The organism is Streptomyces sp. NPDC055966, assembly GCF_042269865.1.
Lineage (GTDB): Bacteria > Actinomycetota > Actinomycetes > Streptomycetales > Streptomycetaceae > Streptomyces.
The window spans coordinates 398,867-455,122 of the sequence record NZ_JBHJYK010000002.1 but is presented as its reverse complement, the minus strand read 5'-3'; the positions used below and the strand labels follow the sequence as shown (position 1 = coordinate 455,122).

Sequence of the window (56,256 nt, the reverse complement as noted above, 5' to 3'; positions counted from 1 at the left end):
TGATCATCGTCGGTGCGATGGACAGCCCCGCAACGAACAGCGCCACGGCCAGAAGCGGCAGGTTTCCGACCAGTAGGAGGGGGATCATACTCACGGCCATCGCCGCCACGCCCAGCAGCCAGCGACGTTCCGGCGCCCCGGCGAACCGCAGCAGCCCGAAGACCACCCCGGCGGCACAGGAACCGGCCGCGTACAGCGCCAGCACGATGCTCGCGGCTCCCTTGTGCCCGCGCTCGTCGGCGAAGGCGACCGTCACCACGTCCACCGCCCCGAAGATCGCGCCGGTCGCCGCGAAGGTGGCCACCAGCACCTGGAGGCCGGGCGAGCGCAGGGCGCTGCCGCCGCCGTGGCGCTCACGCGGGTGCGGCTCGGGCTCGGTGGCCCGCTGGGCGGTGAGCCAGAGGACGCCGGCGGCCAGGAAGCAGGCGGCCAGCAGCGGTCCTGCCTCCGGGAACCACGTCGTGGACAGCCCGATGGAGATGATCGGGCCGAAGATGAAGCACACCTCGTCCACGACCGACTCGAAGGAGTACGCCGTGTGCAGCTTCGGGGTGCCCCGGTACAGGACCGCCCAGCGCGCCCGGACCATCGCGCCGAGGCTCGGCACCGAACCGATCCCGGCGGCGCACACGAACAGCACCCAGTCCGGCCCGCGCAGCTGCGCGGCGAGCAGCAGCCCGGCCGCCGCCGCGAGCGCCACCAGGGTCGCGGGGCGCAGCACCCGGCGCTGCCCGTGCCGGTCGACCAGCCGGGAGACCTGCGGCCCGATCGCCGCCGCGGACAGCGCGATGGTGGCCGACAGCGCGCCCGCGAGGCCGTACCGACCGGTCAGCTGGGAGACCATCGTGACGACGCCGATGCCCATCATCGACAGCGGCATCCGGCCGAGGAATCCCGCGGTGGAGAACGCTTTCGTGCCGGGCTCGGCGAACAGGGCGCTGTAGGGGCTGGGCACGTGGTCTCCGGGACGGCTCGTAAGGTCCGAATGCGGCCGATACAGCTTACGAGTCAGGCGACCCTAAGCACACCCGGATATCGCCACGGAAATCCACGGGAAAAACCGCACTAAACCTACTGGAACCCGACTCGTCACCCCGCCGTTCCCCGGCTGTCAGTGCCGGGTGGCAGGATCGAGTCATGCCAGACGCGCTCGATGCCACCCCGTACGACGCCCTGCTCCTGCTCTCCTTCGGCGGCCCCGAAGGCCCGGACGACGTGGTCCCGTTCCTGGAGAACGTCACGCGCGGGCGGGGCATCCCGAGGGAACGCCTGAAGGAAGTCGGGCAGCACTACTTCCTGTTCGGCGGAGTCAGTCCCATCAACGACCAGAACCGCGCCCTCCTGGACGCCCTGCGCAAGGACTTCGCCGAACACGGCCTGGACCTGCCGGTCTACTGGGGCAACCGCAACTGGGCGCCGTACCTGACGGACACCCTGCGCGAGATGGTCGCCGACGGGCGCCGCCGCATCCTCGTGCTCGCCACCAGCGCCTACGCCTCCTACTCGGGCTGCCGGCAGTACCGCGAGAACCTCGCCGACGCGCTGGCCGCGCTGGCGGACGAGGGCCTGGAGCTGCCGAAGATCGACAAACTGCGGCACTACTTCAACCACCCCGGCTTCGTGGAGCCCATGACCGACGGCGTGCTGCGCTCCCTCGCCGACCTCCCCGAGGACGTCCGCGCGGGCGCCCACATCGCCTTCACCACGCACTCCATCCCGACCTCCGCCGCCGACACCTCCGGCCCGGTCGAGACGCACGGCGAGGGCGGCGCCTACGTCGAGCAGCACCTGGACGTGGCCCAGCTGATCGCCGACGCGGTCCGCGAGCGCACCGGCATCGACCACCCCTGGCGGCTCGTCTACCAGTCGCGCTCCGGCGCCCCGCACATCCCGTGGCTGGAGCCGGACATCTGCGACCACCTGGAGGAGCGGCACGCGGCGGGCGTCCCGGCCGTCGTCATGGCCCCCATCGGCTTCGTCTCCGACCACATGGAGGTCCTCTACGACCTCGACACCGAGGCCCGGGCCAAGGCCGAGGAGCTGGGCCTGCCGGTGCGCCGCTCGGCCACGGTCGGCGCGGACCCCCGCTTCGCCGCCGCCGTCCGGGAGCTGATCACCGAGCGCGCCGCCGTGGAGCGCGGCCAGGAGGTCACCCCCTGCGCCCTGGGCGCCCTCGGCCCCAGCCACCACCTCTGCCCCGTCGGCTGCTGCCCGGCCCGCGCCCCGCGCCCGGCCGCCGCGGGCGCCGACAGCCCCTACGCGTGAGGAGCCCCGTGACCGACGCCCTGCACCGGGACCTGCTGGAGCTGGCCCAGGAGGCCGCCCGCCGAGCCGGAGAGCTGCTGAGGGACGGCCGCCCGGCCGACCTGGCGGTGGCGAGGACCAAGTCCAGCCCGATCGACGTCGTCACCGAGATGGACATCGCGGCCGAGAAGCTGATCACCGACCTGATCTCCGGCCGCCGCCCCGACGACGGCTTCCTCGGCGAGGAGGGCGCCGCCGTCCCGGGCACGAGCGGCGTCCGCTGGGTCATCGACCCGCTCGACGGCACCGTCAACTACCTGTACGGCCTGCCGACCTGGGCGGTGTCCATCGCCGCGCAGCAGGACGGCGAGACCGTCGCCGGGGTCGTCGCGGCGCCGATGCGCGGAGAGACGTACCACGCCGTGCTCGGCGGCGGAGCCTGGGCGAGGGGCGCATGGGAGGGCGAGCGGGCGCTGGCCTGCCGCCCCGCGCCCCCGCTGGAGCAGGCGCTGGTCTCCACCGGCTTCAACTACGTCACCGAGGTCCGCGCCCACCAGGCCGAGGTGGCCGCGCGGCTGATCCCGATGCTGCGCGACATCCGGCGCGGCGGCTCGGCGGCGATCGACCTGTGCGACGTGGCGTGCGGCCGGCTGGACGGCTACTACGAGCGCGGGCTCAACGCATGGGACTTCGCCGCCGGGGATCTCATCGCCCGGGAGGCGGGCGCGCTGGTCGGCGGGCGGGCGGGGGAGCGGCCCTCGCGGGAGCTCACCGTCGCCGGGTCACCGGGCGTGTTCGAGCCGCTCCAGGGCCTGCTGGAGGACTTCGGGGCGTGGCATGACTGAGCACGGCTGAGCCGGGTCCGGCAACAGCTCGGGCAGCAGCCCAGGCAGAACGGGACGGGCAGAACGGACGGGACCCCCGGTGCTGGATTCACCGGGGGTCCCGCCGTCGTGCTGCCAAGCTGATCAGACGCGTGACGCGCCGACTTCCACACCGTGTTCGGCGGCGAGGCGTCGCAGGTCGTCGAGCTCTGCCTGCTCCACCTCGACGAGGAAGTCGTCGCCCTCGTCACGAGCCCGCGACAGGTCGGACTCGGTCGCCTTTATGCGCTGGAGAAGTCCTGCGGTGAAAGCGTCCATGCTGCGCCCCCTCGTCCTTGGGTCGTGGGTCGGTGGCACGGGGGTGTGCCGTCGGGAAAAAGGGGCGATCACGGCCCTCGCGAGTGCCCAGCGCTGCCCTGCCGGGCGGCGACGGTGCCGGACACCCGCGCCCGCTCTGCGAAAAGCGGCGGCGGAGTACCGCATGGTGCTGCGGCACATGCAGAGTGTGATCGCGGGGTGTAAAGCCGTCCTCCCCCCGCTCCCTCACCCGGAAACCTCAACCGGAGGAGAAAATCTCGTATTCCTGCCCCGGAGCGCCGATCCGTACGGTTCGCAACCCGCCTTACAGCCGACTTACGACCGAAAAGGGCAGGATGGAGGTCACACCCCACGAACACCCCTGCCCGCACGCGCCCACGGTGCGCGACGGCGGGCGGACAGAGGAAGGATGCGACGTGCGCGTACTCGTCGTCGAGGACGAGCAACTGCTCGCCGATGCGGTGGCCACCGGACTGCGCCGGGAGGCCATGGCCGTCGACGTCGTGTACGACGGTGCGGCCGCCCTGGAGCGCATCGGCGTTAACGACTACGACGTGGTCGTCCTCGACCGCGACCTCCCGCTCGTGCACGGCGACGACGTCTGTCGCAAGATCGTCGAGCTGGGCATGCCCACGCGCGTGCTCATGCTCACGGCGTCCGGCGACGTCAGCGACCGTGTCGAGGGCCTGGAGATCGGCGCCGACGACTATCTGCCCAAGCCCTTCGCGTTCAGCGAGCTGATCGCGCGCGTGCGCGCCCTCGGCCGTCGTACGAGCGTGCCCCTGCCGCCCGTGCTGGAGCGCGCCGGCATCAAGCTCGACCCCAACCGCCGCGAGGTCTTCCGCGAGGGCAAGGAGGTCCAGCTCGCGCCGAAGGAGTTCGCGGTCCTGGAGGTCCTGATGCGCAGCGAGGGCGCGGTCGTCTCGGCCGAGCAGCTGCTGGAGAAGGCCTGGGACGAGAACACCGACCCGTTCACCAACGTGGTCCGCGTGACGGTCATGACGCTGCGCCGCAAGCTGGGCGAGCCACCGGTCATCGTCACCGTGCCCGGCTCCGGCTACCGGATCTGATCTCCATGGCCGCGACCCCCGCACCCGCTCAGGCGCCACCGAAGCCCACCTGGGACCCCAGGAGACCGCAACCCCCGTTCCCCTGGCTGCGCCCCACCATCCGCATACGGCTCACGCTGCTGTACGGCGGCATGTTCCTGATCGCCGGCATCCTGCTGCTGTCGATCATCTACCTGCTGGCCGCACAGGCGATCAGCACGGGCAACCAGCCGCTGTTCAAGATCGTCAGCTTCCAGGAGCTGAAGGTCTCCAGCGACAACTGCCCGGCGATCAACACCACCAGCCTGTCGCTCGCGGACTTCAACCACGCGATCAGCCAGTGCGTCGACGGGCAGCGCCAGGCCGCCCTGGACGACCTGCTCAGCCGCTCGCTGCTGGCCCTGCTGGGCCTCGCCGTCATCGCCTTCGCGTTCGGCTACGCGATGGCCGGCCGCGTGCTGTCCCCGCTCGGCCGGATCACCCGCACCGCGCGTCAGGTGGCCGGCTCGGACCTGTCCCGCCGGATCGAGCTGGACGGCCCGGACGACGAGCTGAAGGAGCTGGCCGACACCTTCGACGACATGCTGGACCGGCTCCAGCGCGCCTTCACGGCCCAGCAGCGCTTCGTCGGCAACGCCTCGCACGAGCTGCGCACCCCGCTCGCGATCAACCGCACGCTCCTTGAGGTGCACCTGTCGGACCCGAACGCGCCCGTGGAACTCCAGCAGCTCGGCAAGACCCTGCTCGCCACCAACGAGCGCAGCGAGCAGCTGGTCGAGGGCCTGCTGCTGCTCGCCCGCAGCGACAACCAGATCGTCGAGCGGGGGCCGGTCGACCTGGCCGAGGTCGCCACCCAGGCCGTCGACCAGGTGCACGCCGAGGCCGAGGCGAAGGGCGTGAAGATCCGCGGCGAGCGCAAGCCCGCCGTGGTGCAGGGCAACGGCGTCCTGCTGGAGCGGATCGCGCTGAACCTCGTGCAGAACGCGGTGCGCTACAACGTGGCCGAGGGCGGCTGGGTCGAGGTGACCACCGAGATCGAGCACGGGCAGGCGGTGCTCACGGTCTCGAACACCGGGCCGGTGGTGCCGGCGTACGAGATCGACAATCTGTTCGAGCCCTTCCGGCGATTGCGCACGGAGCGTACGGGTAGCGACAAGGGGGTCGGTCTCGGCCTGTCCATCGTCCGGTCCGTGGCGCGCGCGCACGGCGGGCACATCGCGGCCCGACCCCGCGAGGGCGGCGGCCTGGTGATGCGTGTCACCTTGCCGCTGTGATCCATTGACACACGCGGAGGGTGTTCGCTTTACGCGGAATTTTCCGGACCTCTCACGAGGTTCTTGCTGTGTGATCAATCACATGGGCGGATTTTCAGCCATGCACTCTCTGTGATCATGACACATAGTGGAAAGCCGGGAAAGTCCGGGTTTTCGGGGCTCTTGATCACGGGAAGTACACGGTGAGGCGCCTTTGAGGTGCCCCATTCGGACCGTGTACGGTCCTCACCGCCATCCAAGCCGATCACACTTGAGGGGTCGGGTTGGGTGTCGATTGAGTAACAGACCTTGATGTGAGGCAAAATCTCCGCCTCAGGTCGGGCACAAGTCCGGCCTCTCACGCGTTACGTGCGCTGGAGACACCGCAGACACCCAGAGGGGGAGAGCGATATGGCAACCGATTACGACACTCCACGCAAGACCGACGACGATGTCGACTCCGACAGCCTTGAAGAGCTGAAGGCCCGGCGGAACGACAAGACCTCCTCCACGGTGGACGTCGACGAGTTCGAGGCCGCCGAAGGCCTCGAACTGCCCGGCGCCGACCTTTCGAACGAGGAACTGGCCGTCCGGGTCCTGCCGAAGCAGCAGGACGAGTTCACCTGCATGAGCTGCTTCCTGGTGCACCACCGCAGCCAGCTGGCCCGCGAGAAGAACGGTCAGCCGATCTGCCGCGACTGCGACTGAGGACGGGTCGGCCATGACTGGCTCGACCCCTCCCCGGAAGCGCCGCTTCCCTCCGGGGAAAGCGGACTCAGGGCCGTTCGACGGCCCGTACGGCGCACGTGAAGAAGAGCGGGGCTCATCCGGCAGGGGAGCCTCGCTCGCGCCGGTGGACGACCGGGCCGACCACCCGGCGTCGGTGCGGCGCCAGCCCGCGCCCGTCGCCCGACGGGCCGCGGTGATGCGTGACAAGGCCCGGGACCTGGCCCGGGAAGGGGTCCGTAAGGGCAGCAGGGGCGCTCGCGCGGGGCTGGCGTACCTCGCGGACCGGATCATCGAGATCGCCCCTCGTGTCCCCGTACGCGACCTCGCGACCCTGCGCAGGCAGTTCCCCGGCCTCGGGCCCGAGGAGCTCGCCGACAAACTGGTGGCCGGAGCGGCGGCCGGGACCTCGACGGTCGGCGCCGGGGTCGGCGTCGCGGCGATGCTGCCGGTGCCGCCCGCCATGCCCACCGAACTGGCCGCGGAGATCACCGGGGTCGCCGCGATCGAGCTGAAGCTCGTCGCCGAGCTCCACGAGGTCTACGGCGTACGCCCGCCGGGCGGCCTCAAGACCCGGAGCACCGCGTATCTGTCCTCCTGGTCGGGGGAGCGCGGGATCGACGTGCTGAAGCCGTCGACGTACGACGCGGCCCTGAGCGGCCACATGAAGCGCGAACTGCGCCAGCAGATCATGAAACGCGTGGTGCGCGACCTGCCCAACCTCATGCCGTTCATGGTGGGCGCGGCCGTCGGCGCGGCCATGAACCGCCGGGACACCAAGAAGCTCGCCGCCCGCATCCGCACCGACCTGCGCAGGATCCAGGTGCCCTGGGACGAGCTGCCCGAGCTGCCGCCCCTGGAGGAGCCGGCGAAGCCCCTGGAGGGACTCGAAGAGCTCTAGGCGCCCGAGCCCTGGGCGTGCGCCGTCCGTGCCGCCTCGATCGCCGCCGCCAGCTGCTCCGGCTCCCGCGTGGAGAGGTACAGGTACGGCGTCGGGTCCGCGGGGTCGGTGACCTCCACCCGCAGGGCCCCCGGGATGTAGGCGCGCAGCAGCAGGAACGCGCGCGTGTCGGCCTTGTACGTCCGCCAGGCGCGGGCCTCCTCCGCGTCCAGCACCTGCGACGTGCCCAGTGCCGACACCGGGATCTTCGCCTCGCCCGCGATCAGCGAGTCACCCACCACACGGATGCGCGGGGACCCGTACGCGCTGGCGACCACCGCCGCCGCGGCCGTACCGCCGACCAGACCGCCGAGCAGCGGAAGCGTGCCGAACGGAAGCAGGATCAGGGCGAACGAGACGCCCACCAGGAAGCTGATGAACCACCACGAGCGCGGGGCGGTGAGGCGTTCTTCGTACGGGGTGGCGGAGAGCTGCATGACGCCAAGCTTGGCACGGGATCCTGGGGTGACGGGCGGGCGGGTAAGGTCTGCGCCTGTGAGTGGTAGTTCCGCAAGCCTTCAGCCTCCTGCCGACGCCTCGAAACCGGTACGGCACCCCGACGCGCCCGCGCCCGGAGAACTCCTCGGCGCCCACTACGAACACTGTTTCGGTTGTGGCCCCGGACAGGCACACGGACTGCACCTGGAGGCACGGGCCGGCGAGGGCGTCTCGCTGACCGCCGAGTTCACCGTCCAGCCCGCCCACCAGGGCGCCCCGGGCCTCGCGCACGGCGGCGTGCTGGCCACGGCCCTGGACGAGACCCTCGGCTCGCTGAACTGGCTGCTGCGCACCATCGCCGTCACCGGCCGGCTGGAGACCGACTTCGCGCGGCCCGTCCCGGTGGGCACCACGCTCCACCTCGCGGCCGAGGTCACCGCCGTCGCCGGGCGGAAGATCTACTCCAGGGCCGTCGGGCGCATCGGCGGCCCCGACGGGCCCGTCGCCGTCCGCGCCGACGCCCTCTTCATCGAGGTGAAGGTCGACCACTTCGTCGACCACGGCCGCCAGGAGGAGATCCGGGCCGCCATGAACGACCCGGACCAGATCCGGCGCGCCCGCGCCTTCGAGGTGAACCCGTGAGTCCCAGCCCCCTCGACGTCCTGCTCCGGCGCGTCGACCCCGACGTACCGCTTCCGGTGTACGAGCATCCCGGTGACGCCGGGGCCGATCTGCGCACCACCGAGCGTTGCGAGCTGAAGCCCGGCGAGCGGGCCGTACTGCCCACGGGAGTGTCGATCGCCCTCCCGGAGGGGTACGCGGCCTTCGTGCACCCGCGATCCGGCCTTGCCGCCCGCTGCGGTGTCGCCCTCGTGAATGCCCCGGGGACGGTTGATGCCGGGTACCGTGGGGAGATCAAGGTGATCGTGGTGAATCTCGACCCGCGCGAGTCCGTGCGGTTCGAGCGCTTCGACCGGATTGCCCAACTGGTCGTCCAGCAGGTCGAGAGGGTCCGCTTCCAGGAGGTGGCGGAACTTCCCGGCTCGGCGCGGGCCGAAGGGGGCTTCGGGTCCACCGGTGGCCATGCCGCGGTGGGCGGCGAGAGCGGCACAAGCAGTCAGGCCGCCATTGGCGGTCCGACGGGTGGGAATCGATACGCTTCGGTCGTATCCGACCGGGAAGGACAGTGACGTGTTCGGACGTCGCAAGAAGAAGGGTGCCGCCGAGGACGCGGCCGGCGAGGCCGAGCAGGTCGTCGACAGCGTCGACACCGAGGCGGACGAGAACGAGGAGCCGGCCGAGCGCGTACGGCTGGAGCCCGGGCCCCGGCCCGAGGGGCCCTGGGACAGCGAAGAGGTGAGCGACCCGGGTGAGGGCCGCGTGGACCTCGGCGGGATGTTCATCCCGGGCGTCGACGGCATGGAACTGCGGGTCGAGGTCGCCGGTGACGCGATCGTCGCCGCGACGGTCGTGCTGCGCGACAGCGCGGTCCAGCTCCAGGCCTTCGCCGCGCCCAAGCGCGAGGGCATCTGGGGCGAGGTCCGTGAGGAGATCGGGGCCGGCATCACCCAGCAGGGTGGCATCGTCGACGAGGTCGAGGGCCCCCTCGGCTGGGAGCTGCGGGCCCAGGTGCCGGTGCAGCTGCCCGACGGCACCGGCGGCTTCCAGGTCGTGCGGTTCGTCGGCGTGGACGGCCCGCGCTGGTTCCTGCGCGGCGTGATCTCCGGCCAGGGCGCCGTGCAGCCGCAGGCCGCCGGGCTGCTGGAGCAGATCTTCCGCGACACGGTCGTGGTCCGCGGCGAGGGCCCGATGGCACCCCGCGACCCGATCGTCCTCAAGCTGCCCAACGACGCGCAGATGGTCCCCGAGGGCGTGCAGCAGGACGAGTCCCGCTTCTCGGGCGGCGTCGACCAGCTGCAGCGTGGGCCGGAGATCACCGAGGTTCGCTGATCGCAGCAGTTCTCGTACGGGCCGTGCCTTTCCGGGCGCGGCCCGTTTCGTTCGCCATCAGAATTGCGTCAAAGACCCCCCTTGACCCGGCCCTCGTCCCCTTTGTCCGCATCGTTGGCCGTAAGGTCGACGCTGCGTAGGCAGCAGTCACCGGAAGACAATGGAGCCATGGCACGCGGCAAACTTCGGATCTACCTCGGCGCGGCACCGGGTGTGGGCAAGACCTACGCCATGCTCTCCGAGGCACACCGCCGTGTGGAGCGTGGCACCGACTGCGTCGTGGCCTTCGTGGAACACCACGACCGGCCGCGCACCGAGGTGATGCTGCACGGACTGGAGCAGATCCGGCGCAAGAAGCTGGAGTACCGGGACGCCGTCTTCGACGAGATGGACGTCGACGCCGTGCTGCGCCGGGCGCCCGCCGTCGCCCTGGTGGACGAACTCGCCCACACCAATGTCCCCGGCTCGCGCAACGCCAAGCGCTGGCAGGACGTCGAGGAACTGCTCGCCGCCGGCATCGACGTGATCTCGACCGTCAACATCCAGCACCTGGAATCACTCGGCGACGTGGTCGAGTCGATCACCGGGGTGCGCCAGCGCGAGACCGTCCCGGACGAGGTCGTACGCCGGGCCGACCAGATCGAGCTGGTCGACATGTCCCCGGAGGCCCTGCGCCGCCGGATGGCCCACGGCAACATCTACCAGCCCGACAAGGTCGACGCGGCCCTGTCCAACTACTTCCGCCCCGGAAACCTCACCGCCCTGCGGGAGCTGGCGCTGCTGTGGGTGGCCGACCGGGTCGACGAGTACCTCAACGCCTACCGCAGCGAGCACCGGGTCTCCAAGATCTGGGGTTCGCGCGAGCGGATCGTGGTCGGCCTGACCGGCGGCCCCGAGGGACGCACCCTGATACGCCGCGCCGCCCGGCTCGCCGAGAAGGGCGCCGGCGGCGAGGTGCTCGCCGTCTACATCGCCCGCAGCGACGGCCTGACCTCGGGCTCCCCGAAGGAGCTGGCCGTCCAGCGCACCCTCGTGGAGGACCTGGGCGGCACCTTCCACCATGTGATCGGCGACGACATACCGGCCGCCCTGCTCGACTTCGCGCGCGGCGTCAACGCCACCCAGATCGTCCTCGGCTCCTCGCGCCGCAAGGCCTGGCAGTACGTCTTCGGGCCCGGCGTCGGCGCCACGGTCGCCCGGGAGTCCGGCCCCGACCTCGACGTGCACATCGTCACTCACGAGGAGGTCGCCAAGGGCCGCGGACTGCCCGTGACCCGGGGGGCCCGGCTCGGGCGGGCCCGGATCGTCTCGGGCTGGCTCGCCGGACTCGGCGGCCCGGCAGCGCTCGCCGTCCTGCTGAACAGCGTCGACGTCGGCCTCGCCAACGACATGCTGCTCTTCCTGACGGTCACGGTCGCGTCGGCCCTGCTCGGCGGCCTGCTGCCCGCCCTGGCCTCGGTGGCCTTCGGCTCGCTGCTGCTGAACTACTTCTACACACCGCCGCTGCACAAGTGGACCATCGCCGACCCCAAGAACATCGTCGCCATAGTGATCTTCCTGTGCGTCGCGGTGTCGGTGGCCTCGGTGGTGGACCTCGCCGCCCGGCGCACCCACCAGGCGGCCCGGCTGCGCGCCGAGTCGGAGATCCTCTCCTTCCTCGCAGGGAACGTGCTGCGCGGCGAGACCAGCCTGGAGGAGCTGCTGGAGCGGGTCCGGGAGACCTTCGCGATGGAGTCCGCCGCGCTGCTGGAGCGGGCGGGCGACGTCGCGCCGTGGACCTGCGCGGGCCGCGCCGGGTTCGGGCGCCCGCTTCAGCGGCCCGAGGACGCCGACGTCGACATGCCCGTCGGCGACCACATGGCGCTCGCGCTCACCGGCCGGGTGCTGCCCGCCGAGGACCGGCGCGTGCTCGCGGCCTTCGCCGCGCAGGCCGCGGTCGCCCTGGACCGCAAGCGCCTTCAGGAGGAGGCCGACCAGGCCCGCACGCTCGCCGAGGGCAACCGCATCCGCACCGCCCTGCTCGCCGCCGTCAGCCACGACCTGCGCACCCCGCTCGCCGGCATCAAGGCCGCCGTCTCCTCGCTGCGCTCCCACGACGTGGCCTGGTCCGAGGAGGACCGGGCGGAGCTGCTGGAGGGCATCGAGGAGGGCGCCGACCGCCTCGACCACCTGGTCGGCAACCTCCTCGACATGTCCCGCCTCCAGACCGGCACGGTCACGCCGATCATCCGCGAGATCGACGTGGACGAGGTGGTCCCGATGGCCCTGGTCGGCGTGCCCGAGGACAGCGTCGAGCTGGAGGTCCCCGAGACGCTGCCGATGGTCGCGGTCGACCCCGGGCTGCTGGAGCGGTCCGTGGCCAACCTGGTCGAGAACGCCGTCAAGTACAGCCCGCGCGGACGGCGTGTGCTCGTCTCCGCGAGCGCGATAGCCGACCGCGTCGAGGTCCGCGTGGTGGACCGCGGGCCGGGCGTGCCGGACGGGGCGAAGGACCGGATATTCGAGCCCTTCCAGCGCTACGGCGACGCTCCGCGCGGCGCGGGCGTCGGGCTCGGGCTCGCCGTCGCCCGGGGCTTCGCGGAGGCCATGGGCGGCACCCTCAACGCAGAGGACACGCCGGGCGGGGGGCTCACCATGGTCCTCAGCCTCCGCGCGGCAGGATCACGTCCAGGGGCCCTCCCGACGGGCCGGGACCTCGCAGAACCAGAAAGGCAGACCCTATGACCCGGGTGCTCGTGGTCGACGACGAGCCGCAGATCGTGCGCGCCCTCGTGATCAACCTCAAGGCACGCAAGTACGAGGTCGACGCGGCTCCCGACGGCCGCACCGCCCTCGAACTCGCCGCCTCCCGTCACCCCGACGTCGTCGTGCTCGACCTGGGCCTGCCCGACATGGACGGCGTCGAGGTGATCAAGGGCCTGCGCGGCTGGACCCGCGTGCCCATCCTGGTGCTGTCCGCCCGCCACTCCTCCGACGAGAAGGTCGAGGCGCTCGACGCCGGCGCCGACGACTACGTCACCAAGCCCTTCGGCATGGACGAGCTGCTGGCCCGGCTGCGGGCCTCCGTGCGCCGGGCCGAGCCGGTCGGGCCCGGCGAGGAGGACCTGACGACCGTGGAGACCGACGGCTTCACCGTCGACCTGGCCGCCAAGAAGGTCAACCGCGCCGGCAAGGACGTCCGGCTCACCCCGACCGAGTGGCACCTGCTGGAGGTGCTGGTCCGCAACACCGGCCGGCTGGTCAGCCAGCGGCAGCTGCTCCAGGAGGTGTGGGGGCCGTCATACGGCACCGAGACCAACTACCTGCGTGTGTACATGGCCCAGCTGCGCCGCAAGCTGGAGTCGGACCCGTCGCACCCCGAGCACTTCATCACCGAGCCCGGGATGGGGTACCGGTTCGAGAAGTGAGGCGGTCGCGATGAGCGGGGCTACGGCGGTGTCGGTGTGCCCCGGTACGCTTTCAGGTATGAGTGCTGTTCCCCGTTCCGAAAAGCCGGCCGGCCGGTTCCGGCGCATGCTCGACCGGCTGTCCTCGTCGCAGGAGGACCTGGAGTCCGAGGAACTGCGGGAAGACGCCCAGACCGCCGGCTGCACCAGGATCGGCGACTGCCAGGACCGGCAGATCGTCACCGTAACTGGTACCTTGCGCACGGTCACCCTGCGTCCGCGTGCCGGAGTCCCGGCCCTGGAGGCCGAGCTGTTCGACGGCTCCGCGGCGCTGGACGTGGTGTGGCTCGGCAGGCGTTCCATCATGGGCATAGAACCGGGGCGCAAGCTGATCGCATCGGGCCGGATCTCGATGAGCCGGGGCCGCCGGGTGCTGTTCAACCCGAAATACGAACTGCGACCCCTCGGACGGGAGTAGCCGGTGACGTCCCTCGACAAGCCGACCGAAGACACCGGTCAGGCGCAGACCGACGACGCCCGGGCGGTGACCGAGGCCGCGCTGTTCGAGGCGTTCGGCGGGGTCCGCGGCATGATCGAGACGGTCGTGCCGGGCCTGCTCTTCGTCGCGATCTTCACGATCGACAAGAACCTGCACGTGTCGGCCATCGCCGCGCTGGTCGTCTCCCTGGTCCTGGTCGTGGTCCGGCTGGCCATGAAGGACACCGTCAAGCACGCCTTCAGCGGTGTCTTCGGCGTGGCCTTCGGTGTCGTCTTCGCGATGTTCACCGGCAACGCCAAGGACTTCTACCTCCCCGGCATGCTCTACACGCTGGGCCTGGCGCTGGCGTACATCATCACGACCCTCGCCGGTGTGCCCCTGCTCGGCCTCATCCTGGGCCCGGTCTTCAAGGAGAACCTCTCCTGGCGCACCCGCAACCCCGGCCGCAAGAAGGCCTATGCGAAGGCCAGTTGGGCCTGGGGCCTGATCCTGCTCGCCAAGTGCGCGATCCTCTTCCCGCTGTACTGGTGGTCGGACACCACCAAGCTCGGCTGGATCCTGGTCGCCCTGAAGATCCCGCCCTTCCTGCTGGCCGTCTGGCTCACCTGGGTCTTCCTCGTGAAGGCCCCCGCGCCGATCGACGTGTTCGCGGAGATGGAGGCGGAGGAGCAGGCGGAGAAGGAGCGCAAGGCCGCACTGGCCGCCGAGGGCGGCGGCGACCAGGCGGGCGGACGGCACCGCCGGGACGCGTAGACGTCGGTCGTACCCAGCGGCCGTACGACAGCGGTCGTACGACGAAAAAGGGCGCCCCTGGCAGCAGGGGCGCCCTTCTCCTGTGCGGTCAGCTCTCTTCGCGCCGCACCGACAGCAGTTCCTCCAGCTGTTCCTCCCGGGCCTGGGCGGCCACGAAGAGGAGTTCGTCGCCGGCCTCCAGGGAGTCCTCCCCGGACGGGGTCAGGACCCGGGTGCCGCGGATGATCGTGACCAGCGAGGTGTCTTCCGGCCACTGGACCTCGCCGACCTGGGTGCCGGCCAGGGCCGACTCCTCGGGCAGGGTCAGCTCGACGAGGTTGGCGTCGCCGTGGCTGAAGCGGAGCAGCCGGACCAGGTCGCCGACGCTCACCGCCTCCTCGACCAGGGCGGACATCAGGCGCGGGGTGGAGACGGCCACGTCCACGCCCCAGGCCTCGTTGAACAGCCACTCGTTCTTGGGGTTGTTGACGCGGGCGACGACGCGCGGGACGCCGTACTCCGTCTTGGCGAGCAGCGAGACCACCAGGTTGACCTTGTCGTCGCCGGTCGCGGCGATGACGACGTTGCAGCGCTGGAGCGCCGCCTCGTCCAGGGACGTGATCTCACAGGCGTCGGCCAGCAGCCACTCCGCCTGCGGCACCCGCTCCACCGAGATGGCGGTCGGGGCCTTGTCGACGAGCAGGACCTCGTGGCCGTTCTCCAGCAGTTCGCCCGCGATCGAGCGGCCGACGGCGCCGGCTCCGGCAATGGCGACCCTCATCAGTGACCGCCCTCCTCTTCGGGGCCCTGGGCGAAGGCGGCTTCGACCTTGGCCACGTCGTCCGTCCGCATCATCACGTGCACGAGGTCGCCCTCCTGCAACACGGTCTGCGAGCTCGGCAGGATCGCCTCGCCCAGGCGGGTCAGGAACGCCACACGGACGCCCGTCTCCTCCTGGAGCCTGCTGATCTTGTGGCCGACCCACTTCGCGGACGCGTGCACCTCGGCGAGCTGCACGCCGCCGGTCGGGTCGCGCCACAGCGGCTCGGCGCCCGACGGCAGCAGCCGGCGCAGCATCTGGTCGGCGGTCCAGCGCACCGTGGCCACGGTGGGGATGCCCAGGCGCTGGTAGACCTCCGCGCGGCGGGGGTCGTAGATGCGGGCGGCCACGTTCTCGACGCCGAACATCTCGCGGGCCACGCGCGCGGAGATGATGTTGGAGTTGTCACCGCTGGAGACGGCGGCGAAGGCGCCGGCCTCCTCGATGCCCGCCTCGCGCAGGGTGTCCTGGTCGAAGCCGACGCCGGTGACCCGGCGGCCCCCGAAACCGGGGCCCAGCCGACGGAAGGCAGTGGGGTCCTGGTCGATCACTGCGACCGTGTGGCCCTGTTGCTCCAGGGTCTGGGCGAGTGCGGAACCCACTCTTCCGCAGCCCATGATGACGATGTGCACGACCGTCCTTCCGGTGTCCAAAAGTTACTGCTCGGCCTCAGGGTCTCAGACCGACGCCCAAAGCTACACAGCGGCGCCGAGGGGTTGGCTACCCCCGTGCGGCAGGCAGGGCCGTGTACGACCTGTGTACGGGGTGATGATCAAGCACATACAGAGCGTTGATCATGGGTGTGCATGGTGTTGATCATGTGTGTACAGAGTGTTGATCGCGTGTACACGCGTCAGCGCTCCGCGTCGGCGACCACCTGACGCGGACGCCGACGCGTGATGCTGCGCACGCTGCACAGGGTCAGGATTCCGACGCCGACGAGGGCGAGTGTCGCCCCGATCAGCTCCGCTGCAGCGGGCATGGAACCTCCGAAGTGCGATGACAGGCGGGGTTTGCCATCTAGGCACGGGGAGCGCGCGGACCACGGAATCCGCAGTCGCGCGCTCCCGTGATTTCACTCGTGAGGCAGATCGATGACGCCGGGTGGGCGGCAGCCAGTTCGAACCCTTACGATCCTCTGTCGTGTCCAAACTGACCGACGTGCCCAAACGGATCCTGATCGGGCGCGCACTGCGCAGTGACCGGCTGGGCGAAACGCTCCTGCCGAAGCGCATCGCACTCCCCGTCTTCGCCTCCGACCCGCTCTCCTCCGTCGCCTACGCGCCCGGCGAGGTGCTGCTGGTCCTGTCCATCGCGGGCGTGTCGGCGTACCACTTCAGCCCCTGGATCGCGGTCGCGGTCGTGGTGCTGATGTTCACCGTGGTCGCCTCGTACCGGCAGAACGTCCACGCGTACCCGAGCGGCGGCGGCGACTACGAGGTCGCCACCACCAACCTGGGCCCCAAGGCGGGCCTGACCGTGGCCAGCGCCCTGCTCGTCGACTACGTCCTCACCGTCGCCGTGTCCATCGCCTCCGGCATCGAGAACCTCGGCTCCGCGGTCCCGTTCGTGGTGCAGCACAAGGTGCTGTGCGCGGTCGCCGTGATCGTGCTGCTGACGCTGATGAACCTGCGCGGCGTCAAGGAGTCCGGCAAGCTCTTCGCGATCCCGACGTACGTGTTCGTCGGCGGCGTCTTCGTCATGATCGCCTGGGGCGCCTACCGCGGCCTGGTCCTCGGCGACGCCATGCGCGCCCCCACGGCCGACTTCCACATCAAGGCCGAACACCAGGGTCTGGCCGGCTTCGCGCTCGTCTTCCTGCTGCTGCGCGCCTTCTCCTCCGGCTGTGCCGCGCTCACCGGCGTGGAAGCCATCTCCAACGGCGTCCCGGCCTTCCGCAAACCCAAGTCGAAGAACGCGGCGACGACCCTCGCGATGATGGGCCTGCTCGCCGTCACCATGTTCTGCGGCATCATCGCCCTCGCCATGACGACCAAGGTCCGCATGGCCGAGAACCCGGCCACCGACCTGATCCGGAACGGCGTGCCCCTCGGCTCCGGATACGTCCAGAACCCGGTGATCTCCCAGGTCGCCGAGGCGGTCTTCGGCAAGGGCAGCTTCCTGTTCGTGGTGCTGGCGGCGGCGACGGCGCTGGTGCTCTTCCTCGCGGCGAACACGGCGTACAACGGCTTCCCGCTGCTCGGCTCGATCCTCGCCCAGGACCGCTACCTCCCGCGCCAGCTGCACACCCGCGGCGACCGCCTCGCGTTCTCGAACGGCATCGTGCTGCTCGCGGGCGCGGCGAGCCTGCTGACGATCATCTACGGCGCGGACTCCACGCGGCTGATCCAGCTGTACATCGTCGGCGTGTTCGTGTCCTTCACGCTCAGCCAGACCGGCATGGTCCGGCACTGGAACCGTCACCTCGCCGTCGAGAAGGACCAGGCCAAGCGCCGGCACATGGTGCGCTCCCGCGCGATCAACGCCTTCGGCGCCTTCTTCACCGGCCTGGTGCTCGTCGTCGTCCTCGTCACCAAGTTCACGCACGGCGCCTGGGTCGCCCTGATGGGCATGTGCATCTTCTACGCGACGATGACCGCGATCCGCAGGCACTACGACCGTGTGGCCGAGGAGATCGCCGCCCCCGAGACCCCTGCCGCCGACGACGACCTGACCCGCCCGTCGCGGGTGCGCTCGGTGGTGCTGATCTCGAAGATCCACCGTCCCACGCTGCGCGCCCTGGCCTACGCCCGGCTGATGCGCTCGGACACCCTGGAGGCGCTCACGGTCAACGTCGACGCGGCGGAGACCAAGGCGCTGCGCGAGGAGTGGGAGCGGCGCGGCATCGACGTGCCGCTGAAGGTCCTGGACTCGCCGTACCGCGAGGTCACGCGCCCGGTGATCGAGTACGTGAAGAGCCTGCGCGCGGAGTCGCCGCGGGACGCGGTGTCGGTGATCATCCCCGAGTACGTGGTCGGCCACTGGTACGAGCACCTGCTGCACAACCAGAGCGCCCTGCGCCTGAAGGGCCGTCTGCTCTTCACGCCCGGCGTGATGGTCACCTCCGTCCCCTACCAGCTGGCGTCCTCCGAGGCGGCCAAGCTGCGCGCCCGCAGGCGCCAGGAGTGGAGCGCGCCGGGCGCGGTGCGGCGGGGGCCGGCGGCGGAGCGGGCCAGGGCGACCTCGGCGGCGAAGGAGTCCCCGGCGGCGAAGGAGTCCCCGGCGGCGAAGGAGTCGCCTGCGGCGAAGGACTGAGGCGGCGTCGACGGCGTCGGCCGCCTCGGACCGAGGGGGAGCGGCGAGGCCGTAGACTGGTGGGCTGTTGTCCGGCCCACCTCTTTGCGGCCGCTTCCCCTTCTGGATCTGGAGTCACCCCGCCATGCAGGCAGAACCGACGAAGTCGCTGGTGGGCGAGGAGTACGAGGTCGAGATCGGCCCCGTCGCCCACGGCGGCCACTGCATCGCCCGCACGGCCGAGGGCCAGGTGCTGTTCGTCCGGCACACGCTGCCGGGCGAGCGGGTGCTGGCCCGGGTGACGGAGGGCGAGGAGGGCGCGCGTTTCCTGCGCGCGGACGCCGTCGAGATCCTGGAGCCCTCCAAGGACCGCATCGAGGCCCCCTGCCCCTTCGCCGGCCCCGGCCGCTGCGGTGGCTGCGACTGGCAGCACGCCAAGCCGGGTGCCCAGCGCCGGCTGAAGGGCGAGGTGATCGCCGAGCAGCTCCAGCGGCTCGCGGGCCTCACGCCCGAGGAGGCCGGCTGGGACGGCACGGTGGTGCCGGCGGAGGGCGACAAGCTGCCCGCGGGCGAGGTCCCGCAGTGGCGCACCCGCGTCCAGTACGCCGTGGACGCCGTGACGGGGCAGGCGGGCCTGCGCCGCCACCGCTCGCACGAGGTCGAGCACATCGACCACTGCATGATCGCGGCGGCCGGGGTGTCCGAGCTGGGCATCGAGCGGCGGGACTGGACCGGCATGGAGTCGGTCGAGGCCATCGCGGCGACGGGCTCCCAGGACCGCCAGGTCATCCTGACCCCGCGCCCGGGTGCCCGCCTCCCCCTGGTCGAACTGGACAAGCCGGTCTCGGTCCTGCGCGTCGACGAGAAGTCGGGGGGCGTGCACCGCGTCCACGGCCGCCCCTTCGTCCGCGAACGCGCGGACGGCCGCACCCACCGCGTCGGCAACGGCGGCTTCTGGCAGGTCCACCCGAAGGCGGCCGACACCCTGGTGACCGCCGTCATGCAGGGCCTGCTGCCCCGCAAGGGCGAGACGGCCCTGGACCTCTACTGCGGAGTGGGCCTGTTCGCGGGGGCGTTGGCCGACCGCCTCGGCGAGAAGGGCGCGGTCCTCGGCATCGAGTCCGGCAAACGAGCGGTCGAGGACGCCCGCCACAACCTCGCCGAGTTCCCCCGCGTCCGCGTCGAACAGGGCAAGGTCGAATCGGTCCTCCCGCGCACGGGCATCACCGAGGTCGACCTGATCGTCCTCGACCCCCCGCGCGCCGGCGCGGGCCGCACCACGGTGGCCCACCTCACCTCCCTCGGCGCCCGCCGCATCGCCTACGTCGCCTGCGATCCCGCTGCGCTGGCCCGCGACCTGGGGTACTTCCGCGACGGCGGCTACCGGGTGCGGACGCTGCGGGCGTTCGATCTCTTTCCGATGACGCATCACGTGGAGTGCGTCGCGATCCTGGAACCTGCTGGGAAACGCTCTTGACCTGCAGTTTTCTGATTTCTTTCGTCGGCTCGACCTGTTTGGGGAGGTGAGAACGGGTGAAGGCGGACGACGCCGCGTGACCTGCGCATTCGTCTGAAGGGGAGGGGTGCGTGGCGGTGGCGGAGCCCGTTGGTTCTTGCGGCGTGACGCACGAATGACGCATGGCCTGAAAGACCGTCAGGTCGTTGGAGGGCCCTGGAACAGGTGCGGAGGCGAGCTGGCCGGCTTCCTCGTATGCTCACGTTTGTCTTGCTGCTGGGCCGCAGCAGGGCAGCCCACGGGCGATGGGTCTCCTGGCCCGGCTTGTCGCGGGCGGCGTGGCGGAGAACTGCAACGCCGCCCCCTGTGATTCGGTCGTGCTCAGCTGCTTTGCCGTCGTCGCGGACTCTGCCGAGTGGCAGCTCCACGATCCCGAGGGTCGGGCTGCGCAACTCGTCTAGCGACTCCGGCAGGCGCCGCCGGAATTTCTCCCGGGACAGCGCGAGGTCCTCGGCCTCCGCGCCCGAGGGGTTGCTCGGCGTGAGTGTGGGATGCCGTGGGCTGGAGGGGCATGACTCCAATATGGCGGTCAGAGAAGCGGTGAGGGCCATGATGTGTGAGCCTGCGGGGGAATGAACGGGAGCGGGCCTCGTGGAGGGGAACTGGTCGGGGCAGCCTGTTCCCCGTAGTGGAGGGACGGGCAACGGAGCTGCTGGTTTCTGATGGTCAGATGTTCCGGAAGGGACCGGCGAGCCCTGTGACCTGCCGCTTTAGATGGGGCCGAGCAGCTGACCCGCGCACATTGCCTTTCCGCTGTTTCACGGCCATGCCCGTTGATGCAGCCGGAAGTCCCTGAAAAGTCCCAGGGGACTCCCATTGTCCATGGCCACTCTTTCGGCTCTGCGCAGGATGTCGGGGAGGTGTGCGCGATCGTCACAGCCGAGTGCTGGAGGAAGTCCTGGGCCTGATCCTCGGGGAGATTGACACGAGAGCGCCGGAGGATGCCAAGCGCGGGGCGAGCGGGGAGCAGGCCCGGGCCGGGCGTGAGGTCCGCCGGCGGGCGGCCGACTCCGCACGATCCGACTGCGCAGGGATCAGGGATGGAACCCCATCGGAGCGCCCTCGGCCCGGTCCTGTGGGATCGGCCGCGCGACGGTGCTGGAGTTCGCCCGCAGCGCAGTCGGGTGTTCGAAGGAGGAGTGGGAGGGAGGAGGCAACCAGATGGTTCCCCCTGCCTCCCGTAAGCGGTCATGTCGTGGGATTCGTACTGGCTGGCTGAAGCGTTTCCTCGGGTTGCCGCTCCTGGGCGTCTCGCCCACTTACGCGGTCCATCTCGTGCCATTCCGGCCGCAGCCCGGTCAGGTTCGTGGTGAGGAAGTACGCAGCCCCGCCGGCGAGCAGCACCGGCGCAAGTCCGACGGAGGCCACCGCCGCCCCAGCGATCAGTCCACCGAGAGGGATGCCGGCCCAGGCCAGCGAGTCACCAAGGGCGTTGACCCGGCCCAGCATCCGGCGAGGCACCCGCTCGAAGAGAACGGTCCCCAGCACCGGGTTCAGGAAGCCCGCCCCGAACCCACTGACGGCGAACACGGCCAGTACCGCCCCCATCGGTGCATCGGAGGCGAGAATCAGGAATCTCGGCGCACCGGCCAACAGAAACCCGGTGAAGAAAACCATCCGGCGTCGTAGCCGGTGCGCGGCCGCCGCAGCGATCAGACTCCCAGCCACCGCAGTGGCTCCCAACACGCTGCCCATCAGGCCGATCGCAGTCGGCCCGTTGCCGGACTCTTTGGCCCAGACGGGCATGAGCACCGTGGTGAACCCCGCGTCCAGCAGATTGGTGACCCCGACCATGACGATGACGGTCAGCAGCAACAACTCGCCACGCAGGAACGCGAAGCCCTCGCCGAATCGTCGCCAGTAACCCGGTTCCGTCTCCTCAGCCTGGGAGGGGGCTTCCTCGACCGCATGTCCCATCCCGCGGGGCAGCGCCAGCGCGATGATCACCGATCCGAGCGCAAAGCAGCCCGCGTTGACGACAAGTCCCGTCAGGGGGCCGAGCAGCGCCACCAGGGAGCCGCCGGCCGCCGGGCCGATGGTGGAGGCGAGCCGTTCGGTCACGGCGGCAAGACCGGTGGCCCGCTCCAGTTGCACCCCGCCGTGCTCGGCCGCCTCCGGGACCATGACTCCCTTGGCCAGGTCGCCGGGGCCCCGCACCGCGCCGATCAGCGCGACCAGGGCCAGCAGGAGCGGAAAGGACAGCAGCTCCAGGGCATGGAACAGAGGAACCGCGGCGGCAGCGGTTGCGCTGGCCAGATCCGTGGTCCAGGAAACGGCCCGCGGGCCGATCCGGTCCACCAACGGCCCGGTGAACGCTTTGACCACCACGTAGGGGGCCATCTCGCAGAAGGCCACCAGTCCGGTCTGGGTGGCACTGCCGGTCGTGACAAGAACGAACCAGGGCAGTGCCACGGCCGAGATCCGAGTACCGGTCAGCGATACGGCCATGGCCGCCAGCACCCCGCCCAGCGCCCGTACGGACCGCCTCCCGGGTATGCCGTCGGCCTCCAGGACATCCTCCGTCACGACGTCTCCGTTACTGTCGCTTCTTGAGGACTGGAACAGGTGGCCGACGGGGCGGACGCATCCAGCTCCGGCAGGATGTGCGTGACCACGACGATCCGTTCCGCCCCCGCGGGGGCACTCGCCGCCGCCTCCGGCGTATCTCTCCGGTAACCGGCGATGACAGCCCTCAGCTCCTGATGCAAGGCGGCGGCCTCTGCGGTCGTGAGCCGCAGGGCCCAGTCACTCACGTCGAACGTGTCCCGCCAGGCATTGACGCCCAGCCGCTCCGCACGGCGGGTAGCCGTCGACGGGCCGTACTGCCGCAGCAACCCGACCAGCACCGGCAGACCCACCCGCGCGGACGTCGCCCACCGCACAGGGCGCCCGGTGTTCTTCTCGGCCGATCCGGTCGTGTTGACCCCGCGATCGGCGAGTCGCATCGGTGACTGACGGTGGTCGGACGACAGGGCTTCCTCCTCAGGGCCCGCTCCCGGGTTCGGTCTGCGCTCTCGATGCCGGAAAGTTACGGGCCGCGACTCCTGCGCGTCGTCACCGACGGGTGGGCACTTACCGTCTTTGCGGGTCCCCCGAGCGAGCTACCCGGCTGTCCTCTCCCGGGGGACGCAGCCCCCGCCCCAGGACGCTAGGCTCACAGTGCAAGACGGTCCGGCCCGCGGCGCCGTGTGGTGTTCGATACCGAACAGGTCGTAGCGAACGGGCGGGCGGGTAGCGGACCACGGCCCGGTCCTCATGCCGCTCAGCGCCGGACCTACGGGATCGTGGATGATGATGACGGAAGACCAAGCAGCGCGTGAACCATCGGGCTCGGCGTCCCCCGCGCCAACGGCGCGTGCGCAGGACAGGGGCCCCTCCGCACGCGTGAACCCGGTGGCCGCCGCAGCCGCACGGCTTCGCGTGCTGTCGCGGTGGTGGGGATCACGCCCTGCCGCCACCAGGGACCGCGGAGTCGCGCTTGTCTTCACGGTGCTGTCGTTCGCGGCGCCGCTGTCGCGGGTCGGGGCGCAGTTCGGCGGCCTTGCCACCCACGGCACCTCGGTCGCGAGTGTGCTGCTGAACCTGGGGCAGACCCTGCCGCTTGCGGTGCGCACCCGGTGGCCGGCCGCCTGCCTCGCGGTGGTGGGGGCCTCGTTCGCGGTGCACGAGTGCCTGGGCTACCCGCCGACCTTCGGCAGCCTGGGGGTGTACATCGCGCTGTACTCCGTGGGTGCCCACCAGGAGCGCCTCCGGCGGGTCGTACCGCTGGCGGCGACGGGCGGCTACGTGGTCTTCGGCGTCGTGTTGCATGTGCTGGGCTCGCCCGAGGGACTGACCGACTACCTGCTCTATTACATGGTCCTGGCGGTGGTGTGGGGCCTGGGTGTCCAGGTCCGCGGGCGGCGGGCGCAGGAGGCCGAGCGTCGGCGCCTGTCCGTGCAGGTGGCCATCGCGACGGAACGCAGCCGCCTGGCCCGGGAATTGCACGACGTGGTGACCCACCATGTGACCGCGATGGTGGTGCAGGCAGGTGCAGCACAGTACCTGACCGAGTCGCCGGACCGCCTCCACGAGTCCCTCGACGCCATCAACGGCACCGGCCGTCGCGCGCTGGCCGAACTCCGGTTCCTGCTCGGCGTGCTGGAGGCGACCGGTGATTCGGCGCCCCGGGAGCGGACGCCGCTGCCGGGCCGGGTGCCTGATCTGGTGGAGCAGACGCGAGCGGGCGGCCAGCCGATCGAGCTGGTCGAGGACGGAGAGCAGTCGGCCATGGCCATAGGTGCCCAACTCACGGCGTATCGCGTCGTGCAGGAATCCCTGACGAACGCCGTGAAATACGCCCCGGGCCGGCGGACGCTGGTACGGCTCGCGCACACCTCCGACTGGACGGACGTCGAGGTCACCACCGCCGGGACGGCCGACGGCGCTCCCGCGTCCGCCGCCCTGCCGGGCGGCGGCCCGCAGGTCTCGGGCGGCCGGGGCCTGACCGGGCTGCGGGAACGGGTGGAGATGCTGGGGGGCGAATTCGCGGCGGGGCCCAGCCCGGATGGCGGGTTCCGCGTGCACGCACGCATCCCCGCGCGAGGTGCCGCGTGAGTGTTCTGCCCGCTGCGATCAGGGTGCTGGTGTGCGAGGACCAGGCCCTCGTGCGTGCCGGCTTCGTCACGATCTTCTCCGCCCAGCCCGACATGGAGGTCGTGGGCGAGGCCGTCGACGGCCGAGCGGCGATCCGCAGCGCGCAGGAGCTGAAGCCGGACGTCGTCGTCATGGACATCCGCATGCCCCTGCTCGACGGAATCGAGGCCACCCGGCGCCTGGCGGGGCCCGACTCCGCCAGCCCCGCCAGGATCCTCGTCGTGACGACCTTCAACGTCGACGAGTACGTGTACGAGGCCCTGCGCGCCGGCGCCAGCGGCTTCATTCTCAAGGACGCCCCACCGCCCGAACTGATCAACGCGGTACGCGTCGTCGCCCGCGGCGAGTCCCTCCTGGCCCCCGCCGTGACCCGCACCCTGATCGGCCGCTTCGCCGAACGCGTACGCCCCTCCGCCGCCCACGCGTCCCCCGAGCGCGAGCGCCTCAAGGTCCTCACCCCCCGCGAGCACGAGGTCCTTCTCCTCATCAGCGAGGGCCTGTCAAACGCCGAAATCGCCACCGAGTTGGTCATCAGCCACGAGACCGTGAAGACCTACGTCTCGCGCATCCTCACCAAACTGGACCTCCGCGACCGCGTCCAGGCGGTGGTCCTGGCCTACCGGGCGGGGTTGGCAGGGGGCGGCAACCGAGCCTGACGGCCCTGAGATGCCGGCCGGGGCGGGCAAGCGCGGCCACGGCCGCGCCCCTCCCCGACCGACCGCCCCGCCGAGGCGGTGTTCCAGACTCATGGACTGGCTGCCCGATCAGCGTGCTCCCCGCCCTGCGCAATGGCTCTCTCAGATGTTCCAAGGGTCCCCGCATCCCCCGAGCGAGCTACCAGATTTGTCCTCTCTGCGGTGACGCGCGCCACCGGTGCTCTCTTGTTGACTCGAACCGTCAACACAACGGCCGGACCAGGCAGGCCGACCAGCCGAGTAGCTAAGGACAACGCCATGACCACGACATGCAGTTCCGCGAAGCACGGTTTTCCCAGAGGCCGCCGACTTGCCGCGGCTCTGCTGGTTTCCACGCTCGCAGGAACCGCACTGGCCGCGTGTGGCGCCGAGGCCCAGGGCGCGCAAACGGCCAAGGTCTCCGCCAGCACCGGCGAGACCGCGGGCGCCGCCAAGATCACCTGGGGCGAGTGCCCGGCACTGGCCGAGGGACAAACCCGTAACCCCCACCTGGCCTGCGGGACGTTGGAGGTCCCACTGGACTACCAGAACCCGGGCGGCGCGAAGATCGACGTGGCGGTCTCCCGGCTGTCCACCGCCAAACCCGGGAAGCGACGTGGCGTCCTGCTGCTGAACCCCGGCGGGCCGGCCCTGGGCGGTCTCGACATGCCTGAAACCATGGCGTCCACACTGCCGAAGTCCGTGCTGGACCGTTACGACCTGATCGGCTTCGACCCGCGCGGCGTCGAACACAGCACCCCGCAAAGCTGCGGTCTGAAGGACCCGAGCGTGACCGGGCTGTTCCCCTATCCCGCCGCGGGCGGCTCGATCACCAAGAACGTGGCCCTCGCCAAGGCCGACGCCAAGCAGTGCGCCGACACCGTGGGCAAGAACCTGCGGTACTACAACACCGCCAACACCGCCCGCGACATGGACCGCATCCGCCAGGCGCTCGGTGAGAAGAAGATCTCCTACTGGGGCCAGTCCTACGGCACCTACCTCGGCGCCGTCTACCGCTCGCTCTTCCAGAACCACACCGACCGGATGATCCTGGAAGGCAACGTCGACCCCACCAAGGTTTGGGCCAACCAGGTCGCGGACACGTGGGGCAAGGGCATGGCCGACCGGTTCCCCGACGCCGCACGCGTCGCCGCGGCGCAGAACAGCACACTCCAGCTGGGCACGAACGTCGCGCAGGTGACCCACACCTACCTCACCCTCGCCGACCGGCTAGACCGCAGGCCCGCAGCGATTCCCGGCGCATCGGTGTCACTGGACGGGGCGCTGCTGCGGAACATGACCTACGCCCTGCTTCTGCACAACAACACCCTTCCCGTACTCGCCAAGTTCTGGAAGGCCGCCGACGACCTGTCCCACGGCAGCACCACGGCCGCCGACGCCGCGGTTCTCAAGGAGGTGTTCGCCGACTCACCGTCGTCCCCGGGCGTCCCCGCGGACAACCAGGCCACCATGTTCATGGCTCTGACCTGCGGCGACGCCGAATGGCCGCACGACGTCGACGGCTACGCCACCCGCACCGCCGCCGACCGCGAGAAGTGGCCGCTCACCGCGGGCATGCCCGCCAACATCTGGGCCTGCGCCTTCTGGAACAAGCCTGCCGAGGCGACCGTCAAGGTCGTGGCCGGCGGCCCGCGCAACACCCTGATCCTGCAGAACCGCCGGGACAACGCCACCCCGTGGGAAGGCGGCGTCGGGCTGCACAAGGCTCTCGGCGACGGCTCCGCCTTCGTCGGCGTCGACAACGGCGGGCACTACGTCTACAACGAGGGCTCCGCCTGCATCGACAAGGTCACCGTCGGCTTCCTGACCACCGGCCACCTGCCGAAGAAGGACGTCTACTGCACCGACGTCACCCAGAAGTAACCCGCCGGAACCCGGTGGTCCCCGGATCGCGCATCACCCGCAGGTGTTCCTCGGCGCACCCGTCGATCGCCTCTCGCAGCCGCGCGTGCCGCTTGGCGTTGAGCCGCCCGTCCGCCCGGGTACGGTCCGCCAGCACCCTCAGGACCCCGAGCGCCGCGCCCTCGTCGCCCGGCGCGACGGACAGGAACTGCGGCAGCGCCTCCAGCAGCACCGTCCGCACCAGGTCAGGGGTGGCTTCCGGAAGCGATCCGTGCACCCTGGCGCCGCTCAGCGCCAGCAGATGCACGACCGCGTCCGCAGCCAGCGGATCGACAGCCTCGCCTCGCTCAGCGGCCCAGGAGAGCAACGAACCGACAGCCATGGCCCACTTCCAGGTGCTGTCGCGCGGCGGGCGGGCGCCCGAGCCCACCGACGCGGGCTGGAAGGACACGGTGGACGTCCGCCCGTACGAGGTCGTGGACGTGCTGGTCCGCTTCCGCGGCTATCGGGGCCGGTACATGCTGCACTGCCACAACCTGGAGCACGAGGACATGGCGATGATGGCCAACTACCAGGTGGTGTGAGGAGCACGTACGGCGCCGGGCCCAGGGGCACCGGTCTGCCCACCGCTGTCGGCGAGTTGGCCGCCGATCAGGCTGATCTCCTCGCCGCCGCTCGGGCTTGTGCAGGCCAGGGTGTCTCCCACGACGGCAGAGTTCGTCCTTCGGCTCCGTCTTGATGATGACCTCGCGGACGGTGCCGACACGAGAGGCGAGAGGCGAGGGTCGGGTACGGGCCGTCGCGGCCTTCGCCCCGGCATGACGCGGGGATGGCGGGGGCAGTCGAGGGCGGCGGGGGCGCTGGGGCGGTCGGACGCTTCACCCGTCCGAGAACGACCACCGGACATGGTGCCGATTCCCCGGTGCTGAGCAGCGGTCTCCCGCCACCGGCCGACGGCGGCGTTCGAGCGGCGGACGTCCGTCTAGGGTGAGCGGCATGCGCGAGATCGCAGGCGTCAGGGCCACGCCCGGGGGCGTGTACGTATCCAGCTCCATGATCACGGATTCGTTGTCGCCTGCACCGCCCGGTCCCCACGGCGATACCGCATCAGCGGCTACGCCAGGAGCTGTGCCCTACCGGGGCCACCCCGCCGCCCGGCCTGTCCCCAACTCCCCGTCTCCGGAGCCGATGCAACCATGTCCTTCTTCAGCAAGCGCCGTACCGTCCGGCTCTCCCAGCACCGCACGGCCGACAGCCCGTTCGGGCCGATACGGATCAGCTACGACCGCTGGCCCGCCGTCATCGCGCTCGTCCAGGGACCCGGCATGCCACCCGTCACGGTCCGGCCCGGCCGCGAGCACGGCCACATCAAGGTCGACGGGCAGGTGGTCCCCACGCGCCGGGGGAGCGACAGCCGCTGGGCCCTGCGCCGCAGAACACGCACCCGCACGGCCGTGGTGGGCGCGCGCACCTACGAGCTGCGCCCCACCAGCCTGTGCCGGGCCCGGCTCCTGCGCAATGGCACGCCCATTGCCGAAGCGCACGGCACCCTGGGCGCGTACGGCCCTCTCCGCAGCATCCCCGGCATCGATGCCCGGCTGACCTGGTCCCACGGCCTCGACCCCCATGACGTGGCGATCGGTCAGGCCATGGTGGTCGCCTTCGGCGCGGGCGCCCCTGGCGCGCTGACCTCGCTCGTCTCGTTCTGGCTCGACGTCATCGGTTCCTGACGGACCATTCCGAAGCCGGCTCGGTCACACCAGCGCGTGTTCCAGGAGTTCGAGCAGTACGGCTACGGCCAGCGGCCACAGACGGGGTGGCGCAGCGGTCTGGAGGGCGACGCGGGCGAGGGCGCGGGCGGTGACCGTCCGGTCTCTCCCTGAAGTCGGGCCTGAGGCATGCTCAGTTGCATGAGCGCCTATGGCAGCGATCCGGACTTGAACGTCACCGACGCCACCGTGCGGCTCTCGGTGCTGTGGACTCAGGAGATCTACATGCACCCCGACGATGCCGAACGGGTGGCTCAGTCGCTGCTGCGCGCTGCCGCGCGACCCAGCCAGCCGCAAGTGACCGTAGCTTCCCAAACCGATGTCCGGGAACAGGTCATGGCCGTCGCAGAGCCGGCTCCCGCGGTGGCGGCTCGGAGCTGTAGCGCGGGCCGCGAGTGCTGTAGTGAGCCAAGTAGTACGTCCGTCCTTCCACTTCCAGCTCCACCGGCGGCGGGTTGGGCACGGCGACACGCGTCTGCAAACGACCGTCCAACCGCACCGGTTCCTGTGGGCAGTTCCATGCATCGGCCCACCCTTGAGCTTCGTCACGCGAGACCCAAGCGGTCTGTGGCTTCAGAGGATCGGTCAGCTCGTGATAGTGACCGTTGAGCGACCTCAGCAACTTCGGGCTGTAGACGCCCTTCACACGGAAGTTCTCCAGGTCCTCGCGCCGCACGACCATGTTCACGTAGCGGCGGGTGTTGCCCCGATGGTGCCCTACCACCGTCATGCGGCCACCCCACCAAAGCGGCCGCCGAGGTATCCACACCTTCGCACCAGGTGCGAAGTACTTGAGGCCGCGCTGGATCTCCAGCCCAGCCTCGCCGTGTGCGGTCTCACGGGCGATATTGGCCGCGACGTACCATCCGAGCGGGCCATCGCCACCATCACGTTGCATGAGGCACATCATCAAGCAGCGTCGGGCGGTCCGCACACGGTTTGTTCGTCGAACCAGAAGCCATGGATCCACAGCCTGCTCGCGGGTCCAGGATTTGCGCCCACCCAAGGTGCGTCCTTGTACCGGTCGGCATGTCCGGTGGCGCTGGGCCGACCGGCCGGAGGAGCCGGTGGGCCGGTTCTCCGTCGTGCGGGCGGCGCGCCTGCGGGGACGCAGGGAACGCCGGGGTGTGTCGGTCGCCGGTTCGGCTCCGAGGGTCTGGTTCAGGACCTCGGCCGTGTGCCGGGCGGCGTCCCGGGCGGGCCGGAGGCGTCGGAGCGTCCGTGCCGGGCGGCGAGGACCTCGCCACGACTCCCGGCGCATGCCGCGACAGGTCGCCGGTGATGCCCCGCGCGCCGGGGATGTCGTCCGGACGCCCGCCCAGCCGCAGGGGCTCCTCCGCGGTGCGGCCGGCAGGCGCATCTCGCGATGCGCGGTACCCCGGCCCCTCAGGGATGCGGAGCCCGGCCACTTCCGCGCTGCGCGTCCGGGAGTCGCGGGTTAGCTTGACCATGTTCTGACCCCTCGCTCTCGGCCGAAGGGTTGTGGATGACCAGGACCGTGAACACGCAGCGCGAGCCCGTGGCCCCCAGCCGGCGGGCACACCTGTCCGATCGCTGGTGGGACCGGCGGCGGGACGGCCGGCCCGCAGGGGTGGCCGGAGCCTTCACCCTCGCCCAACTCGTCCTCGTCCGGCCCGGCATGGGGCTGGGCTGGGACGAAACGGTGTACGTCAGCCAGGTCAGCACGCATGCCCCCGCCGCGTTCTTCAGCGCGCCACGTGCCCGCGGCGTCCCGCTGCTGGTGGCACCGATCGCCTCCTGGTCGTCGTCCACCACGCTGCTGCGGATCTATCTGGCCCTGCTGTCCGGACTGGCGTTGTTCCTTGCCCTGCGCGCCTGGCACGGTCTGTTCCCCACCCGCGTCCTCGCTCTCGGCGGCGCGCTGTTCGCATCGCTGTGGGTGACGCTCTTCTACGGCCCGCAGGCCATGCCCAACTTCTCGGTGGCGATCGGCGCACTCGCCGGGGCCGGCTGCTTCCTGCGGGCCCAGGAGGACCGGGCCCGGCGCGCTCCGGTGTGGGGCCTGGCGGGAAGCGCGGCGCTGATGGCGCTGATGCGGCCGACGGACGCGGTCTGGGCGTGCGTGCCGTTGCTCGCCGCGCTGGTGCTCGTACGCCGGTGGCGGCACTGGCCGTTGCTGGTCGCGCTCGTGGGAGGGCTGGTCGCCGGGGCGGGCGAGTGGGTCGTGGAGGCGTACGTCAGCTACGGCGGTCTGGCCGAGCGGCTGGCCGAGGGCTCCGACGCCCAGGGCGGGCTGGGCTGGAACTGGGCCGTGGACGACCAACTCCGGAGCCTGGTCGGCCGTACGCTGTGCCGTCCGTGCACCGGCACGCTGCCGAACCCGGCGGTGTACGCCTGGTGGTTCGCGCTCCCCGTGCTCGCGGCGTTCGCCCTGGTCGTCGCGGTCCGGGCCGGGCGCACGGCCCGCACGCTGGTGCCGCTGGCCTGCGCCGCCACGGCCGCCTTCCCGTACCTCTTCCTGATCGGCTACGCCGCACCCCGCTTCCTGCTCCCGGCCTACGCGCTGGTGGCGATCCCGGTCGCCGACGCCCTCGCCCACCTGGTCACCGCGGCGCCCCGCACCTGGCGTCCGACGGCCGTGACGCTGGTGGCGCTCGGGCTCGCCGGGCATCTCGCCGTCCAGCTCGTGGTGCTGGAGCGTACGGTCGAGCGGACCACCGCCGGGCACCGCGGCTGGGCGCGTACGGCGCAGGCGCTGCACCGGCTGGGCGTGCGTGCGCCGTGCCTGGTCACCGGCGGCGACAACGTCCCGATCGCCTTCTACGCCGGATGTTCCTCCGTCGACACCAGCGGCCACAGCGCGAACACGACGGCTGTCGCCCTCACCCGGACGGCCGAACGGACGCCGGTCGCGGTCCTGACCGACGGCTCGGGTGCGCCGCCCTCCTACGCCCGCGCCTGGACGTCCGTCCGGCGGGAGGGACTGCGGATCTACCTGTCACCCGCGGTCATGACCGCGTCGGCGCACACGTCCTGATGATCTGCGGCTCAGCGAGGCGTGGCGGCGCAGTCGGCCATGGGCGTCGTACGCGGACGGTGTTCGACGAGGGAGGCCGGGTCGAGGGTGAAGCCGATGACCGCGCCGCCGCCGGCGCGGTTGCGGGCGAAGGCCGTGCCGCCGTGGGTGACGGCGACGGCGTGCACGATGGCCAGGCCCAGCCCGGAGCCGGGCAGGCTGCGTGCGCCGTCGGCGCGGTAGAAACGGTCGAAGACGCGGGGCAGGTCGGCCTCGGCGATGCCCGGTCCGCGGTCGAGCACCTCCACGCGCGTACCGGTGATCACGACCTCGATCGGCTCGGTTCCTTCCTGGTCGAACTTGGCCGCGTTCTCCAGGAGGTTGGTCAGCGCCCGCTGCACCGCGTCCGGACGGGCCCGTACGACGGCGTCGTCGGCCTCGATGCGGATCTCCCGGCCGGTGCGGCGCCGGGCGAGGGCGGCCGCGTCCCCGGCCAGGGCGCCCAGGGTGATCTCCCTGGGCTGTTCGGCACCCCGGTCGCCCGCAGCGAGGTCGACCAGCTCGTTGACCAGGTTGACCAGTTCGCGGGTCTCGCTCTTCATGTCCGCGATCAGGTCCGCCTTGGCCTGCGGCGGCAGTCGGTCTATACGGTCCAGAAGAGCCACGTTCGTCTGCAACGAGGTCAGCGGGGTGCGCAGCTCGTGCCCGGCGTCCTGGACAAGGCGCCGCTGCACCTCCTCGGAGGCGGCGAGCCGGCCGAGCATCCCGTCGAACGCCCGCCCCAGCCGGCCGACTTCGTCCGGTCCGGCGACCGGGACCGAAGTGTCCAGCCGGCCGGTGCGGGCCACGTCCTCGGCGACCTGGGTGAGCCGGACGAGCCGCCCGGCGATCCTGCGGGCCAGCCACCAGCCCGCGAGGCCCGCGACGACGAGGACGGCGGCGCTCAGCTCGACGGTGCGTTCCTTGAGTTCCCTGAGCAGATCCTCGGTGTCGCTGTACTGCTGCGCCACCTGCACGGCGCCCCGGCCGCCGCCCAGCGCGACGGTGGCGACGCGGTAGCGGTCCCCCTGGATCTCGGCCTTGTAGTAGACGGTGTGCCCGGCCCTGGCGTGCGAGGCCGCGGCACGGTCGGCCGCGCGGACCGGCAGCGCCGGGAAGCCGCGTTCCTCCACACGGCCCGCTCGGCCGAGGACCTGGACGTCGGTGCGTATGCGGCGCGAGAGGTCGTCGCGGGGGCTTTCGGTGTCGGGGCTCACGCTGAAGTAGTCCGTCGGCGACAGCCGCTGCTGGGAGACCTGCTGGTGGAGGTCGTCGACGACGCCGTGGAAGACGTCGTCCTGGTCGACGCGCACCATCCGGGCAGCGGCGTTGTAGCTGAGGACGCCGCCGAGGAGGGTGGTGGCAGCGGTGACGCAGGCGAAGGAGAGCGCGAACACCGTGCCCAGGCTGCGGCGGGGGTGCAGGATCGCGAGCCGGTGTCTTGTGCTGTCCATGGGCGGGGCTTCCTCTGGGGCGGTCGGCGCCGCCAGTGTGCCTGGCCGACCGCCGCCGACGGCAGGACTCTGGGGCCGTCAGCGAATGCTCTTACTGGCCTCTCACCAGCACCTTCACCAGGACCACCGCAGGGTGAGGCCGCTACCCCGCGACCGCGTGCGTGACCCGGATCTTCGACTGGCCGTGCGGGCGCCGCTCCCAGTCGTCCATGAAACGGGCGGACAGGCCGTGCCGTTCGGCCAGCGCGAGGAGGGTCTCGGTGCGGTAGTAGAAGTCCTCGCGGAGCACCTGGTGCTCGGGGCCCTCCGTGCGGTCGTAGGTGAAGTCGAAGAAGCCGCCGGGGGCCAGCACCCGCCCGACGTTGGCCAGGCACTCGTCGATCACCTCCCGGGGCGAGTGCGAGAAGACGCTGTGGGCGTGCACCACGGTGAACCAGCCCGCGGGCAGGAAGTCGAGCGTCAGGTTCTCGACGAGGGCCAGATGGGCGAGGCGGTCCTGCAGCCCCCGGCGGACGAGGGTCCGCTGCGCCTCGACGAGGATGTCCGGCGAGATGTCGATCCCGTAGTAGTGGCCGGGCGCGAGGTGGTCGATGAACCGCCACCCCGCGCGCAGGTTCCCGCAGCCGATCTCCAGCATGCGGTCCCGCGGCTTCAGGCCGTGTTCGAGCAGGTAGTCGAACTGCATCTGCCCGAGCGCCAGCCAGCCGGCCTCCGAGCCGCTGCCGACGGCGCGCTCGGGGCCGCGCGCGGTGTCGGAGGCCATGACGGCGCGGTAGTAGGCGACGTGGTCGCGGTGCCGGAGGCCCAGCCAGGTGTCCCGCGCGGCACGGCGGAGGTGGGAGGGGACGCGTCCCGGGTGCCGTACGGCGTAGCTGAGCTGGTGCCGCAGAGAGGCCCGGTTCCTCGACAGCTCGGACTTCGGCATGGCGGACTCCGTGATCCAGAACAGCCCCCTCCGGCAGCGTAGCCCGAGGCCGGCGGTACGGCCTCCCCACAGCATGGTGTGACCGGGCGGGGCGGGGGTGTCCGCCGCAGCGGTCACCGCCCGGTTTCCTCCGACACGTCCGGCCACGACGACGACCACGACGGCACCCCGGCGCGCGGCAAGGTCGGCACCGGCGTCGACCGCGAGACCCTCACGGTGGCGGTCGGTGACGAGACCCACGAATACGGCTTCGCGGCCGTCCGCGGCGCGACGTACGACGGCCGTACCTGCACCGTGTGCTCCGGCGCCTCGCTGAAGGACGAACAGGCCACCTGGGACCAGGTCACCCGCAGGATGCCCGAAGTCATGGGCAACCGAGGCAAGTTGGCCCGGGTCCCGGCAGGCGGCGTACTGCAGCGGCAGGTACGACTGCGAGATGTCGGCGGCGTGGGCGGTGCCCGTGGTCGTGACGATCAGGCCGCCGTGGCGAGAGTCAACGACGAAGCGGGGAAGGCGAGTTGGCGCGTACGGGACATGGGCTCCCGGTGTCGGACGTACCACGAGGGCGACGACGCACCCCACGCATGCTTGCTGCTTCTTGTGGTCATGCGGATGCCGGACGGGAAATGGGGTGCATTCCGGCCACTTCGTGATGTGCGGGGATGAACCGGCTCGCGGCGGGAAACGGGTTATGAGGCGAATCGCGGGGAGTGGGGCCGCGCCCGGAATGCCGGGCCCGACGTGCTGGGGGAGGGCCGGGTATGGGCGCGGAGCCCTTGTATCTCGCACCGCGGTTGGGGAAGCGGATGCGCTCGCTCGTGGAGTCCCCCGGGCTGCTGCACACGCTCTCCGACGCGCTCGGATCTCCCCTGCACGTGCTGGTTCCCGACCAACTCGCCTCGAATGTCGCAGAGTTCCGAGCGGTGTTCAGCCGGCATCGGCTGTCCGGCCAGGTGTTCTTCGCGCACAAGGCCAACCGGTCCGGTGCCCTGCTGCGGCGGCTGGCCGCCACCGACGCCGGGGTGGACGTCGCCTCGCTGGCCGAGTTGCAGCACGCGCTCGGCGCCGGCCTCACCCCCGACCGGATCGTCGCCACCGGGCCCAAGAACCCGGAGTTCCTCTGGCTGGCGGCACGCACCTCGGTCACCGTCGGCGTCGACTCGCGCGGCGAGCTGGAGACGCTCGCCGCGCTGGTGCGGAGGCACACGCTGCCCCGCGCCCGCGTCCTGCTGCGGCTGTCGGGATTCGAGGCGTCCGGCGTGCGCGTGCTGAGCCGGCGCAGCCGTTTCGGCACACCGGCCGGCGAGTCGGAGGCACTGCTGAAGGCGGCCGAACGGCACGGTGACGTGATCGACGTGACCGGCGTGGCGTACCACCTCGACACCACGAGCCTGACCGAGAAGGCGACCGCGCTGGAGGGCTGTCTGCGGGTGCTGGAGGAGTGCCGCGGCCGCGGCCTGCGGCCGTCCGCCGTGGACATCGGCGGCGGGTTCGGCCTCGACTACCTCGCCGACGGCGCGCAGTGGGAGCGGTACACGTCCGAGCTGACCGCGGCCGTCCTCGGCTCGCGTCCGCCCCTGACCTGGGGCGGCCACGGCTACGGGCTGCGCAACGAGGCCGGCACCCTGCGCGGAACGCTCGGCCTCTACCCCGCCCACCGGCCGGTCTCGGGGCCCCGCTACCTCGACGAACTGCTCGCCCACCCGGCCGCGTCCTACGGCGGACGCCCCCTGGCCGGGCTGCTGCTGGAGCACCTGTACGACCTGCACGTCGAGCCGGGCCGGGCCCTGCTGGACCAGTGCGGGCTGACCCTGGCGAAGGTGTTGGAGGTGCGGGAGCAGGGGAACGGCGGCGCACTCCTCGTACGGCTCGCGGCGAAGGCCGACGACATCGCCCTGGAACAGCACGGGGTGCTGGTGGACCCCGTGCTCGTCCCCCGGGACCCGGCCCTCCCCGGCCCCGGCCCGGTCGCCGCCCACCTCTTCGGCAGCCTGTGCCTGGAGACCGACCTGATCACCCGCCGGACCGTCTTCCTGCCGCACCGGCCCGAGCCCGGGGACGTGCTGGCCTTCGCCAACACCGCCGGCTACTGCATGGACTTCCACGCCACCCACGCCCAGCGGCAGCCCGGCGCGCGCAAGGTCGCCGCCTGGCAGGACGGCGGCGCGTGGCGCTGGTGCCTGGACGACCTGTACTGGCCGACCACATCCATGGACACAGGGGGGCACGACATGGGGGGAGCGCAGTGAGGTACGACAGCGTCACCGAGGCCATCGGCAACACCCCGTTGGTCCGCATCGACCCGGCCGTGCACGGACTGAGGAACATCGACCTGTACGCCAAGCTGGAACTGCTCAACCCCTTCGGCTCGGTCAAGGACCGGGCGGCCTGGAACATGGCCCGCCCGCACCTGGCCGCCGCGACCGAGAGCGGCAGCCAGGTCGTCGAACTCTCCAGCGGCAACACCGCCAAGGCCCTGGCCGTCATCGCCGGCATGCACGGCCTGACGTTCAAGAGCGTCACCAACCGGATGCGCGTGCCGGAGATCAAGGACCTTCTCCTGCTGCTCGGCGCCGAGATCGAGGAGCTGCCGGGGCAGAGCGAGTGCCTCGACCCGACCGCCACCGACGACCCGCTGACCCTCTTCCACCGGACCCTGTCCGAGCCGGGCAGCGCCTATCTGCACACCGACCAGTACTTCAACCCGCGCAACACCGAGGCCCACCTCACCGGCACGGGCCCGGAGATCGTCAAGGACCTGGACGGCCGGGCCCCGGACTGGTTCGTCGCCTGCGTCGGCACCGCCGGTTCCTCCACGGGTGTCGCCCGCGTGCTGCGCGAGCACGACCCCGCCGTACGGGTCGTCGGCCTGGTCGCCGCCAAGTCCGACTTCGTCCCCGGCATCCGCACCATCGACGAGGCGCACGAGGTGGGCCTGTTCGACCCCGGCACGTACGACACGATCGAGGCGGTGGGCTCCGACGACGCCATCGAGGGCATGCTGACGCTGAACCGCCGGTGCGGCATCCTGGCGGGGCCGACGGGAGGGGCCGCCTACTTCGGCGCCGTACGCCAACTGGCCACCATGGACGCCGCGTTGACGGAGCGGCAGTCCGCCGTCTTCATCGTCTGCGACCGGGTCGAGAGCTACCTGGGCTACATCAGGAAACGGCGGCCCGACCTGTTCGGCCGACCGCGCCGTCCGGACTCCCCGGCCGACCTGTCCGAGGCCGAGATACGGGCGGCCCCGGTCATCGGTGTCGCCGACGCCCAGGCGTGGCTCGCCACCGGCAGCCCCCTCGTCGTCGACCTGCGCAGCCCGTACGCCTACGCCGCCCTGCACATCGACGGCTCGGTCAACATCGTGGACGAGCTGTTCGAGGAACTCCTCCACGGCGGCCTCCCCTTCAGCCGTACGCGCCCGGTGCTGCTGGCCTGCCCGGTCGGCGAGAAGTCCGCCCGCTACGCCGCCCTGCTGACCCGGATGGGACACCCCGACGTCCGCAGCCTGGCCGGCGGCGTCATCGCCTGGCGCGACGCGGGCGCACCCCTGGTGCGGGACTGAGCACGGTGGCCGATGAAGTTCCCGACTCCGTCGTGGAGTTGACGGGGTGGCAGCAGGAGCTGCGCGCCCAGTTCCCGATCATCGCCGGGCACCCGGACCTGGCCTACCTGGACAGCGCGGCCACCGCCCAGAAGCCCCGGGCCGTGCTCGACGCCGTGCAGACCTACCTCACCACCACCAACGCCAACGCCGGGCGCGGCACCTACCCCTGGGCCAACCGCACCACCGCCCTGGTCGAGGAGACCCGCGACCGGGTGCGCCGGTTCCTGGGCGACCCGGTTCCCGAGCGGTCGGCCGTGCACTTCACCAGCGGCACCACGGAGGGGCTGCGCACGATCGCCCGGGACTGGCTCCCCGGCCTGCTCACCGACGGCGACGAGATCGTCGTACCCGTCGCCGACCACCAGGCCAACATCGAGCCCTGGCTGGAGACGCGGCGGGAGCTGGCCCGGCGCGGCGTGCGCATCGGCGTCCTGCCGATGCCCTACCAGCAGGCGTCGGGCGACTACGACCACACCGCCCTCGCCGAACTCACCGGGCCGCGCACCCGGTTCGTCGCCGTCACCCACGTCCACCACGTCTACGGCGGCGACATGAACGTCCACCGCATCAGACGGGCGGTCGGCCCCGACGCGGTCATCTGCCTGGACGCCGCCCAGAGCATCGGCCATCTGCCGGTGTGCGTGGCCGCCGCGGCGGACGTGGACTTCGTCGTGTTCTCCGGGCACAAAGCCATGGCACTGCCCGGCTCGGGGGCGGTCTGGGCCCGCCAGGCGCGCGGCCCCGCCTTCACTCCCGGCGGCTGGTCGGGCACGCCCAACACCGTGGGCATCGCCTCCCTGGCCGCCGCCCTGGACTGGCTGGAGGCAGCGGGTACGGACCGGATCGAGCGGTGGACGGTGGCCCTGGCGGCGCGCCTGACCGACGGCCTGCGCCACCTGGACGCCTACGAGATCCTCGGCTGCCGGACCAGCCTGGCCGCCGACTCGCCCGTCCAGCACCGGCAGGGCATCGTCGCCTTCCGGCACCGCGACATCGCCTCCGGCGACCTGGGGTTCATCCTCTTCAGCCACGGCTTCATGGTCCGCTCCGACCACCACTGCCAGGGCGACGCGGGCGAGAGGAGCGAGTCGGTGCGGGTGAGCCTGCACGTATACAACACCGCGGAGGAGATCGACCGGTTGTTGTCGGTCCTTGCCTCTCTCGGGTGACCCGCTGCTCCCGGCCCCGTAATGGAAACCGTTTCCAACGGTAGGGTCCCTGGAGCAGGTGCCGGACGGCGGCAAGGCGATGGCAGGACGACGGCAAGGTGGCACGACGGATGGGTCTCAGCCTGGCGACGGCCGAGAAGTGGGTGGAGCGCTGGGAACTCCAGCAGCAGCGGTACGCCGTCGACCGCGAGGACCGCTTCACGGTGATCGCGGACGTCGTGGAGTACGTCACCGGAGAGCACGCGGACCGGCCCCTGGTGGTGGACCTCGGCTGCGGTCCCGGCTCCCTGGCGGCCCGGCTGGCCCGCAGGCTGCCGCGGGCGGAGATCGTGGCCGTGGACCGGGACCCGCTGCTGCTGGAACTGGCCCGCACCCACCACCCCGACGCGGCCCGCTACGTCGACACGGTGATCGGCGAGGACGGCTGGACGCAGACCCTGGACCTCGACCGCCCCCTGGACGCGGCCGTCTCGACGACCGCCCTGCACTACCTGCGCCCGGCCGCCCTGTGCCGCGTCTACCGGCAGCTCGCCGCCCTGCTGCGGCCCGGCGGCGTCCTCGTCAACGGCGACCACCTGCCGCAGGACGACGCCCTGCTCGCCGGGGTGGCGGCGCACGTCGGACACCGCCGGGCCCAGCGCCGGCTGGCCCTCGCCCACGAGGACTGGGTCTCCTGGTGGGCGGCGGTCGGGGAGGACCCCGAACTCGCCGACCTCCTCGCCGAACGCCGACGGCGGCAGCCGGTCACCGGCGGCGGCGCGGCCGGCCTGTCCCTGTCCGCCCATGTCGGGCTGCTGCGACAGGCGGGCTTCGAACGGGCGGGCGCGGTCTGGCAGTACGGGGACAGCTGCGTCGTCGTGGCGATCCGCTGACACCCACGGCGACATCCAACGCGGCCTGGAAGCGGTGGAGTTCGCCGTCGGCATTCCCCATAAGGAAGCTGGTGGAATTCCAGCGCGGTCGCGCCACCGTGAACAGCCCCTCCCCGAGGGGCTGGAGTCAGGCCCTTGGCCGTCGCGACGCTCCACTGAACCGAGGGACGCACGATCCCCTGGAGGAGGCTCGACCACGAGCAGCATGTCCGCACCCGCCGCCACACCGTGATCCGGCTGGCCGGCACCGCGCTGATCGCGCTGGCCATCTACTACGTCGGCGGGCGAGACGAGGGTGACGCGGCTGGTCACGTGGCTGCTCCTGCTGTGTCGGCTGCCGATGTCACGGGGTGTGGGTCTCCACGGGATACGGCACATGCGGATGCCGCCGTGGGGAACGCGCCGAGCGGGGTTCCAGCCCGGCGTCATCCCCAGCGGGGCGGCCTCCTGGCTGTCGCGGCTGCGGACGTGGCGTCGTGGATTCCCGGGGGAGGTGTCAGTCGACGGCCGGGGCGGCGGCGTACTCCTCGTCGGTGACGGGTGTCAGCCAGTGCACGACGTCGTGGTCGGTGTCGCTCTCGTTGATGGCCAGGTGGACCATCAGGCGGTTCGGCGCGGCCCCGTGCCAGTGCTCCTCGTCGGCCTCGAACAGGACGCGGTCGCCGGGACGGATGACCTCGATCGGCCCGCCCCGGCGCTGGCACAGGCCCACCCCCTCGGTGACGAAGACGGTCTGGCCCAGCGGGTGGCGGTGCCAGTGGGTGCGCGCACCGGGCATGAAGTGCACCAGGTTGGCGCTGACCCGGGACGGTGCGGGCGCGGCGGCGACGGCGTCGATGTAGACGTCGCCGGTGAACCAGTCGGCCGGGCCCTTGAGGGTGTCGATCGAGCTTCGGGTGATCTGCAAGGTCGTACTTTCTGTGTCGTTCGCCCGGGCGGGGTCAGGGCTTGAGGAGCGCCTTGACGGCGCGGCGTTCGTCCATGGCCTTGTAGCCCTCCGCGACCTGCTCCAGGGGCAGGGTGAGGTCGAAGACCCGGCCCGGGGCGATCCGGCCGGTCAGGACGCGGTCGATCAGGTCGGGCAGGTAGCGGCGGACGGGAGCCGGGCCGCCGCGCAGGCCGACGTGCGAGAAGAACAGCTCCTGTCCGTCGATCGCCACCTCGTGGGGGACGCCGACGAAGCCGACGTTGCCGCCCGGCCGCGCCGAGTGCAGGGCCTGCCGCATCGCCTGGGCGGTGCCGACACACTCCAGCACCGCGTCGGCGCCGATCCCGTCGGTGAGGTCCTTGACACGGGCGACGCCCTCCTCGCCCCGTTCGGTGACGATGTCGGTGGCGCCGAACTCCCGGGCGAGCTGCTGACGGCTCGCGTGGCGGCTCATCGCGATGATGCGCTCCGCGCCGAGCTCCTTCGCCGCGATCACCCCGCACAGGCCGACCGCGCCGTCGCCCACCACCACGGCGGTGGAACCCGGCTTCACCTCGGCCGCCAGCGCGGCGTACCAGCCGGTGCCCATCACGTCGGAGACGGCGAGCAGGCCGGGCCAGAGCTCCTCGGCCGGGTGCCCGTCGGTGGCGACCAGGGTGCCCTGGGCGTTGGGGATGCGCACGTACTCGGCCTGGCAGGTGCTCATGAACTCGCGGTTCAGGCAGTTGGACTGCCAGCCGTTGCGGCAGTTGGCGCAGGTGTTGTCGGAGGTGGCGAAGGAGCCGACGACGAACTGGCCCGGCCTGACCGCGGTGACCTCGCTGCCCACCTCCTCCACGAAGCCGACGTACTCATGGCCCATCGGGTGGGCCTCGTCGGTCGCGTCCAGGCCGCGGTAGGGCCACAGGTCGGAGCCGCACACGCAGGTGACGGCCGTCCGGATGATCGCGTCGGTCGGCTTGAGGATCTTCGGGTCGTCGAGGGCCTCGAAGCGCACATCGCCGGGGGCGTGGATCACTGCTCCGCGCATGAGAGAAGTCCTTACGTGCTGAGGTCGGGCCGCTGCCGCGGCCTGTGCGGCCGTTGATGCCGGCGCCACGTCCTCCAGGTAACCGTGTTTCCGCACGGGCAGCGAGTTACCGGCGAGAGGTGTACTGCCGGTACATCCCTCCCGGGGCGGGCAGGCCGTACGGTCGAGGGGTGGACAACCGTGACGAGGTCCGCGAGTTCCTCACCTCGCGGCGAGCGAAGATCACCCCGGCGCGGGCAGGGCTGCCCGCCGGTTCCCGGCGCCGCGTGCCGGGGCTGCGCAGGAGCGAGGTCGCGGCACTGGCCGACATGAGCGTCGAGTACTACGCGAAGCTGGAGCGGGGCAACCTCGCCGGTGTCTCCCCGGCCGTCCTCGAAGCCGTCGCCCGCGTCCTGCAGCTGGACGACGCCGAACGCGCCCACCTCCTCCATCTGGCCCAGGCCGCCGACGGCTCCGACGCCCTCACCCGCCCCCGGCGCCGTACCACCCGGCAGTGGACCCCGCACCGCAGCCTGCAGTGGACCCTGGACGCGATCACCGCGGGACCCGCGTTCGTTCGCAACGGCCGCATGGACGTCCTCGCCGCCAACCAGCTCGCCCGCGCCTTCTACACCGACGTCCACGCCAACCCCCACAACCAGGCGAACCTGGCCCGCTTCAACTTCCTCGACCCCGCGTCCCGGCGGTTCTACCCCGACTGGGAGCTCTTCGCCGACATGGCGGTGGCCATCCTGCGCGCCGAAGCCGGCCGCGACCCGCACGACAAGGACCTGCACGATCTCGTCGGCGAGCTGTCCACCCGCAGCGAGGAGTTCCGCACCCGCTGGGGCGCCCACGACGTCCGCCGCCACGGCACCGGCACCAAACGGTTCCACCATCCGGCCGTCGGCGAGGTCACCCTCGCCTTCGAGGGCCTGGAGATGGCCGCCGAACCCGGCCTCACCCTGACCATCTACACCGCCGAGCCCGGCTCGCCCTCCGAGGAGCGGCTGCGCCTGCTCGCCTCCTGGGCCGCGACCGAGGAGACGGCCCCGCCGACGCGGCATTCCACGGGCTGAGGCAACGGCGCCCCCGCTGCGCCGGTCACGGGCTTGACCTTGACATAGTGACAAGGTGTCCGCTGGGTGCAGGAGGTGGTCCCGATCAACCCGACCAACGGAACCCCGCAGCACGCCCGCATGGCCGACGCCCTGAGCGCCGAGGACACGTCGGTCCGGCTCCAGGCGGCCCTGGCGGCCGGCTCGAACCCCGATCCCGGCTTCCTGGAGACGCTCGTCGAGCGGTGCGCGGTCGAGCCGGACTTCTTCGTGCGCGACATGCTGTCCTGGGCGCTGACCCGCCTCCCGTCGGAGATCACCCTGCCGCGGATCCGCCGGGAGCTCGACTCCGCGCGCACGCAGGCCCGCAGCCAGGCGTTGCACACGCTCTCCAAAATCGGCGAGCAGAGCGCGTGGACCTGGCTCACGCGCGACATGCTGGGCGACACCGACGACGAGGTCGCGCGGGCCGCGTGGCGCGTCGCCGTCGTCCTCGTGCCCGAGGACGGGAAGAAGGACCTGGCCGACGCACTGGTCGGGCAGCTCGGCCGCGGCGACCGCGATGTGCGGCTGAGTCTGAGCCGGGCCCTCGTCGGCCTCGGCGACGTGACCGGGCCCGCCCTGGCGGAGGCCGCGGCGCACCCCGACCCGGCGGTGGCCGCGCACGCCCGTGCCACCGAACTGCTCCGGCAGAACCCGCAGACCGGTTTCGACGCGGCCGTCGACGAGGCGAGGCGAGTCGTCGCACTCGGCCCGGCCGAGAAGGCCCCGCAGGCCCCGGAGGCCGCGGCGTGCTGATCGGCGAAGTGGCCCGCCGCTCGGGGGTGAGCCCCCGGATGCTCCGGCACTACGAAGCCCTCGGGCTGGTACGACCGACCGGTCGCACCGTCGGCGGCTACCGCGAGTACTCCGCCGAGGACGTCCGCAGGATCTTCCACGTGGAGAGCCTGCGGTCCCTCGGGCTCTCCCTCCAGCAGATCGGGCGCGCGCTGCGGGACCCGGCGTTCACGCCGTCCGCCCTGGTCGGCGACCTCATCCGGTGGACGGAAGACCGCATCGAGCGGGAACGGGAGCTGCTGGAGCGGCTCCGGGCGATCGATGCGTCGGCGCCCGCCGACTGGCAGGACGTCCTGCGCGTCGTCGAGCTCATGCAAGGGCTCGACTCGCCCAGCGCCGCGCGCAGGCAGCAGGCCGTCCTGGCCCGGCCGGAGGGCGGGCCGGTCCCCGCCGAGCTGCTCGCCGACGCGGTCCTGGCCGAGTCCGACCCCAACGTCGCGGGCGCCCTGCGCTGGGCGCTCGCCCGCTCGGGCGGCGACGGGACGGCGACCCTGGCCGCCGGCATGCACGCGGAGGACGCCGGCGTCCGACGGCGTGCGGTGCTGGCGATCGCCGAGATGCCCGAGGCCCCGGGTGCGACCGAGGTGCTCGCCGACGCGCTCCGGGACCCGGACCCGACGGTGCGCGGGCACGCCGCTCTGGCGTTGGGCAGGCACGGCGCGACCGAGGCCGTGCCGACGCTCGTCCGTATGGTGGTCGAAGGCTCCCACGACGTCGACGCGGCGGAAGTCCTGGCAACGCTGTCCAGGGAACCCGGATGCGGAGACCGGATCATGACCGCGCTGGTCGACGAACTCGCCGCGCCCACCGCGGATTCCGCGACGCGCATACGCCTGATCCAGGCGCTGGTCGAGCTGCCCGGGACCACCGTGCGGGAGGTCCTGCGCCGACTGGCACACGACGACGACCGCGCCGTCGCACTCGTCGCCTCGGCCTTCCTCGGGTGACGTTTCGCGCGGCCCGTGCGCTGACGGAGAGCCGGGCCCGGTACCGCGCCGGCGCAGGGCGACCGCCTGCCGCTGCCGGTGCCGGGGTCCCGGACCCCTCTCCGTGCCGTTCGTGACTCCCCCCGTGGCGGTACGGCGAGGGGCGGGGGGGTGCCGCCCCGACCCCGCTTCCGTCCGGCCGCGTGATGCTCGGGCGCTCCCGTGCGCTCCTTGTGACATGAGTGCGTACCTCCGTCTGCGAGCGGTGCCGCCACCGGCACTGCGCAACAGCGCGACCTGGCTGGAACGGCTTTTCGACAGCGACGTGGAGACCGTCCGGCACCGCACCGGCCGGCACCGTGAGGAGGTGCTGGACAAGCGGTATCTGGACCAGGAGCGCATCTACGCCGGCGCTCCGCCGCAGGTTCCCGGGGACCCGTCCCGGGCCCAGGTGGTGCTGGGCGGCCGGCCCGTGTTCCGCGCCGACCGGCACAAGCCGCCGCTCCTGGTGCTGACGGCGGCGCAGGCCCGCCGGGTGGCCGGGTTCCTGACGGCCGCCGACTTCGACGCACTGTGGGACTACGCCCGAGGCGACCTGCTGCCGCGCTACGGCGGCCCGGCCGCGGAGTCCGCGACGTGGGGCGCGTTCGCGGCGGCGCACCAGGAGCTGAGGGCGTTCTACGCGACGACGGCCGCATCGGGAGACGCGGTGGTGAAGTGGCTGCCCGAGGCGTGAGTGTCCCGAGGCGTGAGTCGTGGGTGATCCCCGCCGGCGGAACCGGTCCGCCGGATCGGTCCGGATCACGGCGGGGCGTGCGGCAGCGGACCGGGGTCGGGCGATCCAGCCGTCGTCGTGCACGCGTCCGGCACGAGTGTTTGTAAGATTGCGCAACTGTGCAACCATGCGGGGCGGTGCCACGTCCTGCCTTACACACGCCGCACGCGTCCGGTCGTACCCCTGACGGCCCGGACCGATGGCCCGACCGTTCATGGGAGTGGGAGATGAGCGACCCGTGGGACGGCCCAGGCCGCCAGGCGACGCGGAGCCGTGGCGCACGGGTCCCTGGGACGCGGGCGACCGAGGCCGGGGGACCGCGTGGGCGGGGCGGCAAGGATGCGGCCCGGGCGGGCGGCCGCTCGCGTGACACCGGGCGCGGTCGCGCGGGCCGTCAGGCGGGGCGCGTCAGGCGGGTGTTGAAGGTCCTCGCCGTCGGCACGTCGGTGCTCATCCTCGTCACGGCCGGTGCGGGCTGGTGGTTCTACGAGCACCTGAACGGCAACATCCACAGCCTGTCGCTCGACGGCAAGGGCGGCTCCGAGAAGGCCGACGCCTTCGGCCGCACCCCGATCAACATCCTGGTCATGGGCTCCGACGGGCGCACCAGTGCGGAGGACTGCAAGCTGGGCGGCGGCTGCTCGCAGACCGGTGTGCAGTCGGGCAACGGGAACGCGGACGTGGAGATGGTGCTGCACATCTCCGCCGACCGCTCCAACGCCACGGTGATGAGCATCCCCCGCGACACCATGACCAGGGTCCCGGCCTGCCAGGACCCCGGCTCCGGCCAGTCGACGCCCGGTTACTACGGCCAGATCAACAGCGCGCTGACGTACGGCCCCGCCTGCCAGGTGGCCACCGTCCACCAGCTCACGGGCATCCCGATCGACCACTTCGTCAAGCTCGACTTCTCCGGCGTGGTGAAGATGTCGGACGCGATCGGCGGCGTCTCCGTGTGCGTCAGCGACAACGTCTACGACACGTACTCGCACCTGAAGCTGTCCAAGGGCGACCACACCCTCAAGGGCGAGGCGGCGCTGGAGTTCGTGCGGTCCCGGCACGGCTTCGGCGACGGCAGCGACCTGGGCCGTACGACGACCCAGCACCTCTTCCTGAGCGCGATGATGCGCAACTTCAAGAGCGCGGGCACGCTCACCGATCCCACGGCGGTCTACGGCCTTGCCGACGCGGCCACCAAGGCGCTGACCGTGGACGACGGTCTGGGCACGGTGAAGAAGCTGATCTCGCTCGCGTCGGACGTGGACAAGGTGCCCACGAAACGCATGACGTTCACGACCATGCAGACCGCCCCCGACCCGAACAACAGGGACCGGGTGGTCGTGGGGCCGGGTGCGCGGACGCTGTTCTCCACGATCGCCGACGACCAGTCCCTGACGACCGGTTCGGGCGAGAAGTCGGCGGCGGCCTCGGCGACGTCCTCGGCGACGGCGGAGCCCACCGCTTCGGCGGTGCCGGCGGCGCAGATCGCGGTGACGGTGGAGAACGGCACCGCGGTGACCGGCCGCGCCTCGCAGATCGCGACCGCCCTGACCGACCAGGGCTTCAGCTCCGCCACCACCACCGCCAACGCGCCCAGCCCCGCGGCGACGACCATGCTGACGTACGGCAGCGGCGAGAAGGGCGAGGCGCAGACAGTCGCCAAGGCGCTCGGCCTGTCCTCCGCGCACCTGCAGCAGGGCACCGGCACAGGCCTGACCCTGGTGATCGGATCGGACTGGCCCACCGGCACCTCCTTCCCCGGCGGCAGCTCCCGCCCCGCACCCGCCGACACCCACGCCGCCGTCTCCAACGCCCACGCCTCCACCGCCGACGACTCCAAGACCTGCGCCCAGGTCAGCCAGTACAGGACCGTCAGCCTGGGCGGTGTCTCGATGACACCGGCGCAGGCGTACGCCGCGGCACGCGATGTCCCCGACTCCGCCTCCTAGGGGCAGCTCTACGCCTCGTCCCTCAGGAGGTCGGTGACCTCCTCAAACGACCAGTGTTCCGCCGCGCCGGGGCACCCGGCCACGTACGCGGCCACCGTGTCCATGTCCCAGGCACCGGCCGCGAGGAGGCCCGAGGCGAGCAGGCGGACGTAGGCGGGGGACGGGGCGACCCACGGAACGTCGGTCATCCCCCAGGGCGCCGTGAACGTGAGGAGGGGGAGGCCGTCCACCTGCCCGGCGCACACCAGGGTCTCGTAGCGGCCCTCGCCCAGCACGGCGCGACCGTCCCTGAGCACGTCCCGCAGGTCCAGGTCCGGTCCGGGCTCCCGGTACATCTCCTGGGCGGCGACGTCGGAGAACTGCTCCGCGGTCATCAGGTGGGCTCTGGCCAGTACGCGCCCGTCGACTCGTTCGTCGTAGAAGGCCCTGCCGCCGCCCCAGACGGGAGACTCGGTGGCGAAGTACAGCGCCCCGGCCAGTTCCACGGGGATGGACCGCACGGGCATCGCGGGGTTCCGGCACCCGGGGTACTCCCGTGCGGCGCCGTCCGGGCGGCCGCCGCGGACGTAGGCGGCAAGCCGGTCCAGGTGCATGTTCGAGCCGTAGGACGTGTACCAGACCCGCTCGGGACGCGGGTCGTCCGGCAGGGTCGGATCGATGCGATGGTCACCCCGGCCCGATTGCGGCGGGCCGGGGCTCTTCGTCATGTGATCGGCTTCGGACTAGAACTCGTGGTGGCGGACCACGCGGAAGCTGGCCACCACGCCGTTGTCGATGTAGATGCCGTCGGTGGGGCCCGCTTCCACGCCGTAACTGTCGCTGTGGGGGCCGACGGTGGCGATCGGAGCGCCGTTGTCGCAGACCGCCCCGCGGAACACCTCGACGGTCCTGTGGCTCTCGTTGCGGATGTTCAGGGTCTTGGCGCCCAGGCCGCTGACCACGGTGACGCAGTCGCCGGGGTCGCTGGAGTACGAGCGTTCGTTGACCTGGATCCGGCCCTCGTAACCCTCGTGGCCCCCGTGGCCTTCGTTGTCCCTGCCCTCGTTGCCTCTGCCTTCGTTGCCCTTGCTCTGTCCGCCGTCACCACCCTGCGGCGCCGCGGCGGTGGCCGCCGGGGCGGCCGGGGACGTCAGGGACGAGGCAGCCGAGGCGTACGTGATGCCGGACGCGGCCAGGGCGGCGGCGGTCCCGACAGCGGCGGTGACCATGGTGGAACGGGCGACCTTCATGTCGCTCTCCTGTCTCGTGTGCGGAGATGCCGGCCCGTCAGCCAGCTTGTGACGAAAGTACACACAGCTGACATGACGGTCATATCAGAAGGTCGGCACCACGGGCTGATCGGGGGATCCGGGGCGTCGGATGCCGCCCCACGGGCAAGGTGCCGAAGCGCCAAGTCCCGTGGAGTAAAAGTGGATTGTCGCACCATTAGCCCCTACGAGGGATCTTCTGACGCCTCATCACTTGCTGTCGGCCCAGCGTGTCGAATCGGGTGCGGTGAGGTGCGTCGTGCTACGTGGCGGGAAGGTGGAAATCGGTCCCATTTCCGTCCGGACGGATTACGTCTGCGCAGGTCAGAGCCTCGTTAAAGAAGATGACAACGGTCACCGGTGCAGCCTTTGGTGAATACACCGACCATGCGTTTCACTGCGGCCAGGAACCCGACGCGAGGGGGAGGCGTACGACATGAGTGATCACGACCACGACCACGACCACGATCACGACCACGGGCACGCGCATGGCGCCGGCGGGCACGCGGGCCACTCGCACGGTGTGTCGGCGGACGCCGACCGCCGCTGGCTGGCCTGTGCGCTCACCTTGATCACGGCGTTCATGGCGGTCGAGGTCGCCGTCGGCGTCATCGCCGGCTCCCTGGCCCTGATCTCCGACGCGGCACACATGCTCACCGACGCCGCCTCGATCGTGCTCGCCCTCGTCGCGATGCGTCTGTCGGCCCGCCCCGCCCGCGGCGGCTTCACCTACGGACTCAAGCGCGCGGAGATCCTCTCCGCCCAGGCCAACGGCCTGACCCTGCTGCTGCTCGGAGCCTGGCTGGCGTACGAGGCGGTGCGGCGGCTCATCAGCCCGCCCGAGGTCGAGGGCGGACTGATGCTGGCGACGGCGCTCGCCGGCATCGCCGTGAACGTGGTCGCCACCTGGTGCATCTCCAGGGCCAACCGCAGCTCCCTGAACGTCGAGGGCGCCTACCAGCACATCCTCAACGACCTGTTCGCCTTCGTCGGCACCGCCGTCGCCGCGCTGATCGTCGTCCTCACCGGGTTCGCCCGGGCCGACGCCGTCGCCACGCTCGTCGTGGTCGCTCTGATGTTCAAGGCCGGTTACGGACTGGTCCGGGACTCCGGACGGATCTTCCTGGAGGCCGCCCCGGCCGGCCTCGACCCGGACACGATCGGCGACGAGCTCGCCGGACAGCCCTCCGTCGTGGAGATCCACGACCTGCACGTGTGGACCATCACCTCCGGCGAACCCGCCCTGTCCGCCCACGTCCTGGTCGAACCCGGCGGCGACTGCCACGCCGTACGGCGCCATCTCCGGAACCTGCTGCGCGACCGGCACGGCATCGGCCACGCCACCCTCCAGGTCGACCACCTCGGAGAGGACACGGACGCCGCGGACCTGCTCCAGATCACCGCACCGTCGGCCGAACAGCAGGCGGAGCACTGCGACGACGCCCACGGCCCCGTCCACCGTCCCGGCCCGCACGAGCACTGACGGGCAGCCGGGCCGTCGTGACCGCGGCACCACACGGTGGGCCGCCGCGGGCCCCGGCCGTCTCAGGCCTGCGCCGCCGTGGGCAGTCCGCCCTCGAACGCCGCCAGGATCCGCTCCGCGGCCAGCGTCGCCGTCAACTCGCCGTCCCTGACCCGCCGTTCGAGATCGGGCGCGCTCTCACGCACCGCCGGGGCCGCGTGCAGACGGCCGAGGAGCTCGTCGCGGACCATGGCCCAGGTCCACTCGACCTGCTGGTCGCGCCGCTTGGCGGTGAGGCGGCCGGTGGAGTCCAGGAGCGTGCGGTGCTGCTCCAGACGTTCCCAGAGCGTGTCCAGGCCGGCCGACTCCCGCGCGCTGCAACTGAGCACCGGGGGAGTCCAGAAGGCGTCCTTGCCGTGCATCAGCCGCAGGGCGCCCGCCAGTTCACGGGCCGCCGCACGGGCGTCCCGCTCGTGCGGGCCGTCCGCCTTGTTGACGGCGATGACGTCGGCCAGTTCCAGGACGCCCTTCTTGATGCCCTGGAGCTGGTCGCCGGTGCGGGCCAGGGTCAGCAGCAGGAAGGTGTCGACCATGCCCGCGACCGTCGTCTCGGACTGGCCCACACCGACGGTCTCCACGAGGACCACGTCGTAGCCCGCCGCCTCCATCACCACCATCGACTCCCGGGTGGCCTTCGCGACCCCGCCCAGCGTGCCCGCGCTGGGAGAGGGGCGGATGAAGGCCGCCGGGTCCACGGACAGGCGCTCCATCCTGGTCTTGTCGCCCAGGATGGAGCCGCCCGTGCGGGTCGAGGACGGGTCGACGGCGAGCACCGCGACCCGGTGGCCCAGCGAGGTCAGCATCGTGCCGAACGCGTCGATGAACGTCGACTTGCCGACCCCAGGCACCCCGCTGACGCCGATCCGCCGCGCCCGGCCGCTGTGCGGCAGGAGCCGCGTCAGCAACTCCTGTGCCAGCGCCCGGTGCTGGGGCCGGGTGGACTCGACGAGCGTGATGGCGCGGGCCACCAGGGCCCGCTTGCCGTCGAGCACACCCTTCACATACGTGTCGAGATCGATCGCGGCCATCGCGGCGCTACAGCTCGTGGCCGAGGTCGGCCGACAGCCGCTCGACCAGGTCGTACGCCGCGTCCGGGATCACCGTCCCCGGCGGGAACACGGCCGTGGCACCCATCTCCAGCAGCGTCGGCACGTCCTGCGGCGGGATCACCCCGCCTACCACGATCATGATGTCCTCGCGGCCCTCCTCGGCCAGCTGCTCGCGCAGCGCCGGGACGAGGGTGAGATGGCCCGCGGCCAGCGAGGACACCCCGACCACGTGGACGTCCGCCTCGACCGCCTGGCGGGCGACCTCCTCGGGCGTCTGGAACAGCGGGCCGACGTCGACGTCGAAGCCGAGGTCGGCGAAGGCGGTGGCGATCACCTTCTGGCCGCGGTCGTGACCGTCCTGGCCCATCTTGGCGACCAGGATGCGCGGCCGGCGCCCCTCGGCCTCCTCGAAGGCGTCCACCAGGGCACGGGTGCGGTCCACGTTCGGGGACTGGCCTGCTTCGTTGCGGTACACGCCGGAGATCGTACGGATCTGGCTCGCGTGCCGGCCGTACACCTTCTCCAGGGCGTCGGAGATCTCGCCGACGGTGGCCTTGGCGCGGGCCGCGTTCACCGCCAGCTCCAGCAGGTTGCCCTCGCCGCCGGCCGCCCGGGTGAGCGCGTCGAGCGCGCCCCGGCAGGCCTGCTCGTCCCGTTCCGCCCGCAGCCGGCGCAGCTTCTCGATCTGCTGGGCGCGTACGGAGGAGTTGTCGACCTTGAGGACGTCGATCGCCTCGTCGTTCTCCACGCGGTACTTGTTCACGCCGATCACGGGCTGGCGGCCGGAGTCGATGCGGGCCTGGGTGCGGGCCGCGGCCTCCTCGATGCGCAGCTTGGGGATGCCGGCGTCGATCGCCTTGGCCATGCCGCCCGCCGCCTCCACCTCCTGGATGTGCTGCCAGGCCTTGTGGGCGAGGTCGTACGTCAGCTTCTCCACGTAGGCGCTGCCGCCCCACGGGTCGATGACCCGGGTGGTGCCGGACTCCTGCTGGATGAGCAGCTGGGTGTTGCGGGCGATGCGCGCCGAGAAGTCGGTGGGCAGCGCGAGCGCCTCGTCGAGGGCGTTGGTGTGCAGCGACTGGGTGTGGCCCTGGGTCGCCGCCATCGCCTCCACGGCCGTACGCGTCACGTTGTTGAACACGTCCTGCGCGGTCAGCGACCAGCCGGACGTCTGCGAATGGGTGCGCAGGGAGAGCGACTTGGTGTTCTGCGGGTCGAACTGCTTCACCAGCTTCGCCCACAGCAGCCGCGCCGCCCGCAGCTTCGCGACCTCCATGAAGAAGTTCATGCCGATCGCCCAGAAGAAGCTCAGGCGCGGCGCGAACGCGTCCACGTCCAGGCCCGCTTCACGCCCGGCACGGATGTACTCGACGCCGTCCGCGAGCGTGTACGCCAGCTCCAGGTCGGCCGTCGCGCCCGCCTCCTGGATGTGGTAGCCGGAGATGGAGATCGAGTTGTAGCGCGGCATCCGCTGCGAGGTGTACGCGAAGATGTCGGAGATGATCCGCATCGACGGCTTCGGCGGATAGATGTAGGTGTTGCGGACCATGAACTCCTTGAGGATGTCGTTCTGGATGGTCCCGGCCAGCTTCTCGGGCGGTACGCCCTGTTCCTCCGCCGCCACGATGTACAGCGCCAGCACCGGCAGCACGGCGCCGTTCATCGTCATCGACACGGTCATCCGGTCCAGCGGGATGCCGTCGAAGAGCTGGCGCATGTCGTAGATCGAGTCGATGGCCACGCCCGCCATGCCGACGTCGCCGGTCACGCGCGGGTGGTCGCTGTCGTAGCCCCGGTGCGTGGGCAGGTCGAAGGCGACCGACAGGCCCTTCTGGCCGGCCGCCAGGTTGCGCCGGTAGAACGCGTTGGACTCCTCGGCGGTGGAGAAGCCCGCGTACTGGCGGATCGTCCAGGGCTGGTTGACGTACATCGTCGGGTACGGGCCGCGCAGGTACGGCGCCATGCCCGGGTAGGTGCCGAGGAAGTCCAGGCCTTCCAGGTCACGGCCGGTGTACAGCGCCTTGACCCCGATGCCCTCCGGGGTCTCCCACAGCGGCCGGTCGCCGCCGGCCGCCAGCCACTGCTCGGCGCTGCCGTCGGCGGCCGCTCCCTCGGCGGTCTCCAGCTCGATGCCGGAGAAGTCGGGGATTCCCATCAGGACACTCCCATGCGGTCGAGAGTCGTGGACAGGACGTCGACGGCGTCGCAGCCCGCGAAGACGTACGCGTCGATGCCGGGGTGGTCGCCCCGGCCCGCCAGGAAGACCTGACGGGCACCGGCCGCTCGCAGCAACTCGGCCTGGCGCTCGGCCTGTTCGGCGTACTGGCCGTCGCTGGAGCAGAGCACGGCCTCGGTGGCGCCGCTGTCCTCGAAGCGGCCCTCGGTGACCGGCTCGATGCCGCCCGCCTGGAAGAGGTTGGCGGCGAAGGTGGCGCGCGCGGTGTACTCGGCGGCCGAGCCGATCGTCGCGAGGTAGATCCGGGGGCGGGCGCCGGTCGCCGCGAGGTGGGCGTCGGAGCGGGCCCGCAGCTCCTCGTACGCCTCGTCGCGGCGCACGCGCGGCAGCCCGCCGGACGGCGGCTCGGGCGCGGGCTCGCGCTCCACCGGCTTCTCGCCGAGCAGCGGGAACTCGCTCACGCCGGTGATGGGTTCGCGCCGCTTGGCGAGCCTCTTGGAGCGCTCCGCCCACGTCGCCGCGAGGTCGGTGCGCAGCCGGCCCGAGCGCAGCACGGCCGGCTGGCCGCCGTCCCGCTCGACCGACCGGAAGAACTCCCAGGCGGCGTGGGCGAGTTCGTCGGTCAGCCGCTCGACGTACCAGGAGCCGCCGGCCGGGTCGATGACCCGGGCCAGGTGCGACTCCTCGATCAGGATCGTGGAGGTGTTGCGGGCGATGCGGCGGGCGAACGCGTCGGGCAGGCCGAGCGCGTGGTCGAACGGCAGCACGGTGACGGAGTCGGCGCCGCCCACCCCGGCGGCCAGCGTCGCGACCGTCGTGCGGAGCATGTTCACCCACGGGTCGCGGCGGCTCATCATCACCGGCGAGGTGACCGCGTGCTGCACCTGCGCGCCCGCGCCGGGCGCCCCGGACACCTCGACGACCCGCGCCCACAGCCGGCGCGCGGCGCGCAGCTTGGCGACGGTCAGGAACTGGTCGGCGGTGGCCGCGTAGCGGAACTCCAGCTGGGCGGCGGCCTGTTCGATGCCGAGGCCCGCCTCGGTCAGCTCGCGCAGATAGGCCACACCGGTGGCGAGGGAGGCGCCCAGCTCCTGCGCGGCCGAACCGCCCGCCTCGTGGTACGGCAGCGCGTCCACGGTGAGCGCGCGCAGCCCCGGGTACTGCTCGGCGCAGCGGGCGGCCAGGGCGGCGTACGGCGCGACGTCGAGCGCGGTGCCGGTGCGGGCCTCGTAGCCGAGCGGGTCACCGCCCAGGTTGCCGCGTACGGCCTTGGCGTCGACGCCCCTGTCCGAGTAGAGCCGCAGCAGTGCCTCGGCCGCGGCCTCGGTGTCGCGGCCCGCGTCGAGGACGACCGGCGCGAGGTCGAGGTAGACGCCGTCGAGCGCGCGGGGCAGGTCGGCGACCGGGAAGCCGCCCTCGCCCAGCACCAGCCACAGCGAGGTGCCGCCGTTCTCCAGGTCGGCCAGCACGGCGCCCTCGGCGAGTGCCACGTGCCGCTGCCGCACGTCCCAGCCGTCGGCGGTGTTGCCCTCGGGGCGGCCGCCGCGCAGGTACGGGGCGAAACCGGGCAGGCCGGGGTCGGGCGCGGCGTCGCGCGCGGTGTAGAGGGGCCGGGTGCGCAGCCCGTCCTCCAGCGTCGTGGACAGGGCGTCCTCTGCTGCCGCGCCAGAGACTTCCTTGCCCGACTTGCGCAGCACACCCTCGACCAGGCGTTGCCACTGCTCGTGCGTCGCGTCAGGGAACTCGGCGGCCAGGGAGAGCCCGTCGTCAGGCAGGACCGTCATGCTCGGATGCTAGGGCAGGATGCTAGAGGACGGGTGAAGAGCGCACTGTGAAGTTGCCCTCCTCACGCCTGTGACCTGCGCCTCCCGCCCGTCGGCCGATGACGTTCAGGAGCTGTGGAGGGGGAGTTCAGGAACCGTCGGGGGGCGCGACCTCGGGGACGAGCGCGCACATGGCCGCGCGCTGTTCGGTGCCCATGGAGTCGGCGAGGGCCTGCCGGACGGTCCCGGCGAGCAGCGCGGAGGTCTCGCGCAGCAGTTCGCGCGCCTTGTCGGTGAGCGCGACCTCCACGCCGCGCTTGTCGCCGCACACGGCACGGCGGTTGACCAGGCCGGCCCGCTGGAGGCAGGCGATCTGGTAGGTGAGCCGGGTCTTGGGGCGGCCGAGGAGGTCGGCGACCTGGGTCATCCGCAACCCGGTGCGCGGCCGTTCGGCCAGCAGGCACAGGATCAGGAACTCGTCGTGCGAGACGCCGAGGGTCTCCTTCACCGCCGTCCGCATCCGCTGCTCCACCCCGCCGGTCGCGGCCAGCAGCACCATCCACGCGCGCAGCTCGTCCGGGAGCAGCCGCTCCCCGCTCTCGGCGAGAGGGCAAGAGGGCTGGTCGGCGGGGGGTGTGGTGGTGGCGGACATACGGCCAGTCTACCCGTTGTGCAAATTTGGATAACGGGCTAGCGTAGGGCTCCTTCGATTATCCAAATTTGAATCACCTTTCGGGAGAGTACGACCATGACCGTCGCCGTGGAAACAGGTACCTGGCAGCTCGACCCCAGCGCGTCCACCGTGGCGCTGCGGCACAAGACCATGTGGGGCCTGGTCACCGTGAAGGGCGCGTTCACCGCGATCAGCGGCGGGGGCGAGGTGAGCCCGGACGGCTCGGCCACCGGCACCGTGACCCTGGACGCCGCGTCCCTGGACACGAAACACGCCAAGCGGGACAAGCACCTGCGCTCGGCGGACTTCCTCGACACCGACCAGCACCCGGAGATCACCTTCGCCGTCCGGGGCGCCGAGCGGCTCGACGCGGACGGCGTGCGGGTCACCGGGCAGCTGACCGTGCGGGGCATCAGCCGGCCGCAGGAGCT

At 71.6% G+C, this 56,256-nt stretch carries 54 protein-coding genes (2 of these 54 only partly in view); 33 read left to right on the top strand and 21 right to left on the bottom strand.

All coding sequences use genetic code 11. The annotated features are described in order from the left end of the window. Positions 1-955, bottom strand: the 5' portion of a protein-coding gene (locus ACFC8N_RS06325) for an MFS transporter (protein WP_376286946.1). It extends 284 nt beyond the left edge of the window; the window shows 955 of its 1,239 coding nt (coding positions 1-955); its start codon is at positions 953-955; the stop codon falls past the left edge of the window. 182 nt (positions 956-1,137) lie between these two features. On the opposite strand from ACFC8N_RS06325, the gene ACFC8N_RS06320 reads away from it, so the two are divergent. Together ACFC8N_RS06320 and ACFC8N_RS06315 are read left to right on the top strand one after the other, a co-directional pair. Then, positions 1,138-2,265 carry a ferrochelatase gene (locus ACFC8N_RS06320; RefSeq protein WP_376286943.1) on the top strand — a complete coding sequence of 376 codons (1,128 nt, stop codon included), beginning with the start codon at positions 1,138-1,140 and terminating at the stop codon, positions 2,263-2,265. Positions 2,266-2,273: 8 nt separating this feature from the next. After that, positions 2,274-3,089, top strand: coding sequence for an inositol monophosphatase family protein (locus ACFC8N_RS06315; RefSeq protein WP_356021471.1), 816 nt, complete (start codon positions 2,274-2,276; stop codon positions 3,087-3,089). Between the two features lie 123 nt (positions 3,090-3,212). Here ACFC8N_RS06315 and ACFC8N_RS06310 read toward each other — a convergent pair whose 3' ends face one another. Beyond that, positions 3,213-3,386 carry a hypothetical protein gene (locus ACFC8N_RS06310; RefSeq protein WP_167381439.1) on the bottom strand — a complete coding sequence of 58 codons (174 nt, stop codon included), beginning with the start codon at positions 3,384-3,386 and terminating at the stop codon, positions 3,213-3,215. Between the two features lie 416 nt (positions 3,387-3,802). Here ACFC8N_RS06310 and ACFC8N_RS06305 point away from each other — a divergent pair, with 416 nt between their 5' ends. The 4 genes from ACFC8N_RS06305 (at position 3,803) to ACFC8N_RS06290 (ending at position 7,315) form a co-directional block, all read left to right on the top strand. After that, a complete protein-coding gene (locus tag ACFC8N_RS06305; protein ID WP_055494404.1) occupies positions 3,803-4,456 on the top strand; it encodes a response regulator transcription factor in 654 nt (217 codons plus the stop codon). 5 nt (positions 4,457-4,461) lie between these two features. Next, the gene (locus tag ACFC8N_RS06300) at positions 4,462-5,709 is read left to right on the top strand and encodes a HAMP domain-containing sensor histidine kinase (RefSeq protein ID WP_356021473.1); all 1,248 of its coding nucleotides are present in this window, start codon (positions 4,462-4,464) and stop codon (positions 5,707-5,709) included. 390 nt (positions 5,710-6,099) lie between these two features. Beyond that, positions 6,100-6,396, top strand: coding sequence for a DUF4193 domain-containing protein (locus ACFC8N_RS06295; protein WP_071374226.1), 297 nt, complete (start codon positions 6,100-6,102; stop codon positions 6,394-6,396). A 13-nt stretch (positions 6,397-6,409) separates the two neighbouring features. After that, the gene (locus tag ACFC8N_RS06290; protein WP_376286938.1) at positions 6,410-7,315 is read left to right on the top strand and encodes a hypothetical protein; all 906 of its coding nucleotides are present in this window, start codon (positions 6,410-6,412) and stop codon (positions 7,313-7,315) included. On the opposite strand, the gene ACFC8N_RS06285 is transcribed toward ACFC8N_RS06290, so the two are convergent. Then, positions 7,312-7,791: a DUF3093 domain-containing protein gene (locus ACFC8N_RS06285; RefSeq protein ID WP_362822527.1), complete on the bottom strand. Its 480-nt coding sequence runs from the start codon at positions 7,789-7,791 to the stop codon at positions 7,312-7,314. The two genes, ACFC8N_RS06290 and ACFC8N_RS06285, sit on opposite strands and share 4 nt — an antisense overlap. 58 nt (positions 7,792-7,849) lie before the next feature. Between ACFC8N_RS06285 and ACFC8N_RS06280 the strand changes: the two genes are divergently transcribed. The 7 genes from ACFC8N_RS06280 to ACFC8N_RS06250 all read left to right on the top strand — a co-directional run bounded on the left by ACFC8N_RS06280 (position 7,850) and on the right by ACFC8N_RS06250 (position 14,380). Further along, positions 7,850-8,434 carry a PaaI family thioesterase gene (locus ACFC8N_RS06280; protein ID WP_362822528.1) on the top strand — a complete coding sequence of 195 codons (585 nt, stop codon included), beginning with the start codon at positions 7,850-7,852 and terminating at the stop codon, positions 8,432-8,434. Next, the gene (gene dut, locus ACFC8N_RS06275; RefSeq protein ID WP_376286934.1) at positions 8,431-8,982 is read left to right on the top strand and encodes a dUTP diphosphatase; all 552 of its coding nucleotides are present in this window, start codon (positions 8,431-8,433) and stop codon (positions 8,980-8,982) included. Before ACFC8N_RS06280 ends, dut begins: the two co-directional genes overlap by 4 nt. 1 nt (position 8,983) lies before the next feature. Further along, positions 8,984-9,742, top strand: coding sequence for a DUF3710 domain-containing protein (locus ACFC8N_RS06270; protein ID WP_071374222.1), 759 nt, complete (start codon positions 8,984-8,986; stop codon positions 9,740-9,742). Positions 9,743-9,910: 168 nt separating this feature from the next. Continuing rightward, positions 9,911-12,466, top strand: a complete 2,556-nt coding sequence (locus ACFC8N_RS06265) for a sensor histidine kinase KdpD (protein WP_356021484.1) — start codon at positions 9,911-9,913, stop codon at positions 12,464-12,466. Continuing rightward, positions 12,463-13,149, top strand: a complete 687-nt coding sequence (locus ACFC8N_RS06260; RefSeq protein ID WP_356021486.1) for a response regulator — start codon at positions 12,463-12,465, stop codon at positions 13,147-13,149. Before ACFC8N_RS06265 ends, ACFC8N_RS06260 begins: the two co-directional genes overlap by 4 nt. 58 nt (positions 13,150-13,207) lie before the next feature. Further along, a complete protein-coding gene (locus ACFC8N_RS06255; protein WP_376286929.1) occupies positions 13,208-13,606 on the top strand; it encodes an OB-fold nucleic acid binding domain-containing protein in 399 nt (132 codons plus the stop codon). A 3-nt stretch (positions 13,607-13,609) separates the two neighbouring features. Next, positions 13,610-14,380, top strand: a complete 771-nt coding sequence (locus ACFC8N_RS06250) for a DUF3159 domain-containing protein (RefSeq protein WP_356021490.1) — start codon at positions 13,610-13,612, stop codon at positions 14,378-14,380. An 88-nt stretch (positions 14,381-14,468) separates the two neighbouring features. Here the strand turns inward: ACFC8N_RS06250 and ACFC8N_RS06245 are convergent, their stop codons facing one another. The 3 genes from ACFC8N_RS06245 to ACFC8N_RS06235 form a co-directional block, all read right to left on the bottom strand. After that, entirely contained in the window at positions 14,469-15,140 is a 672-nt protein-coding gene (locus ACFC8N_RS06245) for a TrkA family potassium uptake protein (protein ID WP_356021491.1), read from the bottom strand. Then, a complete protein-coding gene (locus ACFC8N_RS06240) occupies positions 15,140-15,811 on the bottom strand; it encodes a TrkA family potassium uptake protein (protein ID WP_356021493.1) in 672 nt (223 codons plus the stop codon). Before ACFC8N_RS06240 ends, ACFC8N_RS06245 begins: the two co-directional genes overlap by 1 nt. Positions 15,812-16,032: 221 nt before the next feature. After that, positions 16,033-16,161 carry a hypothetical protein gene (locus ACFC8N_RS06235; protein WP_356021972.1) on the bottom strand — a complete coding sequence of 43 codons (129 nt, stop codon included), beginning with the start codon at positions 16,159-16,161 and terminating at the stop codon, positions 16,033-16,035. A 161-nt stretch (positions 16,162-16,322) separates the two neighbouring features. On the opposite strand from ACFC8N_RS06235, the gene ACFC8N_RS06230 reads away from it, so the two are divergent. Both ACFC8N_RS06230 and ACFC8N_RS06225 read left to right on the top strand, forming a co-directional pair. After that, on the top strand, positions 16,323-18,434 hold the full coding sequence (locus tag ACFC8N_RS06230; protein WP_376286924.1) for an APC family permease: 2,112 nt from the start codon (positions 16,323-16,325) through the stop codon (positions 18,432-18,434). 124 nt (positions 18,435-18,558) lie between these two features. Then, the gene (locus ACFC8N_RS06225; RefSeq protein ID WP_376286921.1) at positions 18,559-19,890 is read left to right on the top strand and encodes a class I SAM-dependent RNA methyltransferase; all 1,332 of its coding nucleotides are present in this window, start codon (positions 18,559-18,561) and stop codon (positions 19,888-19,890) included. Positions 19,891-21,117: 1,227 nt separating this feature from the next. Here ACFC8N_RS06225 and ACFC8N_RS06220 read toward each other — a convergent pair. Continuing rightward, complete coding sequence (locus tag ACFC8N_RS06220) at positions 21,118-22,455, bottom strand: MFS transporter (RefSeq protein WP_376286918.1); 1,338 nt, start codon at positions 22,453-22,455, stop codon at positions 21,118-21,120. Beyond that, positions 22,452-22,874, bottom strand: coding sequence for a hypothetical protein (locus ACFC8N_RS06215; protein ID WP_376286915.1), 423 nt, complete (start codon positions 22,872-22,874; stop codon positions 22,452-22,454). The genes ACFC8N_RS06220 and ACFC8N_RS06215 overlap by 4 nt, the downstream gene beginning before the upstream one ends. 544 nt (positions 22,875-23,418) lie before the next feature. Between ACFC8N_RS06215 and ACFC8N_RS06210 the strand changes: the two genes are divergently transcribed. From ACFC8N_RS06210 to ACFC8N_RS06200, 3 genes are all read left to right on the top strand, one after another. After that, positions 23,419-24,525, top strand: a complete 1,107-nt coding sequence (locus ACFC8N_RS06210) for a sensor histidine kinase (protein WP_376286912.1) — start codon at positions 23,419-23,421, stop codon at positions 24,523-24,525. Between the two features lie 5 nt (positions 24,526-24,530). Beyond that, on the top strand, positions 24,531-25,220 hold the full coding sequence (locus ACFC8N_RS06205) for a response regulator (protein ID WP_376287117.1): 690 nt from the start codon (positions 24,531-24,533) through the stop codon (positions 25,218-25,220). A gap of 297 nt (positions 25,221-25,517) precedes the next feature. After that, positions 25,518-27,122, top strand: coding sequence for an alpha/beta hydrolase (locus ACFC8N_RS06200; protein ID WP_376286909.1), 1,605 nt, complete (start codon positions 25,518-25,520; stop codon positions 27,120-27,122). Here ACFC8N_RS06200 and ACFC8N_RS06195 read toward each other — a convergent pair. After that, positions 27,109-27,483 carry a hypothetical protein gene (locus tag ACFC8N_RS06195; RefSeq protein WP_376286906.1) on the bottom strand — a complete coding sequence of 125 codons (375 nt, stop codon included), beginning with the start codon at positions 27,481-27,483 and terminating at the stop codon, positions 27,109-27,111. The two genes, ACFC8N_RS06200 and ACFC8N_RS06195, sit on opposite strands and share 14 nt — an antisense overlap. On the opposite strand from ACFC8N_RS06195, the gene ACFC8N_RS06190 reads away from it, so the two are divergent. Further along, positions 27,482-27,685 carry a multicopper oxidase domain-containing protein gene (locus tag ACFC8N_RS06190; RefSeq protein WP_376286903.1) on the top strand — a complete coding sequence of 68 codons (204 nt, stop codon included), beginning with the start codon at positions 27,482-27,484 and terminating at the stop codon, positions 27,683-27,685. The genes ACFC8N_RS06195 and ACFC8N_RS06190 overlap by 2 nt on opposite strands. On the opposite strand, the gene ACFC8N_RS06185 is transcribed toward ACFC8N_RS06190, so the two are convergent. Further along, a complete protein-coding gene (locus ACFC8N_RS06185) occupies positions 27,670-27,807 on the bottom strand; it encodes a hypothetical protein (RefSeq protein WP_376286900.1) in 138 nt (45 codons plus the stop codon). The two genes, ACFC8N_RS06190 and ACFC8N_RS06185, sit on opposite strands and share 16 nt — an antisense overlap. A gap of 490 nt (positions 27,808-28,297) precedes the next feature. On the opposite strand from ACFC8N_RS06185, the gene ACFC8N_RS06180 reads away from it, so the two are divergent. Further along, complete coding sequence (locus tag ACFC8N_RS06180; protein WP_356021523.1) at positions 28,298-28,831, top strand: hypothetical protein; 534 nt, start codon at positions 28,298-28,300, stop codon at positions 28,829-28,831. Positions 28,832-29,204: 373 nt separating this feature from the next. On the opposite strand, the gene ACFC8N_RS06175 is transcribed toward ACFC8N_RS06180, so the two are convergent. Further along, positions 29,205-29,768: a hypothetical protein gene (locus tag ACFC8N_RS06175; RefSeq protein WP_376286897.1), complete on the bottom strand. Its 564-nt coding sequence runs from the start codon at positions 29,766-29,768 to the stop codon at positions 29,205-29,207. Positions 29,769-30,356: 588 nt separating this feature from the next. Here ACFC8N_RS06175 and ACFC8N_RS06170 point away from each other — a divergent pair. Beyond that, complete coding sequence (locus tag ACFC8N_RS06170; protein WP_376286894.1) at positions 30,357-31,868, top strand: hypothetical protein; 1,512 nt, start codon at positions 30,357-30,359, stop codon at positions 31,866-31,868. A gap of 11 nt (positions 31,869-31,879) precedes the next feature. Here ACFC8N_RS06170 and ACFC8N_RS06165 read toward each other — a convergent pair whose 3' ends face one another. Both ACFC8N_RS06165 and ACFC8N_RS06160 read right to left on the bottom strand, forming a co-directional pair. Further along, on the bottom strand, positions 31,880-33,340 hold the full coding sequence (locus ACFC8N_RS06165; RefSeq protein WP_376286891.1) for an ATP-binding protein: 1,461 nt from the start codon (positions 33,338-33,340) through the stop codon (positions 31,880-31,882). Between the two features lie 142 nt (positions 33,341-33,482). Beyond that, positions 33,483-34,265 carry a class I SAM-dependent methyltransferase gene (locus ACFC8N_RS06160; protein ID WP_356021529.1) on the bottom strand — a complete coding sequence of 261 codons (783 nt, stop codon included), beginning with the start codon at positions 34,263-34,265 and terminating at the stop codon, positions 33,483-33,485. Positions 34,266-34,343: 78 nt separating this feature from the next. On the opposite strand from ACFC8N_RS06160, the gene ACFC8N_RS06155 reads away from it, so the two are divergent. From ACFC8N_RS06155 to ACFC8N_RS06135, 5 genes are all read left to right on the top strand, one after another. Further along, positions 34,344-34,931: a hypothetical protein gene (locus ACFC8N_RS06155; RefSeq protein WP_376286888.1), complete on the top strand. Its 588-nt coding sequence runs from the start codon at positions 34,344-34,346 to the stop codon at positions 34,929-34,931. Between the two features lie 95 nt (positions 34,932-35,026). Further along, positions 35,027-36,514 carry a Y4yA family PLP-dependent enzyme gene (locus ACFC8N_RS06150; RefSeq protein ID WP_376286885.1) on the top strand — a complete coding sequence of 496 codons (1,488 nt, stop codon included), beginning with the start codon at positions 35,027-35,029 and terminating at the stop codon, positions 36,512-36,514. Further along, positions 36,511-37,830, top strand: coding sequence for a pyridoxal-phosphate dependent enzyme (locus ACFC8N_RS06145; RefSeq protein ID WP_376286882.1), 1,320 nt, complete (start codon positions 36,511-36,513; stop codon positions 37,828-37,830). The genes ACFC8N_RS06150 and ACFC8N_RS06145 overlap by 4 nt, the downstream gene beginning before the upstream one ends. A 5-nt stretch (positions 37,831-37,835) precedes the next feature. Then, a complete protein-coding gene (locus ACFC8N_RS06140) occupies positions 37,836-39,041 on the top strand; it encodes an aminotransferase class V-fold PLP-dependent enzyme (protein WP_376286879.1) in 1,206 nt (401 codons plus the stop codon). A gap of 110 nt (positions 39,042-39,151) precedes the next feature. Beyond that, positions 39,152-39,913, top strand: a complete 762-nt coding sequence (locus ACFC8N_RS06135) for a class I SAM-dependent methyltransferase (RefSeq protein WP_376286876.1) — start codon at positions 39,152-39,154, stop codon at positions 39,911-39,913. Positions 39,914-40,409: 496 nt separating this feature from the next. Here ACFC8N_RS06135 and ACFC8N_RS06130 read toward each other — a convergent pair whose 3' ends face one another. Further along, positions 40,410-40,820, bottom strand: coding sequence for a cupin domain-containing protein (locus ACFC8N_RS06130; RefSeq protein ID WP_376286873.1), 411 nt, complete (start codon positions 40,818-40,820; stop codon positions 40,410-40,412). Positions 40,821-40,854: 34 nt separating this feature from the next. Then, complete coding sequence (locus ACFC8N_RS06125) at positions 40,855-41,871, bottom strand: zinc-dependent alcohol dehydrogenase family protein (protein WP_356021543.1); 1,017 nt, start codon at positions 41,869-41,871, stop codon at positions 40,855-40,857. 170 nt (positions 41,872-42,041) lie between these two features. On the opposite strand from ACFC8N_RS06125, the gene ACFC8N_RS06120 reads away from it, so the two are divergent. From ACFC8N_RS06120 to ACFC8N_RS06100, 5 genes are all read left to right on the top strand, one after another. Further along, on the top strand, positions 42,042-42,929 hold the full coding sequence (locus ACFC8N_RS06120; protein WP_356021545.1) for a helix-turn-helix transcriptional regulator: 888 nt from the start codon (positions 42,042-42,044) through the stop codon (positions 42,927-42,929). A gap of 66 nt (positions 42,930-42,995) precedes the next feature. Then, positions 42,996-43,706, top strand: coding sequence for a HEAT repeat domain-containing protein (locus ACFC8N_RS06115; RefSeq protein WP_376286870.1), 711 nt, complete (start codon positions 42,996-42,998; stop codon positions 43,704-43,706). After that, the gene (locus tag ACFC8N_RS06110) at positions 43,700-44,692 is read left to right on the top strand and encodes a HEAT repeat domain-containing protein (protein WP_376286867.1); all 993 of its coding nucleotides are present in this window, start codon (positions 43,700-43,702) and stop codon (positions 44,690-44,692) included. The genes ACFC8N_RS06115 and ACFC8N_RS06110 overlap by 7 nt, the downstream gene beginning before the upstream one ends. A 217-nt stretch (positions 44,693-44,909) precedes the next feature. Then, the gene (locus ACFC8N_RS06105; RefSeq protein WP_356021551.1) at positions 44,910-45,407 is read left to right on the top strand and encodes a DUF1877 family protein; all 498 of its coding nucleotides are present in this window, start codon (positions 44,910-44,912) and stop codon (positions 45,405-45,407) included. Positions 45,408-45,673: 266 nt separating this feature from the next. Beyond that, positions 45,674-47,395: an LCP family protein gene (locus ACFC8N_RS06100; RefSeq protein WP_376286864.1), complete on the top strand. Its 1,722-nt coding sequence runs from the start codon at positions 45,674-45,676 to the stop codon at positions 47,393-47,395. An 8-nt stretch (positions 47,396-47,403) separates the two neighbouring features. On the opposite strand, the gene ACFC8N_RS06095 is transcribed toward ACFC8N_RS06100, so the two are convergent. Beyond that, a complete protein-coding gene (locus tag ACFC8N_RS06095) occupies positions 47,404-48,102 on the bottom strand; it encodes a histone deacetylase (RefSeq protein WP_376286861.1) in 699 nt (232 codons plus the stop codon). 15 nt (positions 48,103-48,117) lie between these two features. Further along, on the bottom strand, positions 48,118-48,624 hold the full coding sequence (locus tag ACFC8N_RS06090; protein ID WP_376286858.1) for a hypothetical protein: 507 nt from the start codon (positions 48,622-48,624) through the stop codon (positions 48,118-48,120). 454 nt (positions 48,625-49,078) lie between these two features. Here ACFC8N_RS06090 and ACFC8N_RS06085 point away from each other — a divergent pair, with 454 nt between their 5' ends. Further along, the gene (locus ACFC8N_RS06085; RefSeq protein ID WP_362821640.1) at positions 49,079-50,125 is read left to right on the top strand and encodes a cation diffusion facilitator family transporter; all 1,047 of its coding nucleotides are present in this window, start codon (positions 49,079-49,081) and stop codon (positions 50,123-50,125) included. Positions 50,126-50,187: 62 nt separating this feature from the next. Here the strand turns inward: ACFC8N_RS06085 and meaB are convergent, their stop codons facing one another. From meaB to ACFC8N_RS06065, 4 genes are all read right to left on the bottom strand, one after another. After that, positions 50,188-51,192, bottom strand: a complete 1,005-nt coding sequence (gene meaB / locus ACFC8N_RS06080) for a methylmalonyl Co-A mutase-associated GTPase MeaB (protein WP_356021561.1) — start codon at positions 51,190-51,192, stop codon at positions 50,188-50,190. 7 nt (positions 51,193-51,199) lie between these two features. After that, positions 51,200-53,368, bottom strand: a complete 2,169-nt coding sequence (scpA, locus tag ACFC8N_RS06075) for a methylmalonyl-CoA mutase (RefSeq protein WP_376286855.1) — start codon at positions 53,366-53,368, stop codon at positions 51,200-51,202. After that, on the bottom strand, positions 53,368-55,173 hold the full coding sequence (locus ACFC8N_RS06070; RefSeq protein ID WP_376286852.1) for a methylmalonyl-CoA mutase family protein: 1,806 nt from the start codon (positions 55,171-55,173) through the stop codon (positions 53,368-53,370). Before ACFC8N_RS06070 ends, scpA begins: the two co-directional genes overlap by 1 nt. A 127-nt stretch (positions 55,174-55,300) precedes the next feature. Further along, entirely contained in the window at positions 55,301-55,804 is a 504-nt protein-coding gene (locus ACFC8N_RS06065; RefSeq protein ID WP_356021566.1) for a MarR family transcriptional regulator, read from the bottom strand. A gap of 96 nt (positions 55,805-55,900) precedes the next feature. Between ACFC8N_RS06065 and ACFC8N_RS06060 the strand changes: the two genes are divergently transcribed. Then, a protein-coding gene (locus ACFC8N_RS06060) for a YceI family protein (RefSeq protein ID WP_356021568.1) crosses the window boundary here: on the top strand, positions 55,901-56,256 show its 5' portion. 160 nt of this gene lie beyond the right edge of the window; 356 of the gene's 516 nt are visible here — the first part of the coding sequence; its start codon is at positions 55,901-55,903; its stop codon lies off the right edge, out of view.

Bases quoted from the DNA above. Each gene is read 5' to 3' on its own strand.
- ACFC8N_RS06320 (WP_376286943.1), top strand. From the start codon at position 1,138: ATGCCAGACGCGCTCGATGCCACCCCGTACGACGCCCTGCTCCTGCTC.
- ACFC8N_RS06310 (WP_167381439.1), bottom strand. From the start codon at position 3,386: ATGGACGCTTTCACCGCAGGACTTCTCCAGCGCATAAAGGCGACCGAG.
- ACFC8N_RS06300 (WP_356021473.1), top strand. From the start codon at position 4,462: ATGGCCGCGACCCCCGCACCCGCTCAGGCGCCACCGAAGCCCACCTGG.
- ACFC8N_RS06295 (WP_071374226.1), top strand. From the start codon at position 6,100: ATGGCAACCGATTACGACACTCCACGCAAGACCGACGACGATGTCGAC.
- ACFC8N_RS06290 (WP_376286938.1), top strand. From the start codon at position 6,410: ATGACTGGCTCGACCCCTCCCCGGAAGCGCCGCTTCCCTCCGGGGAAA.
- ACFC8N_RS06285 (WP_362822527.1), bottom strand. From the start codon at position 7,791: ATGCAGCTCTCCGCCACCCCGTACGAAGAACGCCTCACCGCCCCGCGC.
- ACFC8N_RS06265 (WP_356021484.1), top strand. From the start codon at position 9,911: ATGGCACGCGGCAAACTTCGGATCTACCTCGGCGCGGCACCGGGTGTG.
- ACFC8N_RS06260 (WP_356021486.1), top strand. From the start codon at position 12,463: ATGACCCGGGTGCTCGTGGTCGACGACGAGCCGCAGATCGTGCGCGCC.
- ACFC8N_RS06255 (WP_376286929.1), top strand. From the start codon at position 13,208: ATGAGTGCTGTTCCCCGTTCCGAAAAGCCGGCCGGCCGGTTCCGGCGC.
- ACFC8N_RS06245 (WP_356021491.1), bottom strand. From the start codon at position 15,140: ATGAGGGTCGCCATTGCCGGAGCCGGCGCCGTCGGCCGCTCGATCGCG.
- ACFC8N_RS06235 (WP_356021972.1), bottom strand. From the start codon at position 16,161: ATGCCCGCTGCAGCGGAGCTGATCGGGGCGACACTCGCCCTCGTCGGC.
- ACFC8N_RS06225 (WP_376286921.1), top strand. From the start codon at position 18,559: ATGCAGGCAGAACCGACGAAGTCGCTGGTGGGCGAGGAGTACGAGGTC.
- ACFC8N_RS06215 (WP_376286915.1), bottom strand. From the start codon at position 22,874: ATGCGACTCGCCGATCGCGGGGTCAACACGACCGGATCGGCCGAGAAG.
- ACFC8N_RS06200 (WP_376286909.1), top strand. From the start codon at position 25,518: ATGACCACGACATGCAGTTCCGCGAAGCACGGTTTTCCCAGAGGCCGC.
- ACFC8N_RS06190 (WP_376286903.1), top strand. From the start codon at position 27,482: ATGGCCCACTTCCAGGTGCTGTCGCGCGGCGGGCGGGCGCCCGAGCCC.
- ACFC8N_RS06195 (WP_376286906.1), bottom strand. From the start codon at position 27,483: ATGGCTGTCGGTTCGTTGCTCTCCTGGGCCGCTGAGCGAGGCGAGGCT.
- ACFC8N_RS06180 (WP_356021523.1), top strand. From the start codon at position 28,298: ATGTCCTTCTTCAGCAAGCGCCGTACCGTCCGGCTCTCCCAGCACCGC.
- ACFC8N_RS06175 (WP_376286897.1), bottom strand. From the start codon at position 29,768: ATGCAACGTGATGGTGGCGATGGCCCGCTCGGATGGTACGTCGCGGCC.
- ACFC8N_RS06170 (WP_376286894.1), top strand. From the start codon at position 30,357: ATGACCAGGACCGTGAACACGCAGCGCGAGCCCGTGGCCCCCAGCCGG.
- ACFC8N_RS06165 (WP_376286891.1), bottom strand. From the start codon at position 33,340: ATGGACAGCACAAGACACCGGCTCGCGATCCTGCACCCCCGCCGCAGC.
- ACFC8N_RS06160 (WP_356021529.1), bottom strand. From the start codon at position 34,265: ATGCCGAAGTCCGAGCTGTCGAGGAACCGGGCCTCTCTGCGGCACCAG.
- ACFC8N_RS06150 (WP_376286885.1), top strand. From the start codon at position 35,027: ATGGGCGCGGAGCCCTTGTATCTCGCACCGCGGTTGGGGAAGCGGATG.
- ACFC8N_RS06135 (WP_376286876.1), top strand. From the start codon at position 39,152: ATGGGTCTCAGCCTGGCGACGGCCGAGAAGTGGGTGGAGCGCTGGGAA.
- ACFC8N_RS06125 (WP_356021543.1), bottom strand. From the start codon at position 41,871: ATGCGCGGAGCAGTGATCCACGCCCCCGGCGATGTGCGCTTCGAGGCC.
- ACFC8N_RS06105 (WP_356021551.1), top strand. From the start codon at position 44,910: ATGAGTGCGTACCTCCGTCTGCGAGCGGTGCCGCCACCGGCACTGCGC.
- ACFC8N_RS06100 (WP_376286864.1), top strand. From the start codon at position 45,674: ATGAGCGACCCGTGGGACGGCCCAGGCCGCCAGGCGACGCGGAGCCGT.
- ACFC8N_RS06095 (WP_376286861.1), bottom strand. From the start codon at position 48,102: ATGACGAAGAGCCCCGGCCCGCCGCAATCGGGCCGGGGTGACCATCGC.
- ACFC8N_RS06090 (WP_376286858.1), bottom strand. From the start codon at position 48,624: ATGAAGGTCGCCCGTTCCACCATGGTCACCGCCGCTGTCGGGACCGCC.
- ACFC8N_RS06085 (WP_362821640.1), top strand. From the start codon at position 49,079: ATGAGTGATCACGACCACGACCACGACCACGATCACGACCACGGGCAC.
- meaB (WP_356021561.1), bottom strand. From the start codon at position 51,192: ATGGCCGCGATCGATCTCGACACGTATGTGAAGGGTGTGCTCGACGGC.
- scpA (WP_376286855.1), bottom strand. From the start codon at position 53,368: ATGGGAATCCCCGACTTCTCCGGCATCGAGCTGGAGACCGCCGAGGGA.
- ACFC8N_RS06070 (WP_376286852.1), bottom strand. From the start codon at position 55,173: ATGACGGTCCTGCCTGACGACGGGCTCTCCCTGGCCGCCGAGTTCCCT.
- ACFC8N_RS06065 (WP_356021566.1), bottom strand. From the start codon at position 55,804: ATGTCCGCCACCACCACACCCCCCGCCGACCAGCCCTCTTGCCCTCTC.